Raw genomic sequence first — 57,671 nt, 5'->3', positions numbered from 1 at the left:
AGTACATAGTACTTTCCATCTTCCTGTCGAAGACCTTCAAGTTCATCTTCCAAACCCCATTTTTCCACTTTATCTTTGAAGTTTGGCATCAAATCAATATAATCGCTAATCGGCAAGATCGCACCAGAGGACACAAATGCAGCCTCTTCACCAGGGTACGTTTTAGGGATAACTAGTGGTGCATCTCCGGAGCTAATCAACAGAGATCTCTTCTGAGAGTAATCGCTCATGGGTACAATCGTTGGCTCAAGTGTAACACCCGTCAGTTCGGTAATTTTATTGAAAAGTAACCAGTCTTTTTTATATGGATAAGTAGGTTGATCACTATATAGTATGGATAGATTAAATGGCTCCGTTGCTTTGAATGTATCCCCTACGTTGTACGTTTCCATCGCTGCCTTGGTTTGAACTTCTGTGACGTCACCTCCAGCTCCAGTACCGCTGCTACATGCTGCCAGAACAACGCTCATCATTGTTGCCAACACCATTTTACCAACAAACTTACGTGGCTTTTGATTCATTTAGGTTATCCCCCTGAGTTTGGTTTAGGTTGACCTTGCCTGAAACGTTAAACAACCTCGAAAAGTTAATCATGTGAATCACTTCAGCTGCTGCGTCTTACTGTTTAACAGACCCTAGCATGATACCAGTTACAAAGTATCTTTGGACAAATGGATAGATGGTGAGTATCGGCAAGATGGTGAGTACCATCGTTACTGACTTAATATTGGCAGCAATCTGTGTCAGGTTATCAGCTGAGGTTGCACCAGCAGTCGCCCCGCTAGTCGCTCCTGCAATCATATTGCGCAAATAAATGGTGACCGGGAACAGTTCTTTTTTGTCCAAATACAGAAAGGCTGGGAACCAGGAATTCCAATGACCTACTGCGTAGAACAGCACCATGGTTGCCATAACAGCTTTACTAAGCGGCAATATAATGCGTAACAAGATCCCGTAGGTGTTCAAACCGTCAATGGAGGCAGCTTCCTCCAGTTCTTCAGGCATATTTTCAAAAAATGACTTCATGATCAGCATGTTGTATATGCTAATTGCGCCAGGAACAACAAGTGCCCACATGGTGTTGTTGAATCCAAGGGAATTAATCAACACATAGTTTGGAATCAATCCACCACTGAAGAACATCGTGAATACGGCGAACATTGTCAGAAACTTGCGACCCATTAACCTCTTTTTGGACAAGGCATATGCGAAAATAGTCGTCATAAACATGGAGATTAATGTACCTACTACGGTATAGATAATCGTGTTTTTATAGTTGGTCCAGAACATACTGTCACGTGAGATGGTCTTGTATGTCTCTACATTGAATCCTCTTGGGAACAGACTAACCTTGCCCGAATTAATATAGGACTCACTACTGAAAGATTGTGCCACGACATTTAAGAATGGATAGAGGGTTATAAATACCACGAACAGCAGAAAGATAACATTGAATACTTTAAATACCTTATAAGATCTGGATTCCTGCATGATGCTCCTCCTTTACCATAAGCTTCTTTGTGTCAGTCTGCGTGAGATGGCATTTACGGAGAACACCAGAATCAGACCGATCAGCGATTCGAACAAGCCAATTGCGGTAGCATAACTGAAGTTACTGGATTCCAGTCCGACCCGATACAGGTAAGTGGAGATCACATCAGATGTCTCGTAGATCAGCGGGTTGTACAAGAGTAAGATTTTTTCAAATCCAACAGCCAGGAAATTACCCATGTTCAAAATCAATAACGTCACAATCGTTGGCAAGATCCCTGGAATCGTTACATGAATCGTTTGCTTCCAGCGATTGGCACCATCGATACGCGCAGCTTCATACAAAGAATCATCAATGGTTGTCAGTGCAGCAAGATACAGAATCGCTCCCCAACCCATACCCTGCCATACCTCAGAAGTGATATAGATTGTTCTGAACCACTCAGCCCGCTGCATAAAAGGAATATTGTCTCCGGTGAAGAAAGCCACCAGTCCATTAATGGAACCATTCACTGCTGTCAGCTGCAGGATCATACCTGCAACGATAACGATAGACAGAAAATGAGGCAGATAAGACGCGGTCTGTACAAACTTCTTGAATCGTTTACTTTTCACTTCGTTAAGCATCAAGGCAAAAATGATTGGAACCGGGAATGTAAAGAGTAACGCAAGTCCGCCTAACATCAGCGTATTACCGAATACTCTCCAGAAGGTAGGGTCCTCAATAAACATTTTGAAGTATCTTAATCCAACCCACGTTTCTCCAAATATACTTCCCCCGGGAACAAAACGTCTGAACGCAATCACATTACCAATCATCGGCCCATATTTGAAAATAAGGAGATAAATGATGGGAAGGATTAATAGTGAATACAGCTGCCAGTCTTTGCGGAACAAAGTTGCTGCCGTTCGTAATCTGCTCTCTTTACGTAAAGATGTCATGGTTAACGTTGTTTTAGCGGTTTCCGACTCCATGTGTTTTCACTCCGATCCAGGACTTGATAAGTAAGAGTAATTCATATACAATTCTCATCTTTTCTCCTCTTGTAGAAGACAACAACTCCTTTAACTTCACCCCCACTACGAAATAGATAATTTCTAAATGTAAGCGATATCAATTTGATGTATTATGTAGAATCACACAATCCAAGATGCTTCACATCATTAATTAGCACTTACTACGTGGTGTGATCTCCAAATCGAAAGAAGATTTTTCGAAATATTAAGCGCTTACAATCAATCGAAAACAATAAGCAATAACTCCCTGCTTCCATTTAATGAAGTAAGTCAAAAAGAAATTGCTTTAGGACAATCTAAATACTAGTCATACTAGTATGTTAGTTATATTCTAATCCAGCTTCCCTCTAATTTCAATAAGTTTTAGTAAAAAAAATGGATATCTCTTTTAACAAGGTAATTTAGTCAACAAGCTCAAATAAAAAACATTGGTAACTTCAAGAACGACATCATCGTTCATTGAAGCTTCCAATGTTTCAGGGTGCTGAGGAAAGATGTTATAGCTGATCTGCTTAGAAATTAGCAATAAGCTGATTTAATTCCGATAAATGCGTTATTTCATGGTCTGGCGCATACGTTTCATTGTTGGTCTTATGCTCCCGGTTAATCCATACGGATTGGATGCCAGATGATAAAGCACCACGAATATCAGTCGTTAACTTGTCTCCAACCATCATGCTCTCTTCGGGTTTAACACCCAGTTTACTCAAAGCATGTTCAAATATCGACGGATCTGGTTTTCCTTTTCCGAAGTTACCCGAGATAATAATCTCATCAAAAAAAGGAGTCAATTCAGGTACACCATCCAACTTCTCTTGTTGCAAAGCAGGACAACCGTTTGTTAACAACAACAGTTTGTACTTTCCTTGTAACTGACGCAAGGTATCCATCGTTTCTTCGTATACATGAGGTCTGGATCTCCGTTCCACTCCAAACTGTGCGGCCAGTTGTTCAGCAAGATCATCCCGATCTATACCCAACTTCAACAAGCCACGACGCCAGGATTCTTTACGGTAAACTGGAGCAAGCTGTTCCAACTGACGGAACTCAGGTTGATCCCCACCAGTAAAGTTAGCCCAAAGACCTTCAAACGGATTGATTCCAATCATTTTAGTAAAAGGAAAGGTTTCATATGATTCATACAGTCCACGTGCCTCATTACGAACAGCTTCTTCAAGTTCTTCTGGTTTAACCCCAGTCTCTTGCGCTGCGATTAGACAAGTCTCATGAAAAGCTTCTCGAACACTACGCTCATCCCATAATAAAGTATCATCTAGGTCGAACAAAATCGCTTTTAATGCCATTCCGATCATCTACCCCTTTATGCAATAATTACTTTTCGACGGTTTCCACGGTGATCTGGTGTGCTTTTGCAAACTTCAGCAAACGTTCTGCAATCGCATCTGTATCGTAACGGTTCAATAACTTGGTGAACACCCATCTTTTCCCACGACTGTTATGTTCGATAACAACTGTACCTGGTTCAATTCTGAATTTGACAATATCGTCAACCCCAATTGAACGTTCACGATTACCCTTCGTCGTGATAATCCGATTACTGCTAATCTTGATGTATGGACGACGAAGCATGAAGATGACTGCCAAAAATACATAAAGCAGCATGGTCACCCAGTCCCAAGTTGTCATTGGAGCTTGCACAAGAAACGTGCTCATAAACAGATACAAAAAGGCGAGACCAATCAAAAATATAGGGAACAAAAGACTGCGTCCCTTAAAGACTTCTTCACCTGGTGTACCTGTGATTGGTTGACCACTTTTTTTGCGTTGCTGATTTAACTGCTTGGAATTTTTCTTAACCGTTCTCTCGAACGAACGCGACATGAGAATCCCCCTTATGTGTCTTTGTATCGGCTTACATAATTGCAAACCAACATTTCCCCCTATAAATTGCACACTCAAAATAACAGGAAGAAACCTAAATATCATAATGATATCATTAGGTTTCGTTAGTGTTTGAGTTTGCCTTGGTGGCCTTTGTCATTCTCATCATCAACAATCTCAATGGTATCCAGTTGTTGTCTGAAATTGCTGCGAATATTGCTCAAATAAATCTCTCTTAGCTCGGCACGTTCAGCAAGTTCTTCCTCCGACAATCCAGTGGACTTTTGCTTACGAGCCAATTCGTTAATGCGTGCTACCAGACTATCTATATCCAAGCTTGTCCCCTCCAAAAATACAAAGTCATATTAACTTTGCCATTATAAAGGCAGCTTGTCAAGCTGACACGCCTTAACACTCATTGATGTGCATTTTATTCTGCAAATTGCGGTAGAGTTAGTACTTGCCCCACTTGGATGGAAGTCGCTTGAAGTTGATTCACTTTCTTAATTGCTTCTATATAAATACGTGTATCCATATTCGTCGGTTTATGTTCCAAAGAAATACTCCATAATGTTTCCCCTTGTGAAACGGCTATCTTTCCTCCAGGCAGAACATCATTCTCATTGCCAGCAAATACAGTTAAAACAGTGCTGCATCCAATAAATATAATCAAAGAGGTAATGGCTACCTTTAACATCCATGAAAAAATCTTGAAGCGCGCTAGAACCTTCTTGTAGTTCCCTATTTTAGACTTCACCAGTTCCGAATTCATTGGTTCATAAATGCTTTGATAAGTAGAATATCTCATTAAATACCCGCCTCCAAACGTTTGTTCCTATCTGTTGAAATCAATATAACACGAACACTTGTTTTGTTCAATAGATTTTTAGAACAATTGTTCGCTTCTTTTTTGAAGGAGAAATTTCTTATTTCACTTCCTTTTGCAAAGCATTTGCAGTATTATGCTCTGACTTTTGGACAATTTCTGTTGTATAAGTTAAAAAACACTGATTTAATGCTATTTTATTTAGAACTTATGTTTGTACGAACGGAGGTTCTATGTTATAATTTTCCCAAACGTTACTAAAATGGGGTTGATACGGTATGTCGAAGATATCCAGCAGGCAGCAGGCTATTCTGGAGTTTATACGAAATGAAGTCCGGTTGAAGGGGTATCCTCCTTCCGTACGGGAAATTGGTGAAGCTGTTGGACTTGCTTCCAGCTCAACAGTACATGGACATTTGGATCGTTTGGAGAAAAAAGGTTTGATCCGACGTGACCCTACCAAGCCAAGAGCCATTGAGCTTTTGAGCCAGGAAGAATCTGAGCATTCTCATCAATTTGCTCATAGCGTTGCACGTATTCCTGTTGTTGGTAAGGTTACAGCCGGGGTTCCAATCACTGCAACCGAGAACATTGAAGACTATTTCCCTCTTCCTACACATTATGTAGGTGAACAAAAAGTGTTTATGCTTTCAGTAGTGGGAGATAGTATGGTGGAAGCTGGAATCGTTAATGGAGATTACGTTATTGTCCGTCAACAGCAAACTGCTGATAACGGTGATATCGTGGTTGCAATGACTGAAGACGATGAAGCTACAGTGAAAACGTTCTATAAAGAGAAAGATCATATTCGCCTTCAACCGGAGAATGCGACCTTCGAACCTTTACGATTGAAACATGTTAGTATTCTGGGTAAAGTCATTGGCCTTTTCCGAGATATTCATTAATATTTAACTTGAGTAACAAAACTAGATGTAATGAAATACGAAAGAGGTTGTCCTGATCAACAGGACAACCTCTTTTTTTCATGTTTATGTTATTTTTGCGGCTAATTATTCACTGCGTTTCAGAACACTCTTGTGATGCGAGAACACATCAAAGCTCTGTTGACCGTGATATGAGCCCATACCGCTCTCTCCTACACCACCAAACGGGAGATAGTGTGAAGTCATATGAGAAAGTGTGTCATTAATACATCCCCCACCGAAGGATACTTGATTCAGAACCTGATCCTGCAGTTGCTCATCCTGTGTGAAGAGATATAGCGCCAATGGTTTTGGCCGGCGAACAATCTCATCCAGTATAGGATTCAGGTCACTGTACGTAAACACAGGAAGAATTGGACCGAAGATCTCTTCTTGCATCACAGCTGATTCCCAGTTCACATCGCCAAGTACAGTCGGCTCAATGAGCAACTGCTCACGTACAGAACGTCCACCAATCAGCGTTTTGCCATCTGTGAGGAATCCCGACAACCGATCAAAGTTACGCGCATTGACAATGTGCGGGAAATCAGCATTCTGTAACACATCATCCCCAAATTTATCTTTGATCTCTGCGCCAATCAGACTGATCAATTCATCATGAACTTGTTCATGCACAAGCAAGTAATCCGGAGCAACGCAAGTTTGCCCTGCATTCAGGAACTTACCACGAACAATACGCTGGGCCACCAGCTTCAGATCTGCATCACTATGGACAATAGCAGGACTCTTACCACCCAACTCAAGAGTTACAGGAGTCAAGTGCTCCGCAGCTGCCTTCATCACAATGCGACCAACACCTGTGCTGCCTGTGAAGAAAATATAATCAAACTTCTCTTTCAACAATGCTGTACTGGCCTCAACTTCTCCTTCCATAACCGCAATATACTCCTGAGGGAAGATCTCCTGAATCAGATCATAAGTCAGACGAGATACGGCTGGTGTTAATTCAGAAGGCTTGATAACTGCACAGTTACCGGCTGCAATTGCTCCAATCAGTGGGCCAAAGGCCAGTTGGAACGGATAATTCCAAGGTGCAATAATAAGCGCCACTCCGTATGGTTCCGGGTAAATGGTACTCACCCCATCCGGCATAGCCGAATTGGTTGGGACTTGTTTGGGTGCAGCCCATTCCTGCAGGTGTTCTAATGCAAAATCCAGTTCACCCAGAACAATGCGAATTTCGGAACCGTAAGCTTCCGCCTCAGATTTGTTCAGATCAGCCCGAAGTGCATCTTGAATCCGTTGCTGATACTTTTCAATTCCTTTTCTAAGCTGTTGCAGCGCATTAATTCGGTACTCGATATTTTTAGTTTGTCCTGTATAAAAAAATGTACGTTGTTCTGTCACTAGTTGTTTTGCCTGATCCATAATAACATCTCCAATTAATTATTTAAAATTAAATTGTTAAAAATTTAATTAAAGTATACCTCTTTTATATGAAACTTTCAACATACAGTTGAAACATCCATGCTCCGCCTGATAGGATCCAAATGAAGCTGCACGCTCTAATTCACGGCAAATGGTCGAAGGATGTCTGCCCATTTCCTTTGCGATTGCTCGTCAGCTTTTGCCTTGCTGGTGTAGGATTTCTAGCTTGCTCCGTTCAACTATGCTAAGATGTCTGTAGCTCATGGCTGGATTCTCCTTGTGTGAATGTGGTGTAGGAATTTTCATTCTACATGAATCCAGCTATGGGCCCTTTTTTATTTATTTCCAGTAGGTGTCGCACTTCATATTACAATCCGTCTACACAAAAAAGAAATAACGTTCTATACACAACCCGTTCTCTCGACATGTGCCATCATCTCTTATCAGAAGTTTTCCCATCATTCCTACAGCTACCCATTCTGGACGCCCCAACCGAGAAACGTAAGTCTGTAAAGGATCATACTGAGGATTGATTAATGCTGTTTTCAACGTGTGTGATGGGACTGTAACCTGCCCGTTTCCATATTTTCATGGACGCTCTCCTCATTTCATTTAGTGTATCTGAGGTGGCTTCGAGTGACCAATTGGATTAGGAGGCTTTAAAGATATAAAAGGGGTTCTTAATAATTACATTAAGCTAATTCTGCAGAATATGAAGTTTAAAGCTTCACATAATCAATGGTTTGATGCAGCTCTGCCTTCTCCCTCTTCCAAAAACATTAAAATCTCTGAGGAACTCATCGAACTTATCCCTCAAATCGATGACCAAGGAGCACTTCGAAGCTCCCCCTCCAGCTTCGTTGTTAACTTTACCGCATACTTACTCTCCGTATAGGACTGATGCTTTCCATATAAAAGCTCGATCTTCCATAATGCCTCAACCGTATTTGGCATCTCGCTGTCCTGAACATCCGGCGCAAACCATCAAGACCCTAGAAAAGAAAAAAGACGACCCACCAATTCGAGTCGCCTTCATTCCAATTCAATGCCAGTTTAAAAAATCACGAAACGACCCAAACAGCTCCGTCAAAATATACCCCAAAATGGAGGGGAACTAGAGAAGCTGAAGAACAACTCTAAGTCATAGCTCACGTTTTTAAAACTTGATGATATGAACAAACACTCTACACAGCGACCTATTGTAAATCATCACCATAGGATATCATTATTTTAGCCCGGTATCGGTTAGTATTAATCCACATTTACAGGCTCGATCACTTCGAATAAAAATGGATTACCATTTAAATATTCTCTTATGTATGCTTGGGCATACTTTTGTTCCTCGATTAAACTGGTTGTTTCTCTTGGATCAGAGGCGTGATGACAGCAGTTCTCGATCATGAACATGACAAAAAAACATTCCAGATCCCGAATATAGTCCGTTTGCAACTTCCTAATACTCTCATAACCTTGGATAAGCATCCATCGATGCTTTGGCCAAAGCTCCAATATGGTGCCTGCCATATCGTAGAGATAATATCCGTACCCACATCTTCCAAAATCAATCGGATAGGGTTGATTATCCTCAAAAACCATATTACCGGTATGTAAATCAGCATGAATGAGCCCATAGTTATGTTCACTTGGATGCATCGTGGTAAGTTGGGATACAACCTTCTCAGCTGCATCTTGATACAGCTTCCATCCCTCTTCGGATAAAAAACGCTCATAGTAACGTTCCAACTTAGCCATTTCACGTTTAAAACTTTCTACTCCCCAAGCAGGTCTTACAAAATCAGAAGGTGGATTGAAATCCTTTGCTGCTGCATGGAGCCTGCTCATCAATACACCCATATTATATGCTTGACTATCTGTAAATTCACCTGCTGCTTTTTCACCCTCTATCCATCGCATCATTGTTATATAAGGGCGCCTATATCCTGTCTCTGTTTCGATGTCCAATACATAAATACCATCACAATTTGCCACCCCTTCTGGTACATTTAGATCTTTCGATTTGTTCAGTGCTTGTAACAGTAGGAGTTCCGAACGAATTTCCTCTCTGCTTAATCGGTCCGAATGAATGCGAAGTAAATAATTGTTATCTGTACTGGTTTCAATTTTATACGTGATCGTATCGGATAGTTGAATAAACTGGATGTTATCCCATTCTAAGTCATACTTTCGAATTGCAGATAAAGCGACTTTCCTTGCTCTGATTAATAATGCCCGCCGTTCTTCATCAGTATCAAATCTAAAAAAATCATTCATTTGTTATCCCCCTACAGTTTTTATGAAGTACATAACTACTTCTCTTATATGTTATTATAACGATAGTAAAAGCTTGAAAATATGTAGTAAACAATTTAAACTATACTATACACAAAAAAGTCACATTAGAATTTCTTCCAATGCGACTTTTGTTAAACTATTATTTTATATAAACGATCTTTTTAATAGTATCGTTTGAAAGGCAAAATCGATCTGAAAGTTTCTCGATAGTGTCACCATCCAGAAACGTAAACCAATCCAACGTTCATATACTTTTGTATTTCATTTAGAAATTCTTCTGGAAAGATGATGTCGGCATTTACATATCTCATGATAGCCGCTCCTTAAAATAGTTGAATTTTAAGGTAGCAAAGTCTACACTATAACAATTATCACTATCCGGATTTAAGCGGTTACTTATATTATTAGCTCTATACAAACAACCGCCGTTGTTCATAAAATAGACTTTGCATAGAACATATCTCGAACCTTTTCATAGTGTCTCTCCTTCCTAAATAACATTCAACTAAAATATGTCTTCATCGGAAATAGAATGCTACCTCAATAGTAACATATTACTCCAAGTGGGCGAAGTGTCAACACTATACAATTAAGTCGTTTGAGCGAAACTGTCACATCTCATCTATTCCTTACGGACCATCAATATAAGACACTCCACATGTATCGAGCACGTGAATACTTTAAGCTCCTTCCTGCAAACTCAGCGTTGCCGATGCGATATCCAGTTCAATTCTCTGCTTTATCACTAGCGATGATATGGTTCACCGCAGTTAATCTTAAACTAAACTGCCCGCCAGCTTAATGAATTAGAGCAGTGACAAGTAGTTAAATACTTATCTAATCGGTAATCAGATCATTTCCTTGTCCTTTTCGGCTACAAGTTCTGGTCTCGAACTTTTCCGCAAGAAACCTCTGCACAAACGAGCCTTAGTTACCGAAGGCTCGTTTTTTGATGATTTTTTTTAAATATCTTTTCCGACTCTAATTCCAAGCCCTTTCTCCTTGTTCATCTTTAACCCAGAACATTTCACTACTCTGCTCAAAATTGATTAACTTATCGCTTACACCGCTGTGAGGCGGTTTTACATACAAAAAAAACTAACGTTCTAGTAGGAGGAATGAAATTGGCAAGTTTCAAAAAATTGAAAAGTGGCTGGAGGTATCGGTTAAAGTACACCGATCCGTTCACTCAACAACAAAAAGAGAAATCCGAGGCTGGTTTTCGAACTAAACCAGAGGCTGAACTAGCTGCTGCTGAATTTTTAAGGCAGCTAAAGCAAGGGTTTGAACAGACAGACATTCCTTTGGTAGATTACATTCGTAATTGGATTGATAATTACAAAAAAGGTGTTGTAAGAAAGAACACAATCAAACTACATGATAACAATCTTAACACCCATATCAAACCTTATTTTAAGTGTCTGATGCTCCAGGATTTAAAACCAGATATGTATCAAGTCTTTTTGGACTCTCTATTTAAAAAGGGACTCAGTAAACGAACGGTCGAGATCATTAACTCAACAGTATACTCAGCCATAGAGCATGCATTGATTCAAGGGAAAATATTACGCAATCCATGTAAAGGTTCAATTATTAAAGGAGAGCACAAAAAGAAGACGATCCAATTCATTGATTCAGAGGACATTCCCAAATTTCTTCATACTGCTCGAGGAGATGGGTACATTTATTGGATTTTCTTTAAAGTGCTGATTGAAACGGGGTTACGTAAAGGTGAGGCTGCCGCTCTAAAGTGGTCGGATATCAATTTCAAAGAAAAGACAATCCGCGTGGATGAAACAATCGATTTCCAAGCTGAAGACGAGGACGAACTTTTCGGAGATACAAAAACCGAAAATTCTACCCGCACAATTAGTGTAAGTAACGGAATTATTAATGATTTAAGGTATCATGCTTCATGGCAGAATCAAAATAAGATCAATTTAGGGGAGTCAATGTACAGACACGATTTAAACCTCGTCTTGTGCAAAAACGACGGTAGTCCGATGCCTAAATCTAGTCTCTTTAATGCTTCGAAGAGGATTTTGAGAAAGGCTGGTTTGAGTGAGGAATTAACAATTCACTCCTTGAGACATACCTATGCCGTAATCATGCTTGAAGCTGGGGCTGACATAAAATTTGTACAAGAGCAACTTGGGCATGGCAGTGTGCAAATTACATCCGATGTGTATGCTCATATTTCTAAAAAGCTAGAAAAGAGAAACATTGATAAATATGAAGAGTACACTTCCCGTATTTTTGGATCAGAGAATCAAAAACCGGGGGACGTTTGGGGGACGCAACCTCAATAGAAGTGCAATCTCCTCAAAACGTCCCCCGGCTAGTTACTTCAAAACCCCGTAGTTACAGGGGATTCAGGTATTAGTACAACGTGATATATTGATCGCGTTCCCATTGGTGGACTTGTGTACGGTACATATCCCACTCAATTTCTTTCAGCTCATAGAAGTGAGCCAAGGCGTGGTCGCCGAGAGCGTCACAAATTACTTCGCTGCGGATCAATTCATTCAATGCTTCTTTCAGGTCAGCTGGCAAGCTTGGAATACCTTCTTCCACACGCTCTTCTTCTGACATGATGTAAATGTTACGGTCAATTGGAGCTGGTAAGGAAAGCTCACGTTTGATTCCGTCCAGACCTGCTTTCAACAAAACAGCCAAAGCCAGGTAAGGGTTAGCAGCCGGATCCGGGTTACGAACCTCAACACGTGTACTCAAACCACGGGAAGCCGGAATACGGATCATTGGACTACGGTTACTAGCAGACCATGCTACATAACAAGGTGCTTCATAACCGGGTACAAGACGTTTGTATGAGTTCACAGTTGGGTTAGTAATTGCTGCAAACGCACGTGCGTGCTTCAGAGTTCCAGCCATGAAGTGACGAGCAGTTTTGCTCAGACCCAACTCGTCCGACTCATCAACAAATGCGTTCTCATTGCCTTTGAACAAGGATTGGTTACAGTGCATACCGGATCCGTTCATACCAAACAACGGTTTCGGCATGAATGTAGCATGTAAACCATGCTGACGTGCAATCGTTTTAACAACGAGTTTGAACGTTTGGATCTGGTCAGCTGCTTTCAGAGCATCTGCATATTTGAAGTCGATCTCATGCTGACCTGGAGCTACCTCATGGTGGGAAGCTTCGATCTCAAAGCCCATTTCTTCAAGTGTGATAACGATGTCACGACGACAGTTTTCACCAAGATCCGTAGGCGCAAGGTCGAAATAACCACCTTGGTCATTCAGTTCGTTTGTTGGGTTTCCTTTTTCGTCTGTTTTGAACAAGAAGAACTCTGGTTCAGGACCAACGTTGAAGGAAGTGAATCCCATATCTTGGGCTTCCTTCAGGTTTCGTTTCAAGATGCCACGTGGATCTCCTGGGAACGGATTACCATCCGGAAGATATACGTCGCAAATCAGACGTGCAACACGGTTCTCTGCAACCCATGGGAAAATAAGCCAAGAATCTAGATCTGGATAGAGGTACATGTCGGACTCTTCAATACGTACATAACCTTCAATGGAAGATCCATCGAACATCATTTTGTTATCCAGTGCCTTAGTTAACTGACTCACAGGTATCTCAACGTTTTTGATAGCTCCAAGCAAATCAGTAAATTGCAATCGAATGAATCGTACGTTTTCTTCTTTCGAAATGCGGAGAATGTCTTCTTTTGTATAACTCACTATAACCTCTCCCTTTCTTATCTGCGTATTTGGCTTGCCTGTTATATTTGTACATTAGAAAGTTCCACGGGTCAAGGAGTCTCACACCAAAAGTGCATGTTTTCCCCTCACTCGCCAAGTTATGCGAATTTAATTTTTATTAAAGAATCGGGAAAGCTCTCCCTGAATGAGAGATACTTGTCCTGGTCTCTTACCTGATACCAGCTGCTGCTTCAGCAAGCGGTGCAACTGCGTATCGGACAGCTCTCTGCGTTTAACTTCAGTGTCTGGCGTGATAACTGTAGCTTCCTCGGATTCTTTCGAAACAGGATTCATCACTTGTTTGATTCCCGCGATGTTAACTCCTTTTTCAATCAAAGCCTTGATCTCTAGCAATCTCTCTACGTCATTAAAAGAGAACAAACGTTGATTACCTGACGTTCTCGCAGGAACAATCAAGCTGTGCTGCTCATAGTAACGAATCTGACGTGCAGACAGATCCGTAAGTTTCATTACAATACCAATCGGGAATAAGGCCATATTTCTGCGAATTTCATCACCCATGTTCATCAACCTTCCAGTCATCTATTCTTCACCCTATTGTACATTTAGTTGTTACCAAGTGTCAATGACGTGTTAGATAAACTCACAATAATTTGCGATCTTTCATAGTCTGTAACGCCATCAAAACGCCATATTTGACATGAGAGTACGTTAATCCGCCTTGCATATACCCGATATACGGCTCCCGAATAGGCGCATCGGCTGATAATTCCAGACTTCCACCCTGAATGAACGTACCTGCCGCCATAATGACAGGGTGCTCATAACCAGGCATATCCCACGGTTCAGGAACCACATGACTATCCACAGCTGCTGCACGCTGAATCCCCTGCACGAAGGCGATCAGATGCTCGGCAGAGCTAAACTGAACAGCCTGGATCAGATCTGTGCGAGCTTCATTCCAGGCCGGCTTGGTTACAAATCCCGATTCAGCAAACATCGCAGCAGCAAAGGTACTTCCTTTGATAGCTTGTCCTACAATTGTCGGTGCCATGTAAAGTCCTTGGTAGATGCCACGTGTTGTCCCCAGCATTGCTCCCACCTCTCCCCCGATTCCAGGGGTTGTCAGACGATAAGCTGCCAGCTGTACGTACTGTTCCTTCCCGCATATGTATCCACCGGTTTCCGCAATGCCTCCACCAGGATTCTTGATCAGTGATCCGGCCATCAGATCAACTCCGACTTCTGTCGGTTCACGTTCCTCTGTGAATTCACCGTAACAATTATCTACGAATACGATGAGATCTTCCTTAAGCCCTTTAACACGCGTAACCATCTCAGCAATCTCAGCAACACAGAAGGAGGATCGCCAGTCATAACCACGTGAACGTTGAATCCCAATGACTTTTGTAGCCGGTGTAATGCTTTTTTCAACTGCTGCCCAGTCCACTCCACCTTCATCAGTTAAGGCCGTCTCCCGGTAACCGATGCCAAAATCGCGTAATGAACCTGTGCCATCACCGGGTTTGCCAATAACTTTATGCAATGTGTCATAAGGCTTACCCGTGATGTACAATAGTTCGTCACCTGGGCGCAACACGCCAAAGAGAGCTGTACTAATCGTATGAGTACCTGAAGCAAAATGAGGACGCACCAACGCGGCCTCCGCGCCGAAAACATCAGCATATACTTCATCAAGCACTTCACGCCCACGATCGTTATAGGCATAACCTGTTGAACCTGCAAAGTGAAAATCGCTTACTTTTCGCTGTTGAAAAGCATTAATCACCTTCCATTGATTGTGATCTGTGATCCGATCAATCTGTTGCAGTTGTCCTTCAATCTGACGCTCCACTTGACGTTGAAGTTCAGATATTTCTGAATCAAAGCTTACCATCTTACTTCATTCCCCTTCATAGCACGAATCTGACGTTGAATATATATTATCGTGTCAACTTATCACACCAATATGTCATGAATATTACAATTCAATGAATTCTTCAAGCATATAACCAAATTTCTCATATTCACCTTTTTGCAATTCAACTTCATAAATTACATCATTCTCTTCAAAGCTGGTATCCACCACATCACCAATTTTGTAGAGTATGGACGTTAGATCACCACGTTCTGCCGGAATACGGAAGCGTTTCGTATCACCTGTCAGCTCTGTCTGAATTAATTCACGGATTTTAAGCAGATCCTCAGAGTCTAATGCGCTTACTTTAATATGGCCTTTATCCAATGGAAGCATTTCAAGTTGCTCTGGTGTACATGCATCTTTTTTGTTATACAGTACTAACTGCGGCTTGTCCCCTGAACCAAGTTCTTGCAAAATCGTGTTAACCGTCCGCATTTGATCTTCACGCATAGCTGATGAGGCGTCCACAACATGCAGGATGAGATCTGCTTCATTCACTTCCTCCAGCGTTGCTCGGAATGCTGCAATTAGATCATGCGGGAGATTTTGAATAAAACCAACCGTATCGGTAAGTACGATTTCTTTACCACTTGGAAGTTCCATCGTACGTGATGTTGGATCCAGAGTAGCGAATAGCTGATCTTGAATATACACATCTGCAGCCGTCAACTGCTTGAGCAAGGTCGATTTGCCAGCATTGGTATAACCAACAAGGGCCACCTGTACAATACCTGTTTTTTTGCGGCGTTCACGATGTAACTTGCGATGACGAGTCAATTCTTCCAGATGACGCTTCAGATCATCGATGCGACCACGGATGTGACGACGGTCTGTCTCCAGCTTGCTTTCACCCGGGCCTCTTGTTCCGATTCCGCCCCCGAGTCTGGACAGATTCTTGCCATGACCCGACAAACGTGGCAGCAAATAGCTATGTTGAGCCAATTCCACCTGAATAATACCTTCTCTAGTGTTGGCACGTTGTGCAAAGATGTCCAAAATCAATTGGGTACGGTCAATAATTTTGAGATCGAGGGTTTCTTCCAGATTACGAACCTGCGCACCTGACAATTCCTGATCAAAAATAGCTGTGGTAGCTCCGAGTTCCTCCGCGATTGCACGAAGCTCTTCCACCTTACCTTTACCAATGAACCATTTGGTATCCCGTTTTTCCCGGTTCTGAGAAAGTACACTTAGCACTTCCACTCCAGCTGTCTCGGCAAGTTTCACCAGTTCCTCTAAAGAGTACTCAGGATTGATACCTGTACGTTTTACATCGTCCGTAACAAGACTCACCAAGACGGCGCGATCTTTTTTGACCATATCTGTATCATGTGTGCCATTTGTCATGTATATGTTCACTCCCTCTAATTACTATTCCGTTGATATTCATTACCACGAATATGCCATGGCATGCCTTAAGCCGAACCGGTTGGCCCGGCCGGCTGGTGTAAAAACTATATTATCGCTTACTTTCGCTCAAAGTTCAAATCCTCTGTACGGATTGTCATCAGCTCCAGTTTTCCTGGACTGCCTTCCGAGTATTGTTCCAACAAACGAACCGCCTGATGCCTGATCGAACGCTCAATGGCATTACGAACGTATCTGGCGTTACTGAACGCATGCAGCGAATCATTTTTTTCCTGAAGCAAATGTTGCTTTAGCTTGAGTATGGTCTGAGGCATTAGAATATAATCACGCTCTTTGGCCATAATCTCAGAGATTTGAATCAACTGATCAATACTATAGTCTGGAAACTCCACTTGAATGGGGAAGCGGGAAGGTAATCCAGGGTTCGTCTGGAGAAAAAAATCAATTTCTTCCGAATACCCGGCAAGAATCAGTATAAACTGATTTTTGTTATCTTCCATTGATTTTACAAGCGTATCAATAGCTTCCTTGCCAAAATCCTTCTCTCCCCCGCGGGCCAAACTGTAAGCTTCATCAATGAACAATATCCCACCGAGTGCCTTCTTGACCAGATCTCTTGTTTTCTGCGCCGTGTGACCGATATATTCTCCAACCAGATCCGCACGCTCTACTTCAATAAGATGACCTTTACTCAACACACCCATCTTCTGAAAGAGTTTGGCAACGATCCTCGCCACGGTGGTCTTACCTGTCCCCGGATTGCCTTTGAAGATCATATGATACACGTGCGCACCACTAAGTAAGCCTGCTTCAGTACGCATCTGAGCAATCTGTAGGAAAGCATAAATCTCAAATACCAAGTCTTTGATATTTTCAAGTCCAACCAGTTGCTCCAATTCACCCTGTATCTCCTGGAAGTGCGCATGTTTGGTTATACTCTTGGCTGCCTGTACTGCCGCTGCTTCATCTTTGACCAACATCTGAGGTTCCTGGTTACGCAACACAATATTAATTTGTCTGGATGGTCTGCCTCCTGGTTGCTCTCCTGCAGCCATGACCCGTCCGTTCATTCGCCATCACCTCTATTTTATCGGGCTGAACTCTCCTGATTATTAATGTATTCTATCAGGTGCTCCAATATTAGAAGGATCATGAAGAATTCTACGGATAAGTAGATGTCTCAAATCTGAATGTTTTTTTGAAACTCTCCATTCTCAAACAAACTCTGCCTATGCTTCAGTGATAACTGAAAGTATGGGAATACATGTGCATCAATGGCATGCAGCAGTTCCTTAGCCGTCTTGTTCGCTAGATCATAATCACCCGTTGTAATATGTTTCCGTGACAGTGCATCTTCAAGCTCATCTTCATCCAGCAAAAATACTTCTCCATCTTTCAGTACAACGACATCCAGATACAGGTCATCAAACCAAGGAACGCCCTGATCGGTTATCCCCTGACTACGACATGTATCAATGTACCACTCTACAATCCGTTCCTGATCGTCAAACATCGCTGTAACTACAAAGTGCTCTCCCTTCGGATAGTATTGTAGCCAGGAATACCCTTTATCTGCGATACAGAAGGTACTGCCTCCATAAGTTTTCCACAAAGGTTCTTTCAAATCCTGTATGGTGTACAACGTAATATAACCTGTGAAAATTTTGGATTGAACGAACCGGCATGTGAATTGTCGGTTCGTAATCCGGCGCCAGTTCGCGCGGTCCCCGAATTTCCGTTTCATACGAACCCCTCTTTGCCGACTACAGGTCCGTGACCTGCTCTGATGTTATTGGTGAACAATGTAATAACGTCCGCATGATAGATTCCAGCGCTCTGGGCCCATCTTGAACAACGTATTACGAATAGTTACAGCTTACCATATTTAAGGTATACACTCAAAATCAAGCTTTGTCCCACATATTCATCAAATCAGCTTCCATTACTGTTGGTTCCGTATAACAAAAAAACTGCTTCACCGGTTTTCCGGGAAGCAGTTTTTTCAATGTAGCTATTTAGTGATTCGTTGGCTTAGCCGCCGGTTCCAGCTTGAGAATCTGCAGGTGCATCTGTCCCTCCAGTATCCCCACTTGTTCCGCTGTCCGGAGTTACAACCTCGCCTGGCGTTGTTACGGCCCCATCATCGGGACTTTCACCGGTACCCCCGGGCTCTGTTGTCCCCTGACCAGGTGGGGTCGTGTTTTCTCCCCCAGGTTGACCGTTTCCTTGGCCGGCTCCACCGTTATTACCGTTATTGCCATTGTTGCCGTTATTACCATTACCATTTCCGTTGTTGCCATTTTCATTTCCATTACCGTTATTACCGTTCGAGTTGCCATTATCCGGTGAACCATTGTCCGGATTCTCCGTACCTGGCTGCTCAGGATCTATCTCTGTTCCTGGGTCTATACCAGGATCAGGTTCTTCCGGCGGCATTTCCTCCGCTTCAATCATCAAGGAAATAGTGTTGGAAGGATCGGTCTCAAGTCCTGATGCCAAGTCGTAAGCTGTCACATAGTACTCATAGGTTAGACCAGGCAACGCACTTAAATCTTGTGCATTGGTCGCTCCTATTGCATCAATGAGATGAGTGAACTGGGCTTCCGATGTTTCTTTCCGATAAATCCGATATTGCGTACTCGCGTCACCCGTTCCAGTCCAACTCAGGGAGACGGTTTGTGCATTTGGATCGTATGATCCACTCAGCCCACTAACAGACAGAGCCGGCTTTTCTGGTTCTTCTACTGGCGGAGGTGCCTGCCCTCCAGCTGGTGCTTTGAATTGCTTCACAGGAACGCCTTTCAAAGCATCTCCCATGACTTTGGCAAAGAAAGCTGCTGACAGCTTACTGCTGTTCTTAAGCATATGATTGGCATCCGGATTGTCATAGCCCATCCAAACTGCGGCAGTCCATTCCGGTGTGTATCCAACAAACCATACATCACGGTTGGCACTGTTGCCAGAGATACCACTTTGAACTGTTCCTGTTTTACCCGCTACCGGACGATCCAGACGCGCTGAACGACCTGTACCGTCATTAACAACGTTCTGCAGCATCTGTGTAAGCTGATACGCATTTTGTTCGCTCATGACACGCGTTGTGTCCGAGTTATCGTGTTTGTACGTGGTTTTGCCCGCGCTATCCTTAATTTCCTTAATCGAATAGGCTTGTTGGTATTCTCCGAGGTTGGCAAATGCACTATAGGCTTGCGCCATTTCCAGTGTATTTGTACCTTTACTTAGACCACCGAGGGCAATCGCCAAGTTTTTGTCTTCATCTGTCAGCTGTATACCTACACTCTTGGCAAAATTAATGCCTGTGTTAACGCCTATTTTATCAAGCAGCCAAACCGCAGGAATATTTTCCGACTTCGTAATGGCATCTGTCATACTGATTGTTGAAGAATATCCATGCAAGTTACCAGGACAGTAGTTACCAAAACATTGCTTCGCATTACTTAGCGACGAATTGGCACTGTAATTTCCTGATTCAAGCGCCGGTGCATAAGACACAATCGGTTTAAAAGCTGAACCTGGTTGTCTTCTACTCTGCGTTACACGGCTATAACCTTTAGTCTGATAATCCCGTCCACCCAGGAGGGCAACGAGGCTACCATTCTCATGGTTCATGATAACCATGGAGCCCTGGACCTGTTGATCGTCTTTACTTGCCTCGAACAAACTATCATCTGTGAAGGCAGTTTCCATGGCTGTTTGAGCCTGAGCATCCATGGTTGTATAGATTTTGTATCCACCGATATTCAGATCATCTTCCGTTTTGCCTGTTACTCGTTCAGCTTCACGGAGCACATAATCTATAAAACCTTGATACTTCCTGTCTTTCTCTGGTCGTTTGTAGTTATAGTTAATCTCTTTTGCTTCGTCCATCTCCGCCTTGGTAATGTAGCCTTGTTCATACATCAGCTGCAATACCACACCTCGACGTGCTTTTGAGTCGTTTGGATTGCTCACCGGATTATAGGCAGAAGGCCCTTTCGGCATAGCTGCCAATGTAGCAATTTGCCACAACTTCAACCTCTTGAGATCAGTAACTCCAAAGTAAAATTCTGATGCTGCTTTAATCCCGTAACGCTGATGACCGAAGAAAATACGGTTTAGGTACATCGTCAGGATTTCGTCTTTTGTGTACTTGCGCTCTAATGCCATGGCAATCGATACTTCCGTTGCTTTACGGAAGAACGTTTTGTCACGGGACAAGAACATGTTTTTGGCAAGCTGTTGGGTTAGTGTACTACCACCCTCCACCATGGAACGAGCCATGACGTCCTTAACCGCCGCACGCCCTATGGACCAGATATCCACGCCCTGATGATCGTAGAATCGTTTATCCTCCGTTGCAACAAAGGCTTGCTTCACCAGTTCTGGAATATCATCTTCTTTAACGGGTTCCAGCTTCTGAATGGATAGCTCCCCCATTAATTGGCCATTGCGATCATATACTTTTGAAGTTTCATTAATTGTGGTTTTGTCCTTGTTGGCTTTGAGCAGATTCTCACCACTCACCATAATAAATAGATATCCGCCAAGTGCACAGAATATGGCGATTGCCATTGTGAAAAACAGTGTCCATCCAACGCGTTTACCCGTAATTTTTTTCTTTTTAGAGGTCTTTGGCTTCGCTTTTTTGGATGACTTGTTATTGTTGTTGCGATTGTTAGACCTCGACAACGGATCGTTTGGCATGTTAACCTCCTGACTCCCTTTCGGTTGCATAATTTCTATTCGTCTTTAGGCTCAGGCATATATTAAACATAATTTGCCCGGAATGAAAAGAACAACCCTTTATTCAGGTTGCTCTGTTTCAATACCTATACTTGTAGACGAAATGGTTGGTGAAAAGGTTTCGTAATTTTTTTAAGCTTCGCCGCTGTTATCTTGCTGCATCAGCGATACGCTGCGTTGCGGCGTGAACGTGGAGATGGCATGCTTGTAGACCATTTGCTGGCGTCCGTCGCTGTCAATGACGATCGTAAAATTGTCAAATGCCTTGATCGTCCCGCGGATTTGGAAGCCGTTGGTCAGATAGACCGTAGCAGGAATATTTTCTTTCCGCAGTTGGTTCAAGAACGTATCTTGGATGTTGATGGACTTGTTCATTAGCCGTACCCCCATTGGTTCATTTGAATTCGTGTTCAAGTAATATTCAATATCGCTGAGTAGCTTTCGTGCTATTATATCATGAACAGTTTCATATAATCCACAAAAACCCCTTGTCTGTTATTTTACCCCCATTCTTGACGAGGTGAACAAATAGAAGACTTATCCATTATACACCGCTTGTCTGTTTTGCAAAAGAGGGACAAAATCTTCATTTTAAAGCACACTTATTCGTTGTTTGGAGAACTATTAATCTCTATCATCTGTTTTAGTGATAATTAAAAACCTCTACCCTTTTGATGACTAAAAGGTAGAGGTTTACATATCTTGATCTAATCGATGCCCGTCAGAAGAATACTAGTAATCGCTCAAATCAATCAAATTTTTGTGTAATCAATTCACTTATCTGCTTGTATTTCCCTTCAAAATCCTGGGTATCCGTCATGTCCACCCATTCAATATCCTTCATATGGCGGAACCAGGAAAGCTGCCGTTTGGCAAACCGACGCGTATCCCTCTTCAACCACTCCACCGCAGCTTCCCAACTCACTTCCCCTTGCAGGAACGCTGCAATCTCCTTATACCCCAGTCCTTGCATGGAAATATGACCTCTGGCCACTCCTCGTTCCAACAAAGATTTCACTTCATCTACCAGACCTTGTTCGATCATCAGATCAATCCGTTCTTCTACCCGGGCATACAACTTCTGGCGATCCATTGTCAAACCAACAATAAGAAGGTCATAAGGTGACTCTTTCTTCTGTACTGCCAGCTGATCAGACCACTTCTCGCCTGTGAGATGATGGATCTCAAGCGCACGCACAATTCGCCTTTGGTCATTCGGATGCAGACGATCCGCACTGACCGGATCAACTTCCCTCAATCGATCATGAAGGGCCTGAGCTCCATTTAGCTCAGCGTAGCTGAATTGTTCCTCCCTGAACGCTTCATCCGAACCACTATCGGAAAATTGGAAGCCGTAACATACCGATTCCACATACAGACCGGTGCCACCTACGATAAAAGGCATTTTACCACGTTCATGGATTTCACTAATTAATCGTGTGCAACTCTCCTGAAACTCGGCAACAGAGTATGGGTACTCTGGTTCATGAATATCAATGAGATGATGAGGTACACCCTTCATTTCTTCAGAGGTAATCTTGGCTGTTCCGATATCCATTTCACGATATACCTGCATCGAATCCCCTGAGATAATCTCACAATTGAAAGCTTGGGCAAGCTCGATGCTCATTCTTGTTTTGCCTACTGCTGTTGGTCCAACCAGCACAAGCAGTTTGGGTTTTGGTTTAACTTCCACGTTCAACATTAATCACTCCGTACAGGGTTTTTGCATTCGCCCGATCAAGTATTTCAAATCCGAGCCTTTCAAACTCCGCGCTGCCGCGCTTTTCTTTCATCACTACCCTTTTACGGGCGACCCGCCTCGCTTCCATAATGCTCTGTTCATCCAGTGCGTGAGCATTTGCATAATCTCGCAAGGGCTGTATAGCACTTGAATCCATCATCGGTTCACGGAACATGGGGTCAAAATATACGGTATCACAGCTTCGATCAGGCATGGACTTTAGTAACTCAAGATGATCCACATGCCGCAGATCTATGCGCCGGAAAGCCTCATCCACCAAGGGCTGATTGCTCTTATAATGAGACATGCCCTCCAGCAGCAGGGTATAGAGCGGTTGAGAACTTTCACAGGCGATGACTTGTCCACTCTTCCCAGCCGCAACCGAAAATACCAGCGCATCTGAACCAAGTCCAGCGGTACAATCAATAATGGTATCCCCTTCAAGTACCGCACCTGCTTCCAGCATGGGATCAGCTTCCCCTCTCAGAACACGTTTAGCGCGAACAAATCCCATACTGGGGTGAAATTCAAGCTCCGTTGCATCTTTGCGAAACAAGCGGGCTCTACCATTGAGTACCACTAGTATTTCATTGATACCATAATGTTCAATCAGTCTGGGTAAAGACGTTCTATTGCGCGGTACGTAGGTACCTCCTGTCGTTTCGGCGAGCTTACGCGCACGCTCCACCTGAGAGGCAATCTCCTTGTCACCGGTTGTAATGTACATAATGTCCCCCTAAATAGCTACATCACTCGTTTAAATAATTTTTCCAGATCATACGTTGAAAATGAAACCACAATCGGCCGCCCATGTGGACAAGTGTAGGGCTGACGACATGAACCCAGACGCTGAATTAGCACTTCCGCTTCCTGATCCGTGAGCTTCTGGTTGGCTTTGATGGACGCCTTGCAGGAGCACATAATGGATGCAGCTTCTCGCATCTTGGCTACATCTATGCTGCGTTCACTAAGAACCCATTCGGACATCTCTTCGATAATGTCTTTCTCATCCCCTTTGGGGAACCAGAACGGATGGGAACGCACACGGAACGTCTGTCCACCAAAATGCTCCAAAAATACACCTGCCTGCTCGAACCAGGCCAGCCTTGTTTTCAGCTTTTCCGTCTCCGAAGGTGTGAACTCCAGCGTAATAGGCAGCAGTAACTCTTGTGAGGCCTGGGCAGGATTTCCAAATTTCTCGTAATAGTACTCATAATTCACGCGTTCATGAGCGGCATGCTGATCAATCAAGTATAAACCTTGGTCATTTTGCGCGATCAAATACGTACCATGATGCTGTCCGATCAGACTCAGCTCCGGAAATGCAGGCATGGAAGCATCTGATTTAATGGCAGCAGCAAGTTTAGTAGCATCAGGCAGACCTGAAGTTTTCCACGTCCGTTCACTTCTCGCAATTGAAGACGGGTTATACGATGAACGAGCTTCCCTAACCGGTGAATATACGGAATCGGAGCGATAGGTAGCTGGTTTGCCTTCAGTCAGCGGTTTCTCTGTTGCTCCACGAGCTCCACCATCTTGAGAAGAGAAGTCAGGCTTTGGAGAAGCTTCGGAAGAACTTGTACTTACATCTTTAGTACCTTCCTGCATGTTAGCGGTTGTCTGCCCCCCATCATGACTTGTCCCCTTCTGCAAAATATCCCCGTTCCAACTTTCTAACTGCTCAGGGTGGTGTGTAACTTCAGGTGGAGCTTCGGGTAACGGCACTGTCTGTCCCCGTTCAGATCCTGGTTGTACTGCGGAGACATCCGCCGGAGCATCCAAATCCAGATCATCATCTTCCGTAGTCAACTTTAACAATGCCTTAGAAGGTTTCCCGAGTGGACCTTGTTGCCCATATCCTTCTGCATCAGATGCATCTTTCAGCGGACCACGTGGAAAGAGAAATTGTCCTGAATAAAGGAACTATCGTCTCCACGTCGAATCTGCTGTTTTTTGACCTGAGGAATCAATACCTCCTGCCGGAGTATCCCCCGCAACGTCGTTTCTATGAATTCATACAGTTCTGGTTCCTTGCTGAAGCGAACCTCCAACTTGGCCGGATGCACGTTCACATCCACAAGGGATGGATGCATCTCCAGTTGCACCACGACAAGTGGGAAACGGTTAATGGGCAGCAAGGTATGGTAGGCTTTGAGAATCGCCTGATTGAGACCGTAATTGCGAACAAATCGCCCATTAACAATGGTTGACATACCACCACGGTTCGCTCGTGTCCATTCTGGCAGGCTGATCAGCCCACTCACCCGGTAATCCAGACTTTCTCCCTGGATGGGAAGCATCGCTTTGGCAGCACTTGTACCATAGATCGCTGCAACCACTTGCAGCAGATCGCCGTTGCCCAACGTCTGAAGCAACACATTCTCATTATGGCGCAGTCTGAACGAAATGTTTGGATGAGACATCGCCATCCGGTAAAGGACATCTGATATATGTCCCAGTTCCGTCTGGATCGTTTTCATATATTTGAGTCTGGCTGGTGTATTGTAAAATAGTTCTTTCACTGCAAAATCTGTACCTTGGGGTGAGGTTGCATCTTCATGAGAGACAAGGTTCCCGCCTTCAATTACAATGCGGCGCCCCCGCCCGTCATTGTCACTTGCCGACAATACCTCTACCTTGGATACTGCGGCAATACTCGCCAGGGCTTCTCCACGGAATCCAAGACTTGTGATCTGGAACAGATCTCGGCCATGGGCTATTTTGCTGGTCGCATGACGATAAAAGGCAGTTTCCATATCCTCTGGCTCGATACCTGACCCATTGTCTTTGACACGAATACTGAGGAGTCCGCCCTCTTCCACTGTTACTTCAATCTTGGTGGCGCCTGCATCCACCGAGTTTTCGAGCAACTCTTTGACAACTGAAGCAGGCCGTTCAACCACTTCACCCGCCGCGATCTGGTTGGCAATATGTTCATCTAGCACATGTATTTTCGCCACAGGTTTTCCCCTCCCTTATACTCAGGATAATTGCTGTGCCTTCAATTTGAGATCATTCAATATCTGCATCGCCTGAAGAGGCGTCATATTCATGACATCGATATCTTTCATCGTACGGATGAATTCTCGTGCTGGTTTATCCACCGCAACTACATCCGGTTTCGTTGCCACATTCGGCTCTTCATCCCCAAAGATGGACAGTTGAACCACATCCGAATGGCTTGCACTGGACTGTACTTTGCTGTTTGATTTCTTGGTATGTTGCTTCCCGGCCGACTCTTCAATAGAAGGTGTGTACTCTGCACTCTCCACAATCTCGTGTTCCCGGATCAATGGTGCTGAATCCGTGTGCTGGAATTCTCCACCTTTTAATTTCAAGCCTGCTTCCTGCTTCTCGTTTCCGATATATTCACTACCCACCGCTACTTGCGCAGCCGCATGTTCGAATCCATGCAACAGTCCATTCGCCCGTTCAATAATGCTATCAGGCAGACCTGCAAGGCGTGCACAATAGATACCATAACTGCTGCTGGCTGCCCCGGCAATCAATTTGCGCAGGAAATTAACTTTGTCACCACTCTCCTGTACCGCCATCGAGTAGTTGGCCAGCTTGTCCAGACTCTCCTCCAGATGAGCAAGCTCATGGAAATGAGTTGATACAAGGGCTTTACAGCCAATGATATCATGTACATATTCAATAACAGACTGAGCAATGGCCATACCTTCGCTGGTCGACGTTCCCCGTCCCAATTCATCGATAATAATCAGACTGCGTGGTGTGGCTTTGTCCGTCATGACCTGAATGTCGGCCATCTCCACCATGAATGTGCTTTGTCCACCAATGAGATCATCCGCGGCACCGATCCGTGTGAAAATGCGATCCATGATCGGCACTTCCGCCTGACCCGCAGGCACAAAACAACCTACTTGCGCCAAAATGGAGATTAAAGCGACCTGTCGCATATACGTACTCTTACCAGCCATGTTCGGACCCGTAATCAGCAGAATACGTGCCTCTTCCTTGGTCATTGCTGTGTGATTGGCAATAAATGCACCATCTCGCATGACCGCCTCAACGACCGGATGGCGTCCTTCTTCCACAACCAGATCATAACCGTCGGTCAACGTAGGCCGTACAAAGTTTCGCTCAGCACTAATCACCGCAAAAGATTGATACACATCAATTTCCGCTACCAGTTCAGCCAGTTTTTGCAGTCTTGCGATCTCTTGGTTCAGCCGCTCGCGCAGCTCTGCGAACAGCCCATACTCAATATCAACCATTTTGTCCTGAGCTTCCAGAATCAGCGTCTCTTTTTCCTTCAACTCCGGCGTGATGTAACGTTCTGCATTGGCAAGTGTCTGTTTACGTTCATAACGTCCCTCTGGCAACGCGGACAGATTGGACTTGGTGATCTCGATATAATAACCAAATACTTTGTTATATCCAATTTTCAGCGATCGAATGCCTGTCGCCTCACGCTCTCTCGCTTCCAGCTCGGCAATCCACTGTTTCCCGTTAACCGAAGCCTCACGCAATTCATCCAGACGTTCATGGTACCCTTCACGAATCAGACCTCCATCCCTTACCGATACCGGCGGTTCGTCCACAATGGCTTGCCCGATGGCTTCACGCAGATCATTGCAATCATCCATCGTTTCGGCAATATGTTGCAATGTTGCGGAAGATGATCCTGCGCAATGCTGACGAAGTCCTGGAATTTTCTCCAGCGATGACTTGAGCGCATTCAGGTCACGACCATTGGCATTACCAAACGCAATCCGGCCTACCAAGCGCTCCAGATCATAGATGTCTTTGAGTTCTGCCCGCAGGTCCTCACGCAATATAAACTGGTTGTACAGCGTATCCACTGCTTCAAGACGCTCATTAATCTTCCCTTTTTGCAATAATGGCTTATCGACCCAGCGACGTAGCATTCTTGCACCCATGGACGTCTCGGTCCGATCAAGCAACCAGAGTAATGAACCTTTTTTGGAGCGTTCACGCACGGTTTCCACCAATTCCAGATTCCGGCGGGTAAACGGGTCCAAGATCATGTAATGATCGGGCTCATACGTTGAGATTTGAGTTAATTGTCCCAGAGAACGTTTCTGAGTCTCACTCAGATAGGAGAAAAGACGTGCAATACACGCTTGACGTTCAGGCTCTAATCTTGCCCACACACCCTCGCCAAACTGCTGACGGACCAGATCTTCCTTATTCTTTGTCCACGCCGTGTAGACCACCGGGCGACCGATTGGAGATGCCTCGGCTTCTACCGTTTCAAGCAGTGTTGCATCCCCCACCAGCTCCGATGGTTCGTAGATGCCGATTTCATCTTTAAGCCATTCCTTGGAATAGGGCACCGATGTCACATACAACTCCCCCGTTGACAGATCACAGGCCGCGAGCGCGAGCGTATTTTGATTACCTGTAAGACAAACCATGTAGTTGTTGGACTTGTCCCCTAGTGTTTTGCCTTCCATTACCGTTCCGGGTGTAACCACACGAACAATTTCACGTCGTACCATGCCCTTGGTTACACTTGCATCCTCCATCTGTTCACATATCGCAACTTTATATCCTTTTTCAATCAGACGCTGTATGTAATTGTCAGCCGAATGATAAGGTACACCGCACATCGGAATTTTGTCATCCGTACCTCCGTTACGTGCGGTCAGTGTGATCTCAAGTTCACGAGCAGCATTAATCGCATCCTCGAAGAACATTTCATAGAAGTCACCCAGTCTAAAAAATAGAAAAGCATCTTGTGCTTCGGCCTTCACTTGCAAATATTGTTGAATCATTGGCGTATACTGAGCCATGATGAATATCCTCCATCCCGTTCCTATAATGTCAGGAAGAAACGCGCCCTGGAAGGACAATAAGACGGTCAGGCACCGTGTTTGCGCCTCCGCCTTATGTGTTGGCTAATCGCCACTTCCTTCAAGGGTTGCTGCTCCATATCTTCCGTAGCTCTCACTTATAAAAGACTTGTTTCTTATTATATCAAAAAAACGTCCGTACTTCATGAACCTGCCCGAATATTCCAGAGTTTACGGATATCTCGGCTCTCATCCCAGGTTCTTCCCAGTTTTAATTGAAGAATTAACGGAGACGCATACCGTTCATAACGTGCATATCCATCCAACCTCTTCAGATCATCTACGAGGGCTGGAATGTGTTCCTTGATCACTTCGCGCTTTCCTTCATAAAAAGCGGTATGAACCTCAGCTTTTGCCAACGGACGCTGCCGTAATTGAGTATATCCGCTGGCGATCAGACCTGCCAAGGCCACAACACCTTTCGCAACAAGGGGTGACACAAGAAAGCTGGGTAACGTACGATACTCAAACCCACCATAGGATTTAAGGCGAAAATCACCAAGTGCTCCATAACGGGGTCGTCTTCCCGATCCACGGGGGTCCTGAAGAAATGCCAGTGGCAATGCCAGATAATTGTCCAGTGCACGAAGCAGTTCCCCGGTAAGATTCACGCCGCTAAAATGAATATGTCCGCCAAGAGGTAAACCCCGCTGTGGCATCCCTCCTGCCTGCCAGATGAGCGAGTGGTCACTGATGCTGCGGGAAGCTGCTGCGAATGCCCTCATCAGATGAGCCAGCAGTTCTCGTGGTTCGGAGCTGGGAGCGGGTCTCAGTTCGGCAACCGGATATATCCGCCGTCCACCAATCGTCACGGAATCACAGCCTGCCATTCCGGTACGTTCAAGAAATCTGGAGGCGGGTACGATTTTGGATTCCGGCATCTGCACCAGAAGAAACTCCGGGTCCATGCCGAGTATTGGAGTGGGTCTGTGACTCACTTCCTCATCCAGCAGTTCCTGATGCTGCTTCCAGCTTTCCCTATAGGTAGCAGCAAGGTTGGTCACCCCTTTCCAGGGACCCGGATCGATCGAAATCACTGCACATCCGCCGTTCCCTGAGGATTCCATTCGAACAGCTCCATGATCCAGTCCTAGCGTATACAGCGTTTTGATCGCAAGTCGTTCTACGCGCTTGAACAAGGTTGAACTCGCTTCACGCTCCAACAGCGTTTCCTGTGCTCCTCCCATGCCACTCGTATCCTTGCGTTTGATCCGGATCGCCTGCAGACAACTTATCTCTACGTCATAGCGTACACGCAAGCCTGGTTCACGTTTGCGCCGATCGTGCAGTGACAATACTTCAATGCCTGCCTGTTTCAAACGTTCTGCACGTTCTCCTGAAGTCATCCTTTCATATCTGCGCAGCGCTTCCTCCGCTTGTTCCATCACATTCATTACGTCCCCCCTCCCGGATCATGCAACTAAAATAAAAATAACCCCGCAATGCGGAGCCTTCCCGTGAAAGGTATTCCAGGCACATTGCGAGGCTCGTTACCACCCATTTTTCAATATTTAAGAAGAAAGAGGGCTTACGCCCTCTTCACCGCGCCTTCTGGCGCATATGATACCTTAGGTTATCAAAAACAGGCGTCAAACTCACAGTTCATCGTCGAGCAGATCGGGATCAAGATCGTCATAATCTCCATCGCCACTGCCAAAGTCATAGTCCTTGTCTTCGTAATCACCGCAACCATCTGTGCAGACCTTCACACAAACTTTGGTTTCGGCGACGAGTTCCACAGCGAATTCCCGTTCAACCCGGATAATTACACTGCTTCCACCTGCTGATACTGTGGCTTCCACACAGCTGGGTTCCTGCGTTGCATCCGCAGATACCTCCACTGTGGAAGTCCGGTGTTTCGGGTCCAGATAGGACAATGGCACATGTTCTACATACGAGACCGTTTCTTTGGCTACATCCGTCTGCGAATTCTTGTCGTAGGAATACCAAATGTTGATATCGTAAGTACCAATAACTTCAATTCCGTCACCCGCTGATACGGCTTCATATTGGTGGTTGATAATCCAAGCCCCCAAAATACTTGTCGGACCATTTGGCGGAGTCACGGTATGTGTTACGGTAGAGAACTTACGACCCTTGCCGCAGATCGCCTTCGTGATAATCTCTCTACATTGATGTTTATGACTCAATGACATCTTTAAACCTCCTCCATACAATCATTCACTACAAGTGTATGCAGGGCATTCGTCTAGGGTGACAACTATTTTCTATTATTCGTTTGTAGATTGGGACCGGTCTGATATTGGGGACGGTGCTTTGTCCTTCTTCGCGACTTTCAGATACAGCGCGAGTTCACGGCACAACTGGAGAATTGCGGAACGAATCTCGAATTCTTCCCTTGTATCCGGCAGCTCCATACGTTTGAATTCTTCTTGCACATTCGCAAGAAGTTTTTCAGTTCGTCCGGTGTAGGATTCAGTAAGTACATCCTGACTGAGCTGATCGAACAGCTCCGACACCATTTCCGCATGTGGCATCTTCTGATAGATCTGGGACACCAGATGCATCATGTGCTGGATGGAGTCGAGCTGCGTTTTGCGCATATAAAAGTAGACGCTCCATTCCTCATTCGGATGAATCACCTGATTTTCCAGAGAACGCTTGGCTGCATCAATACCGCCCAGAATCGCTTTATCTGCTTCAATCAGTTCTCTACCCGCCCATGCTTCATTGGGATTACGCAGCGTCGCCGCGAATTCTTTGAAAATCTTCGAAAAGAGTTCATCAATTCGTTTGCGAATGCGCAGCATCTGTGGATCCGCTGCCGGCATATAGGCCAGGTTCACCGCCATTGCAGAACCAAGACCAATCAGTAACAAAGCAATTTGTACGAGGACAACATTCACGTCCATCTCTCCGCCGCTGAACACCCGAAACACAACGACTGAACCTGTTACAATACCTTCCTTGAAGCCCACCCGGACAATAACCGGGAATGCAATCAATATGTATACGGCCAACACCCAATAATGGAAGCCTAGAAAGTGAAAAAGTACACTTGCAAATAAAAGTCCAACTACTGAAGCAAAGAACCTCGCCGATATGGTGCGAATACTTCGTTTTCTCGTTACATCCACCCCAAGAATAGCAAGCAATCCCGCAGATGTTGGTCCTGGCAAGCCGCACCAGTCCGCAATCAGCACGGCCATTAGTGCGGCGATTGCGGTTTTAATTACCCTAAAACCCATTTAACATTCCATCTCCTCTAAGCTGCAAAAAAATTCTTAGCCAGCTCGTCGCCTCATTCATTTATCATGACTAGTATGTCTCATCCAAATGTAAACTAGACGACATCAACCGACATGCGCATGCATGCCGGTCACAGCAACACGCCCCGAATGAGGGACGCTGGCAAGTTAGATCGTTGCGACAGAACCTCAAGGCCCTCTTCTCCAATCATCGCATTCATTCCGGATCTGCGCGGAATATTCATACTAAATATGGTACTTGATTTTACGGTATCGGGCAACGTGACACCCCTTGTGAAATTGTATACATATCATACCCGGTCACATTACGAGTAAAACCCTTCCGAATCACCTGCGGCCAGCCAGCATTTTGCGTTCTGCATAGACAACAAGTTGGTACATGGCTGTTGCAACTGCAGCAATAATTAACAGACTTGATAATACAAGTGTGAAGTTGAATACTTGGAATCCGTAGATAATCAGATAACCGAGCCCTTGTTTGGCGACCAGAAACTCACCCACAATTACACCCACCCAGGCCATGCCCACGTTTACTTTCAAAGTGGACACAATCGCCGGAAAAGAAGCAGGCAATACAACTTTCGTAAAAATTTCGGAACGATCTCCACCAAACGTACGAATGACTTTAATATAATTGGGATCCACTTCATTGAAGCTGTTATACACGACCAGTGTCGTAATAATGACCGTGATGGACAATGTTGTCATAACAATGGCTGTAAAACCAGCGCCAAACATAACAATAAAGATCGGGCCAAGCGCTACCTTTGGCATACTGTTGAACACAACCATATAGGGGTCCAGCACCTTGGACAAAAAAGGAGACCACCAAATTAAAACCGCAAGCAAGGTTCCAACGAGTGTTCCCAGTAAAAAACCAACTGCTGTTTCCCCCACGGTTACCCCAACATGTGCCCACAACTCGCCACTAGCGATGTCCTTGCCGATCTGGGCAAAAATCTTACTCGGATAACTGAATAACAGTACATCAATCCAACGGAGTCTGCCTGCCACTTCCCATAACAAAAACATACATACCAGCATGGATAATTGTACGGCAAGCACTTGATGTCGCCATCTGGCCATCTGCTGAATATGGTTCCGATGCAGTTGCCCCATCCATTCGTCACGCTTTTCCTGCTTCGGATTCGTTTGATTCACGCGTCTTTCTCACCTCCCCCGGACTGATCCAGTTCACTCCATAACGCCTGAAACAACGCATTGAATCCTTCTTGCTCCCTGGCATGGAAGGGCTGAGCCTTCCGAATTCCATCGGGGATGATAAACTCACGACGGATGCGGCCGGGATTACGATCAAGCACAATGACGCGGTCACTGACCGCTATGGCTTCAGACAAATCATGGGTGACGAGTACAGAGGTTTTTCCAAATTGTTTTAACGTGTCCGAGACCAGATCCTCCAATTGCAGCTTGGTTTGATAATCGAGTGCTGAGAATGGTTCATCCAACAATAAAATTCCTGGGTCTGTCGCCAGCGTGCGCACCAGGGCTACTCGCTGTCTCATGCCTCCTGAAAGCTCTGAAGGGTACTGATTCTCCGTTCCGGCCAAGCCCATACTTACCAGTAGTTCCCGTACACGCTCACGACTCCGTTCATCCAGTCTGCCTGTCAGTTCAAGACCGATCAATGCATTATCCAGAATGGTCCGCCATGGAAACAGATAGTCCTGTTGAAGCATATAACCAATCTGTGCTGAGGGGCCGCCAACGAGTTTGCCTTTAACCTTAACTTCTCCTCGCGTGGGTGTGAGCAGCCCGGCGATGATCGACAACAATGTTGTTTTACCGCATCCACTCGGTCCAACCAGACTGACGAACTCTCCTTTTTGGATCTCCAGACTCAAGTCCTCAATCACCAAGGAAGCTTCCCGCTCGCTGACGTATACTTGAGAGATCCCCTCCAGTCGGATCACACTTTCGGATTCAGGCATTCTGCTCACTTCCTTTCCTGAATACCCATTACTTTGATTTCGTAACTTCTTCCGCATAGGCATTATCCACAATGGCGTTCAAATCCACGCGTTCTTTCAGCTCGCCGGCGGCACTCATGACATCAAGCAGATTGTTCCACTCTTCCTCATCAATGATCGGGTCCGTTGCATAGCTGCCCTGTTCCTTATAACGGTTTACACTACTGATCAAAATGGCTGAATCGATGTCTTTGAAAAAAGGAGAAATGACCTCCGCAATCTCTTCAGCACTGTGGGAATCTACCCATGCCTGCGCTTTGTGCAGACCATTCGTAAATTTCTGTACGATATCCTTATTGTCATTCAGATAACTCTGTTTCGTCATGAAGACGGTATAAGGCAGACGACCACTTTCTGTTCCAAACGATGCAACAACCTTGCCCCGATCTTCTTGTTCAAAGATGGATGCCTGGGGCTCAAACAGTTGAACATAATCTCCCGTACCTGAGGCGAAAGCAGACGCAATGTTGGCAAAGTCCACATTTTGAATCAGCTCCAGATCACTTTGCGGATCAATGCCGTGTTTGTTCAGTGCGAACTCCCCTGCCATTTGCGGCATGCCGCCTTTGCGCTGACCGAGAAATGTGGAATCCCTCAGTTGCTCCCAATCGAAGCTACCTTCTGTGTTACGAGCGAACAGAAATGTACCATCCGTCTGGGTGAGCTGGGCAAAGTTAATGACCGGATCTTCCGCTCCCTGCTGATAGACGTATATGGACGTCTCCGCTCCTACCAGTGCGATATCCACTGAACCTGCGAGTAATGCCGCCATCGTTTTGTCACCGCCAGCAGTCGTCTGAATATCCACCTCAAGTCCCTGCTCTTCAAAAAAACCTTGAGCCACAGCCACATATTCCGGTGCGTAAAATACCGAACGAGTCACTTCGCCAATCGTAATCTTGGCCTCATTCTCTTCCTTATTACAGCTGGTGAGCGCCACAATGATAATCAGCAGAATAACGATGCCCCGGACGAACCATGGCGTGTATTTCATGTTGTTTCCCTCCTTCACTGGTTTCAGCAGTTTCTCTCTATTATGGATATGCCGATGCCCAACAAAAGGTTAAGAACTTAAATGCAAAAAAGAGCCGGGCAAGGATGCCCGACTCTTCAGCTCTTCGAAATGTTATTCAATATGTTATTTATGGGTTACCTACAGCTTGTAAATCTCGGCGTATTTGGCTTCCAGATAATCGGCCAGATAATCCGGGTTCAACTCTTCACCCGTTACGGCAACAATCAATTCGGAAGGTGTGCGACTTTTGCCATACCGATAGATCTTGTCTGTAAGCCATTCCTTAATTGGAATCAGATTACCTTCGGCAATAAGAGTATTAAACTCCGGCATTTCCTTGCGCAATGTATGTAGAATTTGAGCTGCATACATATTACCCAGAGAATACGAAGCAAAGTAACCAAAGTCACCACCAGACCAGTGAACATCCTGAAGAACGCCGTCTCCATCATTCGTTGGCATAATACCGAGGTATTCCTTGTATTTTGCATTCCAGGTATCCGGGAGGTCTTTCACTTCCAGACCATCGTTGAATAACATTTTCTCGATCTCATACCGGATAATAATATGCAGGTTATAGGTCAGTTCATCCGCTTCAATCCGAATGAGTGAACTCTCCACCCGATTGATTGCACGATAGAAATCTTCCAGTTCAACCTCGCTCAGTTGCGGGAAATGCTGCTGCAAATCTTTATAATAACGTGTCCAGAATGGCAGGCTGCGACCAATCATGTTTTCCCAAAGACGGGACTGTGACTCATGAATCCCCATGGACGTTCCTTCGGCAAGAAGGGTACCCGCCAGACTGTCATCAATATTTTGCTCGTACAGGGCATGTCCGCCCTCATGCAGTGAACTGAAGACTGCGCTTGCTACATCATCTTGCAGATAATGTGTTGTGATCCGCACATCACCCGGGTTAAGACCCGTTGCAAAAGGATGAACACTCTCGTCCAATCGTCCAGCTTCAAAGTCATAGCCCATTTGTTCCAAGATGAACAGACTGAATTTTTCCTGCTGTTCGGTGTCAAACAACTGATTCAGAAACTCTGTATTTGGCTTGTTTTCTGAAGCATTGATCTTCTCTTGCAAAGGTACCAAACGTGCTTTGAGGCGAGCGAACACAGCGTCCACTTTCTCAACCGTCAGATCTGGTTCATACATATCAAGCAACGTATCATAACGTGTATCCTTCACACCCCAATAATCAATAAACTCCTGTTTGAGCTTAACGATATCTGTCAGATATGGGGAGAATCCGGCAAAATCACTGTTATGCTTGGCATCTTCCCATGCCGTTTCTGACTTGGCCGTGAGCACGGTATATGCTTGCACTTTCTCAGGTGGTACAGACTGACTGCGATCATATTCTTTCTTGCAATCTTCAACCTGACGACGATCTATATCTTCGAGCTGTTCCAATACCGCTGGAGTCGTTAATGCATCCAGGTAAGTCTTCATGTCAGCCGAGGTTTGCAGCTTGAATGCTTCGGTGGACAACATACCCAGCGTCTCCGAACGTGTCGGAACGCCTTTTTTCGGCGCACCTGTGCGCAGATCCCAGTGAAGCAAACCAATGGCTTCATGATAGCTCTTAATTTTACGAGCCAGATTACGGAAGGATTCCAAATGTTCCTGTGTTTGTTTATCCATTGTTATCGTTCACCTCTTCAAAAAAAATGTTATACCCTATTGATGATACTTTTTGCATTGCGTATAATCAACTTTTAACAGATGAAAATTGCATTGTTCTCCTAAAGATACGTGTTCAAAAAGTCTGGTTTTCATTACCAAGAAGATAGAAATGGCGTTCAACTTCGATGCTGATGATGCCCTCAGGCATGATTTGTAATCAAAAGTGGACTTTTTGAACAACCTCTAAAGGGTTGGAGTAATGCCATCTGCTGACCGTGAAATACTATTAAAGCAAAGGCGCGTAGGACAAGCTGCATCATATGCAAGTGGCCGTGCTCGTCGTATTGGATAACAGGAGGCAATGGACATGAACAACATTCAAGAGATTTTGGCTTACAACAAATCATTTGTCGAGACCAAAGAATACGAAAAGTATACGGCTGGCAAGTTTCCAACCAAAAAGATGGTTATCATCACTTGTATGGATACACGTCTGGTGGAATTGCTGCCCAAGGCTATGAACTTGAAAAACGGTGATGTGAAAATCATCAAAAACGCAGGCGCAATTATCTCTCAGCCTTTCGGGAGTGTAATGCGTAGTGTACTTGTCGCCATCTATGAACTGGGTGCAGATGAAGTCCTGGTAGTGGGACATACGGAATGTGGTATGGCTTCCCTTCACGCTGAGACCATGATTGGACATATGGTAGAGCGTGGTGTATCGGAAGAAGTCATGACTACTCTGGAGAATTCGGGCATCCGTTTGCAAAAATGGTTGCGTGGGTTTGACAGCGTCGAAGAAGGGGTAAAACATACTGTGGAAGTGATCAAGAAGCATCCTTTACTTCCTCCCAATGTACCCGTCCACGGCATGGTTATCGATTCTGCCACAGGTGAGCTTGATCTTGTCGCTGAGGGGTATGGACAACAGGCATCTCTCTAAATGGTTTGGAGTGCGGACCTTATGGTTCGCACTTTTTTTGTCTAAATTAAGGCAGTTGTTCTGTCAGGTTGTCAAACCATACAGTTTCAGTGTACACTTTTTATGAAAGCGGTCAAAGAAAGTAAAAACGATTGTTCTCTCTGACCTAGCCCTAATATTAAGGAGACATGTGCATGAACATACTTTCCTACGGATTGCTCGGGCTTCTTACCCGCGAGGAGTCATCGGGCTATGATCTGATGCTGAAAATCCAGCCACATTGGCAAGCGAAACACAGCCAGATCTACCCACTCCTGTCCAAGATGGAAAACGATGAGTTATTGGCCTCCCGCTGGGTACAACAGTCTGACAAACCGGACAAGAAAATGTACGCAGTTACGGAAAAAGGCATTGAAAAGCTCTTGGAATGGATGATTACTCCTGTTACCGCACCGGTTACACGCGATGAATTTAATTTGCGTATTTTGTGTGTTGGCATAGCGGAAGACGGAAGCATGAGACGCATTCTGAATGAGCGTAAAAGCTGGTTCATGGAACGCATACGTTATTTCGAGGATCTGAAGTCACGTATACCTCAGGATAATCTTCGTGTAGGCAACCGAGATTTTGGAAGCTACATCCTGGTACAAAAAGGGTTAATGCACGCACAAACAGGCCTGGAATGGTGTCATTGGGTTACCCAATTGCTTGATGGCCAAGCTGCAATTCAAGACCCAAGTCCAAGCGTTTCAGAAATTTAATAAAATTTGAAACGTTCCTGCAAGTTGACCGTATTACATGAGTAAGGCCCATTTTTGGGCGATTCAAACAAATTAATCGGGGGGTTACGATCTTTACAATGAAGAAAAAATTTGGAGTTAAACATCTAATGATGGTATTTATGGCCTTTACATTATTGTTCGCAACAGTGGGAGTAACGAATCCGGATTCAGCGGATGCTAGACGTGGTGGCGGATTCAAATCCGGTACAAAAAGTTATACCAACACTCCTAAGAAATCCGACTCCAACAGCAACGTGAATCAATCCAATTCCGGTAATAACTCCGGTACTGGTGCAGCTGCAACCCGTGGTGGTGGATTCTTCGGCGGTGGCGGCGGATTCATGAAAGGCATGATGCTTGGTGGTCTTGCTGGTATGATGTTTGGCGGATTGTTCGGTGGCATGGGCGCTCTGGGTAACATCCTTGGATTGCTCGTGAACGTTGCAGCAATCATGTTGATTGTTATGCTGGCTATGGCACTCTTCAGAGCCATCTCCAATCGTCGTAAACCTGCAGCGGATGGTCGTTATGACCGTCGCAATGATCGTGATGATGACCGTAACAGAAACGGACGGTACTAATCTCTATGGTTCTGAGCATGGATGAAATTGTGAATGCAATCTGTATTCATATGGCAGAACGTAAGGGTGTACGTCCAACCGATGTGAACGTAGAACTGAGTTGGGAAGAAGATACCGGTTATTCCGCTGAAGTTTGGATCCAAGGCCGTAGTCAATATCTGGTGGAGTCCAATATGATTGAAGCGATTCTTCGCTACCTGCACAGTGAATACAACATCCGGGCGTACCGTGAGAACGTACGACTTGATCTGGATGAAGAGATCACAGCGATCGTTAATCAATAAAATAGGTCAATCACTGGCCTGATATACGAAAGACCGTCTCCGCTCTGTCGCCTGACAGAGCTGGAAGACGGTCTTTTTGTTTCTGTATTTGTAGCTTTATTTGTGTGTCTATTGTAGTCTCTATACGTTTTTGTGTTACGTTCTAATACTCAGACACTACGATTGAAGTTTAACCAAGCTGTAGTTCTTCTTACCTTTACGGATAATGATGAATTTACCGCCAATGGCATGCTCTGCCGACACCGTAAATTCAAGCTCCGTGATCTTCTCACCATTCATGGAAATCGCACCTTTGGTGACATCCTCACGCGCCTGGCGTTTGGATGGCTCCAGACCCAGATCTACGAGCCAGTCGACGATATTTTTCGCTTCGCCGTCCGTTTCAAATGTTGGCATTTCCTTGAAACCCTGCTCAATTTCATCTGCTGTCAGAGAACGGATATCACCACTGAACAGCGCCGCTGTAATACGCTTGGCCTGTTCGAGCATTTCTTCGCCGTGAACGAATTTTGTCATTTCTTCCGCGAGTGCTTTCTGTGCTTCACGTCTGTGCGGCTCTGTCTCTACCTTTTCAGCCAAAGCTTCAATTTCTTCTTTGCTCAGGAATGTAAAGTATTTCAAGTATTTAATGACATCCCGGTCATCTGTATTCGCCCAGAACTGGTAGAACTCAAATGGTGTCGTTTTGTTCGGATCAAGCCAGATTGCCCCGCCAGCTGTTTTACCAAATTTGGTACCGTCGGATTTGAGCATGAGCGGAATGGTCAGACCGTACGCCTTCGCTTCAGATCCTTCTTTTTTACGAATCAGATCAAGACCACTCGTGATATTCCCCCATTGATCCGAACCGCCGATTTGAAGCTGTACATCTTCGTTCTGGAACAGGTGCAGGTAGTCGAGTGATTGAAGGATCTGGTATGAAAACTCGGTGAACGAGATTCCGCCTTCCAGTCTGCTCGCAACGACATCCTTAGCAAGCATTGTGTTGAGGTTAAAGTTTTTGCCGTAGTCACGCAAGAATTCAATGACATTGATTTTGTGTGTCCAATCGTAGTTGTTCACCATGCGAACCTGATTATCACCGTCTGTTACGAACAACTTCTTCATCTGCGCTGTCAGTGCATCCACATTCTCCTGCACTTGCTCCATCGTTTGCAAAGAACGTTCTGCCTGACGACCACTTGGATCACCAATCGTACCTGTAGCTCCACCAATCAGAATGACCGGACGATGTCCTGCCAGTTGAAAACGTTTCAGCATCATGAATGGAATGAGATGTCCGATATGCATGCTATCACCCGTAGGGTCAACGCCGCAGTACAGTGAGACTGATTTGGTTTCAGTCAATTCACGCAGTCCCTCTGCATCCGTCTGCTGGTTAATGGCGTCACGCCACTGTAGTTCATCAATAATATTCATTTGTATAACCCCTTTTCTATCCTCAAGATTCAGTCATGATCTACGTTAAATTACGAAATTACACGCTGGAACGGCTTTTTGGGACACAAAAAAATCGCCTCCTTGTCTTCATTAGACACAGGGACGATTATCATAACCGTGGTACCACCCAAATTGCATGGACAACACGTAACCTTAACACGTTATCCATACCACTTTTGGCAATATATCGTTTGCCCATCCGCTTGGCATTACCCAAGTACTCCAGAGTGTAATTCGCAGCCCTTGTATGTATCAGGTTCCATCAACCCCTGACTTTCTGTAACAGGGACAAAGCCGCTACTGCGCTCTATCAACGTGATTCATGTATTCAATTTATAGCAAGTATAGCCGAACGTTTCAGTCATTGCAAGACCAAGTATGCAATCTTTGAACAGAACAACGGATGCACATTGGAAACCAGATTATATGATCATCATGTTCAATTTTCCGTGATAATAACCATAGGCTTTCTCCGCGATCTGATCCTCATTATTCCAAAATTGCTGATCCAGCTCATCTAACTGGCGTTCTTGTTCCTTTGTCAGTAATTTAGGAATGTCCCACAGTTCAGTAAGCCTTTCATCCTCTTTCAAGTGCTCGATACAGCCGTATGCTGACGTTATAATCTCCACGACTTGAGTCGCACCAATGATATGTAACGCCCGCAACGCGTAACGATATACCTCTTCCCCCCAGTTACAAAAAAACTGTATAAAACCGCCATTAAAGACATCCGCCTCTAACAGCCATAAAGCAGCAATGTCCTGCTCGTTCGAAGTCAACGATGCCCAGCCCTGTTCTGATTCATTCTTTTTTTCGACAAATAACACAGCATAGTCATACCATACGTCATTAATATCTTGCTCGCTTATTTAACACACCTCACTTTTCTTTATGTCATGCCCTCTAACTCCTGACGTTTACCCGTCTGATGCCAATGTAAATACGGAATACCGATCTGCTGGAAGGCTTCCAGAACACCCCTGTTCAGGTCCTTCATCACATCATTTGTATAGTTCAAATGCGTCTCTTTATTATCCACGCCATGTCGTTCCAACAATCCTACATGCGTCGCGGTGAAAATAATATCTTCCAGCAACCAATAGATGACTTCATCCGGCTGTTTCACCCGTTTCTCCAATGAGACGAGACCACGTTCGTATATTCGAACGATATACGTATATTCTCCACTCTCTACATAAGGCACACCATCCCATTTAAAGCTCTCAAACAAGCGGTTAACATAGTTCTGCATCTGTTCCCTAGGGAAAGATGTACGCTCTAAAAGCTGTAAAAGGATGTCTGCCAATTGTTGTTTGCTTAACATGTTGGACATGAATGCACCTGCCTCTGTAAAAGTAAATCTCTACTTCTCTAATTATTGCATGATAATCTCCGAATTCAATGCCCACGATGGATTTTAACATCGATGACAGAATGAAAAAATGAAAAGACTGCCCAAGGCAGCCTCTTCATTCCATACTGTTCAATCAAGTTCCACAAAAAGTCTGATACGAAGTATTGCACTGTGCTGGCAGTTCGGCATATTCAGCCTGCTCAGGTGAGTGCGCGAACGGGTCTGAAAGAACTGCCAAAAGCTTCTGCATCACGCTAAGATCTCCGTGGTTCTCCGCTTGCTCAAGGGCTTCCTCGACCCGATGATTTCGGGGAATTACGGCTGGATTGCTTGTTTTCATCAACTGTCGAGAGACTTCCTTCTCCTCTTGCTGTCTGTCCAATCTTGCTTGCCACCGTTCATTCCATTCAGCAAATTCTGGCGTGCCAAACAAAGCTGTCCCTTCCAACCTATCAAAGGTCAATGCCAGGAACGTATTGGTGTAATCTGCACTATGCTTCTCCATGAGTTCAAGAAGCTCCTTGATCAACGCTTCATCTTCGGCCTCTTCATCCAACAAGCCCAGTTTGGCACGCATTCCCTTGAGCCAATGATGATGGTACAATTCAGAAAATTGTGCGATAGCATCCTGAGCGACTTGCACCGCCTGTTCTTCATCTTCATGCAACAACGGCAGAAGCGTCTCGGCAAAACGAGCCAAATTCCACCCGGCAATATACGGTTGATTACCATAAGCATAGCGACCTTGCCTGTCAATGGAGCTGAAAACGGTTGAAGGATTGTAAGCATCCATAAAGGCGCACGGACCATAATCGATGGTCTCACCACTGATCGCCATGTTATCCGTGTTCATCACGCCATGAATGAAACCAACACGCTGCCATTGGGCAATGAGTGCCGCCTGCCGTTTAATTACTTCCTGAAGGAGCAAAAGATAGCGATTCTCAGCTTGAGCAACCTCAGGAAAATGTCGATGCAACGTATAATCAGCCAATGCCCGAAGATCGTCGATAGACCCCCATCTGGCTGCATACTGGAAGGTTGCTACCCGGATATGACTGGAAGCCACCCGGGTTAAAATGGCACCCGGCCGCTCTGTTTCGCGGATAATGTTCTCTCCTGTTGATACCACAGCCAGACTGCGTGTCGTTGGGATCCCCAGTGCATACATCGCTTCACTAATAATATACTCTCGCAACATGGGCCCTACAACAGCACGTCCATCTCCTCCACGAGAGTACGGTGTTCTCCCTGAACCTTTCAGCTGGATATCCACTCGCTCGCCCTGTGGCGTTATCTGTTCACCCAGCAGCAAAGCACGACCATCTCCAAGCATGTTAAAATTGCCGAATTGATGTCCTGCATAGGCCTGAGCCAAAGGCTCGGCTCCTTCCGGAATCGAATTACCTGCAAAAATTTGCGCCCCTTCATCACTGTCAAGAGACTCCACATTCAGTCCCAAGCTGGATGCAAGCAATCTATTGAAAATGATCAACTTTGGTGATTCAACAGGCACCGCGCCCTGACTTGTGAAAAAGGGTTGCGGTAACTGCGCATAACTATTCTCCAAGTTCCACCCTTTGTTCAACGTTTCTTGTTGCATGGTGACCACACTCCTTTTCTGTACCCAAGGGATATCCCCTGGTTATATTGTAGCCTTGTGAACCAATGCTCATTTATGTAGTCGCATGGAAATTCAAATCAAGAGGATGTTGACTTAAACGAACATATTAAATGTTCTTGATGAAACTTTAGCATATTTGCATGCCTTTTGCATTCCTCATGAATCATAAGCACCAAAAAATCCAAGAGGTTTCTTTGCCAAGTGGAATCATTGTCTTGCATTCCACTTCCCAGAAAACCATCTTGGATCCATTCCACTTACTACCAGATGACACGTCTATTATTACAAGAATTACGTGTGTGCTTCTTGAGTCTGTACTGGCTGTACTGGCAAGCTCTCTTTTTTCAAAGCAAGGTTAAAGAAGACATTAAGCAGGATCGCTGACAGGCTTCCCGTAATAATACCATCGCTAACAATAATCCGAATACTTTGAGGAAGCTGGGCAAACAGGTCGGGTACAGCAGTAACACCGAGCCCAAGTGAAACGGAGCAAGCCACGATCAATAGATTGGATTGTTTGCCAAAGTCGACGTTTTGCAGCATTTTGATCCCGGATGAGACAACCATTCCAAACAGGACAACCGTCGCTCCTCCGAGGACAGCACTTGGAATAATGGTTGCAAAAGCAGCTACCTTCGGAATGAGTCCCAGAAAGACCAGAATACCTCCGGCTGCTACAACAACATTCGTCGTTTTCACTTTGGAGAGCTGAACCAAACCAACATTCTGTGCAAATGTATTGTATGGAAAAGCATTAAATATGCCGCCCAGGACAAACGCGAGACCTTCTGCGCGATATCCCCGTGCCAGATCTTTTTCGTTGATCGGTTGATCACAGATTTTGCTCAAAGCCATAAATACACCTGTTGATTCGATGATAACCACCGTACCTACAATAATCATTGTAATAATTGGGCCGATTTCGAAGGTAGGCCATCCAAAGTAAAAGGGTTGAGGTAAATGGAACCAGGAGGCTTCCTGTACAGAGGCAAAATTCACTTTTCCCATGATGGCTGCGATGAGGGTTCCCACGATAATACCAAGGAGAACAGCCAGGGATTTAACAAACCCGCGAGCATATCGATTCAGGATTAGAATAAAAAGTAATACACCAAATGAAAGCGCCAAATTATCCAAACTTCCGAAATTCTCACTGTTTGCTCCACCCGCCATGTTTTTAATGCCGGTTGGGATTAGCGCAAGACCGATAATGGTTACCACTGTACCGATCACGACTGGCGGAAACAATTTGACGATTTTGCTAAAAAATACGGCAAAGATGACGATAAATAACCCCGCTGCGATGATCGACCCATATATGGCAGGAATTCCGTATTGCGATCCAATCGCAATCATCGGTGTCACCGCTACAAAAGAACTTCCGAGCACCGCTGGCAAACCAATCCCCAAGTACTTCCCTTTTCGTGCCTGAAGCCATGTGGCAATCCCACACGTTAACAGGTCAATGGATACCAGATACGCCAACTGCTCTGCAGTCAGATTTAGTGCTCTGCCCACAAGCAAAGGCACCAGAATCGCTCCCGCATACATCGCGAGTACGTGCTGAATCCCCAGTGAAAAAACTCTCATCTTTTTGGTTTCTTTCATCCCACGTTGCCCCCCTGAAATTAGAATCAACAGAACCGCTGCAAAATCATGTTATGTTGATTCACATTATATAAACTATTCAGGGAAGTTCCATGATTCATAACATAGAATTGTGATCAGAGATAAAGAGCCCAACTAAAATTGGGCATGTTATACAAAAGGTACTCTCATACCGATTATGTCGCGTTATATTAGTTGACACATAAGGTTGGATAGCCCTCTTTGACACTCGAAAAAAAGAGACATGAATGTGGGATTTAACTTCAGTACTGCATATTAATGCATATTTCTCAACATCACTTGTTTCATATTCTCAGCTTGTCAGTTGAGAAGCTTGATGTTAAAACGTTGCTCCATTACTTCTCCGTTCCGGTGAACCATCTCCGTAAAAAAGACTTCTTCTCTATTCATCAGAACAACGGATGAAGCTCTGGTCCCATAGTCGAATTTTTCACTTTTAACGAAGATGGGAGAAAGTAAACGTTCCCATTCCAATGGAACACCTGTATGGGGGAGAAGCTCATCCACTGAAGGATCTGCCATTTGCAGCAAACCTAATATTTCTTCTGTCAGGGTAGCTTCGTTCTCCCCTTGGATGATTTTCTCCAGGCCTTCTTTTCCACGTTTTACCTTGGGCCAATCTGTATTGATCAGGTGATTACTAATCCCGTATATTCCCGGTTTCAACTTCATCACAACATTACCCACATTAGAATAATAATAGAGGTCGTCAGGATCACCCACTAACAAATTGTAACCAGGATAATCATTTTGGCTTTGCTCCGCATGTTGCATATATTGCTCAGGTGTGGACGTTCCCTTTAAAAAATCAGCAACCAGATCTCCTCTTGAGCCTTTGGCATGTACCTCTTCATTCGGATCACGATAATTCGTGACAGCAGCCAGACGCCCCTCTGTGGTTACGCCCATCCAGGTTCCCATTTTCGACAAATCCCGGCCAGCCAATATATGAGGATGGTCTTCCCAATAGTGTGCTTGAGCCGTAGGTCTGTGATAGAATTCATCCCTATTTGATCCCAGTATAAGCGGATACGTTGGATGCATGTTGTAAGCAAATAAAATTAAACACATGGGAATCTTCAACTCCTATATTGGTTAAACCTCTATAATTTCCACTTTATATCGCATAATCAACTACAATTACATCTTCCACCCAACCATCGAGGGAAGCTACAAATGCCTGATGAGCAGGATGTGGACCATAGGCGCGTAATGCCTTCTGATCTTCAAACGTCACTCTCAATCCAATCGTGTAACCTTGAATACGGTCCGTTTCTTCCGTTGCATTGATTCCTGCGGTCAGCCCGACAATCCCCGGGATTTGTTCCTGTAACGCGAGTAATTGATCCACCAACTCCTGCTGTTTGGCTAGTGTGGTTTTATCGTTAAATTTAAAAACAACCAAATGTTCAAACATCTTGTTATTCCTCCTATGTTCATTTGAATAATAATGCAATTTCGTTAAAAATGAAGTCAATTCAACAATTCCAATCCACCCATCATATAGGGGACCACTCTGTTGGCTAATTCAGCCGGAGATTCCTGCCCGCCTTCAATATTCCATCGATATGTCATTCCATAGATCGACCAACTTAGCATGGTTGCAGTAATTTTCAGCGTTTTGGGATCTACACCCCCCGCTACTTTGTTCATTAATTCAAGAAGGAATTGCTCCAGCTGTGTCTTGATGTTTTCTTCAATAATTGGTGCAACTGACTCATATTTTTTGATGCAACCATTACTTGAGACGTGATAATCACATAATGAAAATATAAGCTGCTGTATGGTTTCGGCTGATAACCGGGCATCCGGGTCCACCCTTTTCGTTACATATTCCATAAAAGCATCCGATAACAAGGCTTCAAGCAGTGCATATTTATCCTGAAAATGGGCGTAGAATGTGGCCCTGTTAATTGTGGCTTGTTCCGTAATGTTTTGAATCGTAATACTGTTGAAATTTTTAAGACTCAATTGGTTTAAAAACGCATCAAGAATTAATTGACGCGTGCGGATTACACGCGGATCGTTCGAGTTTGGAGACAATACACCAGACATGTCCCAATCCTCCTTTGTACACAAAATATTTGGTTAGACTCCTTTATTATAGATAAGTGTTATTTGTTCAACAAGTGAAAGTGGGTGCACAGACATCATACAATAATCAGTGTCTTTCGCTTAAGCAACACAATGCTCCGATTGTTGGTTGAGCATGCCTATAGACCTTGTTAAGATTGCACTCGTATCCGCTTGAAGGTGCATAATAATGGAGGTGCTTAGTTTGAGTAATCAACAACATAACGTTATTTCTACGGAGTTTCTGTTCCAACCATACACTGTTCAAAAATTAACCCTGTCCTCGCGCATCGTCATGTCCCCCATGGCTCGTGCCTTCTCCCCGGATGGTGTCCCGGGCCCCGATGTAGCCGCATATTATCGTCGGCGTGCCGAGCATGGTGTTGGACTCATTATTACAGAAGGTGCGACGATTGAGCATCCATCAGCATCAAGTGAGCCTAGAATCCCTCATATGTATGGAGAAGCAGCTCTTCAAGGCTGGGCTGAAGTGGTCGAACAAGTCCATGAAGCCGGCGGCAAGATTTTTCCGCAGATTTTACACATGGGAATCGTTCGTCCTTCAGGATCTAACCCACACCCGGAAGCTGCATCACTAAGTCCATCGGGAGTTGATATGGAAGGTACTCAAGTAGGTGCACCTATGACGGAGACAGAGATCGCAACTGTGATTCAAGCTTATGCTGATGCAGCAGTTAATGCGCAACGCATCGGTTTTGACGGAATTGAGCTTCACGGTGCACACGGTTTTCTGATCGATCAGTTTTTCTGGAAAACAACGAATATGAGAACGGACCGCTATGGCGGTGACCTTCAAAAACGAACTCAATTCGCGATTGAACTTGTAATGGCAGTTCGTGCTGCGGTAGGTCCTGATTTTCCTATTGCGATGCGGATTTCCCAATGGAAGATGAATGATTATCAAGCCAGACTGTTCGACACACCGGAACAACTGGAACAATTCCTTCGTTTGTTAGTTGACGCAGGTGTAGATATCTTCCACTGCTCGACACGACGCTTCTGGGAGCCCGAGTTCGAAGGATCTGAGCTTGGATTTGCAGGTTGGGTAAGAAAACTGAGTGGTCAAACCACAATTACCGTTGGTTCTGTGGGTATGCCAGATGAGTCTGAAGCTGGAGCAGATAAAACAACACATCCAGGTATGGGCGAACTCATGAAGCGATATGAGCAGCAGGAATTTGATCTGGTAGCTGTGGGACGTGCACTCCTTGGTGATCCGGCATGGGCTGCCAAAATACGTGAAGGACGCGTATCCGAGATACAGGCTTTTACACCTGAAGCACTCGCTGCGTTACACTAAGAACAATTACTTATTGTTTAAGAGATTTTTTCTCCCCTATATATAGGTTTGAACTCATGAATCAACTATACTAAGCAAAGGGCTCGCTTTCCTCCGGGATTGCGGGTATTTTGTTTTTAGAGATATCTGTCCGTTCAAACACTTCGAGCAATAGCAATATCATTCAAGAAAATTCCTTCTTTGCAACCTATAATGACCTTAACATACCAGAAAGAAGGTGCATCATGACTCGGGAAGTCCGGACTGTAGTATTTGATACCGATCTACAGCTAGAAGCTTATCAATTTGAAGGCATTATGCAGAAGTTTCCCAATCATTTTCATGACTATTACGTCATTGGATTCATTGAAGAAGGCAAGCGACACCTCGTCTGCAACAACGAAGAATACATTTTGAATAGTGGTGATATGATTGTCTTTAATCCATATGATCCTCATGCCTGCGAACAGGTCGATGGCAGAACCCTCGATTATCGCTGTATCAACGTCCAGCCTGAGGTTATGCGAGAGTATGCGAGAGAGATTACTGGACAAGCTTACTTGCCACGGTTTACATCCCCCGTTCTCTACCAAAGTGAACTTGTGGGTTCCCTGCACGAGCTGCATCAGATGATTCTGGAGGAGCAATCCGATTTTTGCAAAGAAGAATTGTTACTCTTACTACTGGATCAATTGCTGCGAGATTATTCGGATGCTGAACCACCTGTTTCCACACAGGATGTTACCTTGGAGATCAGACGCATATGTCATTACATAGAAGCTCATTACATGGAGAGCATCTCGCTGAACGAGTTAGCCGATTTGACGGAGATGAGCAAGTACCACCTGCTGCGTTTATTCACTCGCCAGAAAGGGATATCCCCTTACCGCTACCTGGAAACGATTCGCATAAATCAAGCCAAACGTCTGCTGGAACAAGGTCTGCTTCCAATTGAAGTGGCCGCACAGACAGGATTCAGTGACCAGAGCCATTTCACGAATTTCTTCAAAAAACTGATCGGCCTGACACCCAAGCAATATAGACGTATCTTCAATCATGATACCGAGCCGAAACGAAACACCGATCACATCATATGACGAGTCATCATAATACCAAGGTATCTACCGGACATTTGCTCGCTTTGTTTACCATCTTAGTCTGGGGGACTACGTTTGTCTCGACGAAGGTTCTGCTGATTGACTTTACTCCAGTGGAGATTCTATTTTTCCGTTTCCTGATCGGGTATTTGGTACTGTTATTGATCTATCCACGTTCACTGCGGATCGCCTCATTCAGAGAAGAATGGTTATTTATCGGAGCAGGACTATGTGGGGTGACGTTATATTTTCTTATTGAAAACATTGCTCTGGTGTACACAACAGCTTCCAACGTGGGTGTTATTGTCTCCATTGCCCCGTTCTTCACTGCCGTACTCGCACACTTCTTCTTAGATGGTGAGAAGTTAACTCGCCGCTTCATTATCGGATTCGGGATTGCCTTGAGCGGCATCCTACTTATCGCACTGAACGGCAGTTTCATTCTGCAACTGAATCCGATAGGTGATCTGCTTGCTTTCATCGCACCTGCGGTATGGGCGATCTACTCTGTGCTAATGCGGAAAATTGGCGAGCTTTGTTATCACACCATTGGTGCGACTCGCAAAGTGTTCTTCTACGGCCTGATCTTCATGCTGCCAGCTCTATTCCTGTTTGAATTCCATTGGGAACTCGGCCGCTTCACGAGTGTGACCAATCTTTCCAATTTTCTATACCTCGGTCTAGGTGCCTCCGCGTTGTGTTTCGTGACCTGGAACCGGGCCGTGAATCTTCTCGGAGCTATCAAAACGAGCGTATATATCTATCTGGTACCTGTCATTACTGTTGTGTCATCTGCATTGATTCTTCAAGAGCAGATAACCTGGGTGATTGTGCTCGGCGCGCTCTTAACCCTATTTGGCTCTTACATTTCAGAACAAAAAGGACACAAGCTTAACAATAAAAACACTAATCCGCATAGGGGTTAGTGTTTGCTTCATTCTTCACTGATATAACTGGACATCGTGGTTGACCACTGTTGACATGCGCAGAATTCATTCATTTTATCTCATTTAATTGAGACATCAGAATCTTCAGTTCCTCTTGCTCCAGATGACGCCATTGCCCCCGCTCCAGTTGATCCAGCGTAATATTCATAATTCGCACGCGCTCCAGCTTGAGGACTCGGTACCCCAAGGCCTTGCACATTCTGCGGATCTGCAGATTGAGACCCTGTGTCAGAATAATACGAAATACATTGTCACTTTGCCTATACACTTCGCAGGGCTTGGTCACCACGTCCAGAATTTCAACGCCATCAGACATGGACTTTACAAATTCGTCGGTTATGGGTTTGTCTACAGTCACTACATATTCTTTATCATGATTATGCTCCGAACGCATCATCTTGTTCACAATGCCTCCGTCATTCGTAAGCAAAATCAACCCCTCAGATGCCTTATCCAGCCTGCCTATCGCAAATATGCGAGAAGGATAATCCATATATTGAATAATGTTCCCCTTCACATGTTCTGCTGCTGTGCAGACAATACCGATGGGTTTATTCAGAGCAATGTAGACAGGTTCGCTGTCATTACGAGGAATCTGCTTGCCATCAATGAGTACCACATCGTCAGGTTCAACATCCGCCCCTTTTTCACATACCCTGCCATTGATCGTTATGCGTCCGGCTGCAATTAAACGGTTCGTTTCCCTGCGGGAGCAGAATCCCGTTTCACTTATGTATTTGTTAATTAACATGTGTCACCACTTCTCATCTATAGTATTGCCACTGGTTCTTAGAGTGTTGGTACGTTCATTCGCTTCGTGCAATGAGTTAGTACCTTGTACTGATTTTCATTACACATCATCTCATTTATACTGAAACGAAGCAATGAATGGTTATATAAAAACACATACAACGTTACATAGGAAAGCCAAAATACACTCTGGAAGGAGTTTCTCATGTACAAAGTTACTCGAATTACAGTTGACCCCGATGATCCAAACCAAGACTCTGGCATGTGGATTGGCGGAGAAATGGCATACGTTTCCGACTGGCCGCTAAACCCTGAGGGGCAGCCTTTATTACATCTGTTCTCCATTAATTGCAATACACTTTCACAGCAGGTCCATATCCCTTCCTTACCACAAGATAAATATATCTCGGTCTTCTCAACCTACTCCGCCTCCGAATACTTTCTGGATCAGGTAACCTATACGGGGGATGAGCTGGAATGGAACGAGAATATTCTCGCCGGGTGCACTTATGTCTCGGTATCTTCGCATCCACTCACTTCCGTATGTCCCGTTCCACCCATTCCGTTAAGCGGCGTACGTTTGATTGAAATGGAGTTAGACGATCAGGCATTCCCTGCATTCTCATTTTTCTCTCCCACTTTACCAAATGGTGTGAAAGGAATTGACCATTTGCTAGAGGAACATCAACTGGTGTGTCAAATATATTCCGGAGATTTTCCTGAACCTTATCGGGATATATTGGGTCTTCCCGATGCAAACGGTTATTTATTTTTGCGAAGTGGTCCGGCGTCTGTTCACGCACCATTCGATGGAATTTTCTTTGTACAGACTGCTTAATAGCGATACGTGGAAGTCAGGTATCATCATATAAAACGGCTAATCAGAACGTTTCCCGTCTACTCAGACAGGGAACGTTTTTTTATATATGTACGTTTTACTATTATCGATCAATACAGATGCCAAACCCTGTTAAAAGGTCATATGGATTGGATCGTATTTATCCTTTCGACACGAAATCGTTTTAGGAAAAAATATAACACAATAAATATTTCCAACCTTCAAAACTTAACATTATTTTACAATAAAAAGCATGTACATTTGTGCATTTATGGTATAAGTTATATATGAAATAAACATTAATTACATAATATAAAATTTTTATCCAACTAGGAGGTGGGCTTTTGAAAAGAATATTCGCTCTAAGCTGCGGTTTTTATCTGTTAATCGGCATAACCAGCGTTGTGCTCGGTGCACTTCTCCCTGTTTTATTGTCACATTATGAACGCGGTTACAGTGATGGCGGATTTTTGTTGTTTCTGCAGTTTCTTGGATTTCTTGTCGGTGTAATTGTAGCTCCTGCCCTGACAGCCCGTATCGGAAGAAAAGCTATGCTGACCCTTGCCCTGATCTGTATTGTAGCCGCTTATACATTACTCGGTTTTTTACCATCCTGGTCTGTAGTTCTTCTTCTCACGATTATCGTAGGTTTCGGTTCAGGTATCATCGAACCCTCTGTAGGTGCATTCACAATCGAATTCACTGAGAATCAAAAGGCGGTCGCCATGTCCAAGCTGGATGTCTTCTTTGCTCTTGGAGCACTTCTCATCCCGGCTGTTGCTGCTTTATTCATCTGGATGGATCTGTGGCATCTTACTTTTTATACGGTGGCCGTGTTGTCACTGGTTCTCATGCTGCTGTGGATCACTATGCCCCGGCCAGCCGCACTTTATCTGAAACAGGCTGGCGAGAATACAGTGGCACATGCAGCAGGTAAAGCCCAATATTCGAGAAAACATCTGGGTCTGCTGACGATCTTTGTCATCTTCTTTTTCATCTACATGGGATTGGAATTGGGATTGATGAACTTCCTGCCCTCCATACTCGTAGAACGACTGCAACTTCAGGAATCTGTCGCATCGCTGAGTGTCTCCATCCTGTGGATTGCGATGATCATCGGTCGTCTTTTCTCCGGAAAAATAGCCGAATCCGTCCACTATATGCCTTTCCTGATCTGGAGTACGGTTGGCACGCTTTTGTTTACGGTCGCTATGGTATTTGTAACTGGACAGTGGGCAACGTATGTGCTCATCTTTGGAACCGGTCTGTTCATGTCAGGGCTTTTCTGTATCGCACTGGTCTACGCAAATGTTCTGATTCCCGGTATGACCGAGCGGACAACCAGTATCCTAATCGCATCGGGTGGTATCGGAGGTGCCATCTTGCAGTATGTGACTGGATGGAGTATGAGTACATGGCCTGTCGTGAATACGATCTGGATTTTGGCCGGATTCTGTCTGATCTTGCTTGTTACTTTGATGGTCTCTCATCTATGGACTGTAAAAAATAATGCAGTACGTGCTGCTCTCGCACAACATAGCAAGGAAATGTAAACATCGTTTCTTAAGGGAGGTGATGCCCGCATCATCCGGGATTGTTGAGCTTCGTTCGAGCTAGTACACCATTATATTGGAGGAAATCGTATGCAAACTTTAACCAACAACCGCTTCATAGCCGGAAAAGGGATTAAGTTGATTGACGATTCAGGTGTTGAATACCTGGATGGCGTGTCGGGCACGTTCAATCTGTCACTGGGCTATAATCACCCACATGTTGTCAGCAAAATTCAGGAACAAGTCGGCAATCTGACGCATATGTCTTCCTCCTTCACCGAACCGTACGTAAATGAAGTACTTGATCACTTAATCGAATATGCTCCAAACGACATTAATGCCGGATGGATGCGGGATATCACTGGTTCAACTGCCAACGAATGTGCAACCAAAATTGCACAGAAGTATACCGAATCGACAGACATCATCAGCCTGTATCTGTCCCATCATGGGCAGACCCAATTTGCCACCGGGATTTCGGGGAATGCCTTCAGGCGGAAACGCTTCCCCAATTCGGCTGTGGCTAACGCTGTCCATGTACCTGCCCCATACTGTTATCGTTGCCCATTCAAATCCTCAAATGGAGACTGCGGCTATCAATGTGTTGAAGCTATATCTGATGCGATAGAATATGCAAGTTCCGGCTCAGTCGCCTGTATGATTATTGAACCCATTCTCGGGAATGGCGGCAATATCATCCCTCCCGCCGGATATTTCAAACGACTGCGTAAACTGTGTGATGAGTACAATATTATTCTCATTGCTGACGAAGTACAGACAGGAATCGGTCGTACCGGAACCATGTTTGCCAGCGAACTATTTGATATCCAGCCTGATATGATTACCCTTGCCAAAGGTCTTGGCGGAATTGGCATACCTGTTGCTGCGGTATTAATGCAATCCCGATTGAATGTGCTCGAAAAGCATGAACACTCCTTCACCTCAGGAAGCAATCTGATCTCCGTAACCGCTGCCAAATCCACCCTGGAGGTGGTATCTGAACCTGGATTTCTGGATGCCGTGAAACGCAAAGGTGAAATTCTGGGTGAATTGCTGCATGAATTGGCTATGAAATACCCAAGTATCGGGGAAGCTCGTGGTGTCGGGTTGATGTGGGGGTTGGAGATTGTAGGTGAAGGTAATGAGCCGGATATGCTAAAAACCAATGCCATTGTTGACCGCGCTTTTACAGATGAACATCTGATCTTGAGAAGTTCAAGATATGGATTTGGCAACGTGGTTAAGGTCCGGCCTTCCCTTACCACAACCGAAGACGAACTGGTGGAGATTGTGGAGCGGCTGGATTCGGTGCTTGCCAGCGTTCATTAAAACATTTCAATGCAACTTGTTCGAAGTGGGCGTTCCGGTTACGAATCGTTCCTATGATCGCTGTTATCTCCGGTTTTTTTTAATTCCCCTTTTCCTAAGGGAAAAACCCGTTGATAGCGTATGCTTCCGAAGCAGCTTTCTTTCAGAAAGCTTTAAGGCGAACGCTTCGCTTCTACAGAATCGATTTCGTCCCATTCACTACTTTCGTATCTTGTCAGAAACTGTTTTAAGATGAATCGCTATATTTATATTTTTATATAATTATAAGGAGGTTATATCATGCTTGCATTGGTATACAAATCGGCTTGGGATGTGGCGCTTGAGGAACGGCCTGTTCCAGAAATCATGAGAGATAATCAGGTGTTGGTTCGTATTCGAGCAACCGGAGTATGTGGTACCGATCTCGGTATTGTCAGCGGCAAATATCATGCGGTTCCTTCTGTCATTCTTGGTCATGAGTCTGCCGGGGAAGTCATTGATGTTGGCTCTGCGGTAACGACATTACAACCGGGCGATCGTGTTGTGATCGACCCTACCTACTATTGCGGACAATGTGACATGTGCAGAACAGGCAGACAAAATCATTGCACACACAAGTCTGTTACCGAGACAGGTGTGAGTGCTGACGGAACATTTACAGATTATTATGTGACCGAGGATCGTTTTTTGTACAAATTGAAGGATCATGTGAGCTATGAGGAAGCAACTTTGACGGAACCGCTCAGCTGTATGCTGACGGGGATCAATCAGATTCATTTACTGCCGAATTTCAGAACGATCATCCTCGGCGCAGGCCCGATTGGCATTCTGTACAGCTACGCCCTCGCTTCCAAAGGGGTCACCGGCTGTCTGGTCGACATCTCCGAAGAACGCTTAGCCATTGCCGGTTCTATTGCACCTGATCGTTGGGAAGTTCATTCTTCCTTCGAAAATGCAATAGAATCACTGTCACCCGCAACCCATCAGGTCGATATGATCGTGGATACAACAGGTGTTGTGGGCACACAAGTGCTTTCCCAGCTCGCCAGTGGCGGTTATCTAATGCTGGTTGGTCTGAGAGATGGAAACACATCATTCAATCCCAAGGAAGTTGTGGACCGCAGTCTGAAAATTATTGGTTCCATCGATTCTCTGGGGACATTCGCTACCGCACATTATATGATTGAACAAGGGATTATTCCGGCAAAAGAAATCATCACACACTCCTTCCCGTTGGAGGATTACGAAGAGGCATTCCGCACACTTGGCTGCGATATTCAGGGACGCACACTTCAAGCCTCTTCACATGCCATTAAAGTTGTGCTGCAATCCAGCGGTTCCAGTTTCTAAAGTGGAAGGTTAACCATGAATGGATTACATTAGAGACATATGTTTACACAATCCTGGAGGAGGAATACAACATGGCAGCAAACAAAGAATCTAACGGACTGGGAGCGCCCAATGATGACATCATTCAAGCGGTCATTTTTGACATGGATGGTGTACTGATTGACAGCGAACCGATTTATTTCGAGATTGAGCGTAGCTCTTTTGCCCATTTTGGAGCAAGGGTGACTGATGAAGAACATCATGCCTATGTTGGAGTTACGCTGGAATCCATGTGGCAGCAAGTATTGGACAAACATCAGCTGACAGCTACGCTGGAAGAAATATATGCTTATCATCAGCATAATGTGATGCAAACCATGCTTGCCCACCCGAATCTGACGGCCATGCCTTCCGTGGAACGCTGGTTAAGCTGGCTGCATGAGCAACATGTACCCATAGCCGTTGCTTCTTCCTCTCCACGTGCACTGATTGATCTGATCATGGACAAAACCGGACTTGGACAATACTTTGAGGTGCGAATGACAGGTGAGGAAGTTACAAACGGCAAGCCGGCACCAGATATTTTCCTGACCACAGCTGAAATGATTGGTGCATCCCCTTCGAATTGTTTGGTGATCGAGGACTCACGCAATGGTGTTCAGGCCGCCAAAAGTGCAGGCATGCGCTGTATCGGATATCGCAATCCGGGATCAGGCAACCAGGACTTGTCCAAAGCCGATCTTCAGATTTCCAGTTACGATGAGTTATGGACCTTGAAGGGTACATTGCCTTTTGAAGGCAGATTTGGCGAAGCTACGCTGATCTGAAGTGAGTCTGGAATTAACGGCCTGAACTTACCTATCGAAAAAAACAACCCAACCCGCTTCAATTCTTTCG

At 44.8% G+C, this 57,671-nt stretch carries 50 protein-coding genes, 3 pseudogenes and 1 other annotated feature (1 of these 54 running past the window's edge); of the genes and pseudogenes, 14 read left to right on the top strand and 39 right to left on the bottom strand.

Annotation, left to right across the window (positions count from 1 at the left end; genetic code table 11):
• From FE296_RS24900 to FE296_RS24870, 7 genes are all read right to left on the bottom strand, one after another.
• Positions 1-521, bottom strand: the beginning of a protein-coding gene (locus FE296_RS24900; protein ID WP_150366698.1) for an ABC transporter substrate-binding protein. 1,114 nt of this gene lie to the left of the window's left edge; the window shows 521 of its 1,635 coding nt (coding positions 1-521); it begins with the start codon at positions 519-521; its stop codon lies beyond the left edge, outside the window.
• 97 nt (positions 522-618) lie between these two features.
• Positions 619-1,491: a carbohydrate ABC transporter permease gene (locus tag FE296_RS24895; RefSeq protein ID WP_091020710.1), complete on the bottom strand. Its 873-nt coding sequence runs from the start codon at positions 1,489-1,491 to the stop codon at positions 619-621.
• A gap of 12 nt (positions 1,492-1,503) precedes the next feature.
• Positions 1,504-2,433: an ABC transporter permease gene (locus FE296_RS24890; protein WP_371129062.1), complete on the bottom strand. Its 930-nt coding sequence runs from the start codon at positions 2,431-2,433 to the stop codon at positions 1,504-1,506.
• Between the two features lie 587 nt (positions 2,434-3,020).
• The gene (locus tag FE296_RS24885; protein WP_150366697.1) at positions 3,021-3,812 is read right to left on the bottom strand and encodes an HAD family hydrolase; all 792 of its coding nucleotides are present in this window, start codon (positions 3,810-3,812) and stop codon (positions 3,021-3,023) included.
• Between the two features lie 28 nt (positions 3,813-3,840).
• Positions 3,841-4,350: a hypothetical protein gene (locus tag FE296_RS24880; protein WP_017688037.1), complete on the bottom strand. Its 510-nt coding sequence runs from the start codon at positions 4,348-4,350 to the stop codon at positions 3,841-3,843.
• A gap of 125 nt (positions 4,351-4,475) precedes the next feature.
• On the bottom strand, positions 4,476-4,685 hold the full coding sequence (locus FE296_RS24875; protein ID WP_017688036.1) for a DUF896 domain-containing protein: 210 nt from the start codon (positions 4,683-4,685) through the stop codon (positions 4,476-4,478).
• 95 nt (positions 4,686-4,780) lie between these two features.
• Positions 4,781-5,158, bottom strand: coding sequence for a LysM peptidoglycan-binding domain-containing protein (locus FE296_RS24870; RefSeq protein ID WP_150366696.1), 378 nt, complete (start codon positions 5,156-5,158; stop codon positions 4,781-4,783).
• Between the two features lie 296 nt (positions 5,159-5,454).
• Between FE296_RS24870 and lexA the strand changes: the two genes are divergently transcribed.
• On the top strand, positions 5,455-6,081 hold the full coding sequence (lexA, locus tag FE296_RS24865; protein WP_017688034.1) for a transcriptional repressor LexA: 627 nt from the start codon (positions 5,455-5,457) through the stop codon (positions 6,079-6,081).
• Positions 6,082-6,186: 105 nt separating this feature from the next.
• On the opposite strand, the gene FE296_RS24860 is transcribed toward lexA, so the two are convergent.
• The 4 genes and pseudogenes from FE296_RS24860 to FE296_RS24845 form a co-directional block, all read right to left on the bottom strand.
• Entirely contained in the window at positions 6,187-7,488 is a 1,302-nt protein-coding gene (locus tag FE296_RS24860) for an aldehyde dehydrogenase (RefSeq protein ID WP_150366695.1), read from the bottom strand.
• 102 nt (positions 7,489-7,590) lie between these two features.
• Positions 7,591-7,752 (bottom strand): annotated as a pseudogene (locus tag FE296_RS34215) (helix-turn-helix domain-containing protein); the annotation flags it as partial.
• Positions 7,753-7,866: 114 nt separating this feature from the next.
• A pseudogene (locus FE296_RS24850) lies at positions 7,867-8,043 on the bottom strand (peptidase G2 autoproteolytic cleavage domain-containing protein); the annotation flags it as partial.
• A gap of 696 nt (positions 8,044-8,739) precedes the next feature.
• Complete coding sequence (locus FE296_RS24845; RefSeq protein ID WP_150366694.1) at positions 8,740-9,759, bottom strand: phosphotransferase enzyme family protein; 1,020 nt, start codon at positions 9,757-9,759, stop codon at positions 8,740-8,742.
• Positions 9,760-10,904: 1,145 nt separating this feature from the next.
• On the opposite strand from FE296_RS24845, the gene FE296_RS24840 reads away from it, so the two are divergent.
• A complete protein-coding gene (locus FE296_RS24840; protein WP_150366693.1) occupies positions 10,905-12,089 on the top strand; it encodes a tyrosine-type recombinase/integrase in 1,185 nt (394 codons plus the stop codon).
• A 70-nt stretch (positions 12,090-12,159) separates the two neighbouring features.
• Here the strand turns inward: FE296_RS24840 and glnA are convergent, their stop codons facing one another.
• The 19 genes and pseudogenes from glnA to FE296_RS24745 all read right to left on the bottom strand — a co-directional run bounded on the left by glnA (position 12,160) and on the right by FE296_RS24745 (position 36,978).
• Entirely contained in the window at positions 12,160-13,488 is a 1,329-nt protein-coding gene (glnA, locus tag FE296_RS24835; protein WP_091029299.1) for a type I glutamate--ammonia ligase, read from the bottom strand.
• Positions 13,489-13,617: 129 nt separating this feature from the next.
• Entirely contained in the window at positions 13,618-14,031 is a 414-nt protein-coding gene (locus tag FE296_RS24830) for a MerR family transcriptional regulator (RefSeq protein WP_017687924.1), read from the bottom strand.
• A gap of 82 nt (positions 14,032-14,113) precedes the next feature.
• Positions 14,114-15,367 carry a methionine gamma-lyase family protein gene (locus FE296_RS24825; RefSeq protein WP_150366692.1) on the bottom strand — a complete coding sequence of 418 codons (1,254 nt, stop codon included), beginning with the start codon at positions 15,365-15,367 and terminating at the stop codon, positions 14,114-14,116.
• An 84-nt stretch (positions 15,368-15,451) separates the two neighbouring features.
• Positions 15,452-16,738 carry a GTPase HflX gene (gene hflX, locus FE296_RS24820; protein WP_091011958.1) on the bottom strand — a complete coding sequence of 429 codons (1,287 nt, stop codon included), beginning with the start codon at positions 16,736-16,738 and terminating at the stop codon, positions 15,452-15,454.
• A gap of 119 nt (positions 16,739-16,857) precedes the next feature.
• A complete protein-coding gene (locus FE296_RS24815; RefSeq protein ID WP_062834999.1) occupies positions 16,858-17,829 on the bottom strand; it encodes an AAA family ATPase in 972 nt (323 codons plus the stop codon).
• 110 nt (positions 17,830-17,939) lie between these two features.
• Entirely contained in the window at positions 17,940-18,503 is a 564-nt protein-coding gene (locus FE296_RS24810) for a ribonuclease FAU-1 family protein (RefSeq protein ID WP_150366691.1), read from the bottom strand.
• A 287-nt stretch (positions 18,504-18,790) separates the two neighbouring features.
• The gene (locus FE296_RS24805; RefSeq protein WP_124116377.1) at positions 18,791-21,463 is read right to left on the bottom strand and encodes a PBP1A family penicillin-binding protein; all 2,673 of its coding nucleotides are present in this window, start codon (positions 21,461-21,463) and stop codon (positions 18,791-18,793) included.
• A 171-nt stretch (positions 21,464-21,634) separates the two neighbouring features.
• A complete protein-coding gene (gene hfq, locus FE296_RS24800) occupies positions 21,635-21,877 on the bottom strand; it encodes an RNA chaperone Hfq (protein WP_017687918.1) in 243 nt (80 codons plus the stop codon).
• Positions 21,878-22,250: 373 nt separating this feature from the next.
• A complete protein-coding gene (gene miaA / locus FE296_RS24795) occupies positions 22,251-23,207 on the bottom strand; it encodes a tRNA (adenosine(37)-N6)-dimethylallyltransferase MiaA (RefSeq protein ID WP_223869025.1) in 957 nt (318 codons plus the stop codon).
• Positions 23,188-23,973 carry a class I SAM-dependent methyltransferase gene (locus FE296_RS24790; RefSeq protein ID WP_150366690.1) on the bottom strand — a complete coding sequence of 262 codons (786 nt, stop codon included), beginning with the start codon at positions 23,971-23,973 and terminating at the stop codon, positions 23,188-23,190. Before FE296_RS24790 ends, miaA begins: the two co-directional genes overlap by 20 nt.
• Positions 23,974-23,990: 17 nt before the next feature.
• Positions 23,991-26,206, bottom strand: a pseudogene (mutL, locus tag FE296_RS24785) (DNA mismatch repair endonuclease MutL).
• Positions 26,207-26,227: 21 nt separating this feature from the next.
• Positions 26,228-29,029: a DNA mismatch repair protein MutS gene (gene mutS, locus FE296_RS24780; RefSeq protein WP_150366689.1), complete on the bottom strand. Its 2,802-nt coding sequence runs from the start codon at positions 29,027-29,029 to the stop codon at positions 26,228-26,230.
• A gap of 203 nt (positions 29,030-29,232) precedes the next feature.
• Positions 29,233-30,483 (bottom strand): putative amidoligase domain-containing protein, encoded by a 1,251-nt coding sequence (locus tag FE296_RS24775; protein WP_223869024.1) that lies wholly within the window; start codon positions 30,481-30,483, stop codon positions 29,233-29,235.
• Between the two features lie 201 nt (positions 30,484-30,684).
• Positions 30,685-31,245, bottom strand: coding sequence for an outer spore coat protein CotE (locus FE296_RS24770; protein ID WP_062835006.1), 561 nt, complete (start codon positions 31,243-31,245; stop codon positions 30,685-30,687).
• A 75-nt stretch (positions 31,246-31,320) separates the two neighbouring features.
• On the bottom strand, positions 31,321-32,298 hold the full coding sequence (locus FE296_RS24765; RefSeq protein ID WP_124116373.1) for an aromatic acid exporter family protein: 978 nt from the start codon (positions 32,296-32,298) through the stop codon (positions 31,321-31,323).
• A 348-nt stretch (positions 32,299-32,646) separates the two neighbouring features.
• A complete protein-coding gene (locus FE296_RS24760) occupies positions 32,647-33,405 on the bottom strand; it encodes an ABC transporter permease (protein WP_223869124.1) in 759 nt (252 codons plus the stop codon).
• 71 nt (positions 33,406-33,476) lie between these two features.
• Positions 33,477-34,271: an ABC transporter ATP-binding protein gene (locus FE296_RS24755; protein WP_150366688.1), complete on the bottom strand. Its 795-nt coding sequence runs from the start codon at positions 34,269-34,271 to the stop codon at positions 33,477-33,479.
• Between the two features lie 28 nt (positions 34,272-34,299).
• A complete protein-coding gene (locus FE296_RS24750) occupies positions 34,300-35,304 on the bottom strand; it encodes an ABC transporter substrate-binding protein (protein WP_124116371.1) in 1,005 nt (334 codons plus the stop codon).
• 159 nt (positions 35,305-35,463) lie between these two features.
• Positions 35,464-36,978: a carboxypeptidase M32 gene (locus FE296_RS24745; protein WP_150366687.1), complete on the bottom strand. Its 1,515-nt coding sequence runs from the start codon at positions 36,976-36,978 to the stop codon at positions 35,464-35,466.
• 349 nt (positions 36,979-37,327) lie between these two features.
• Between FE296_RS24745 and FE296_RS24740 the strand changes: the two genes are divergently transcribed.
• The 4 genes from FE296_RS24740 (at position 37,328) to FE296_RS24725 (ending at position 39,529) form a co-directional block, all read left to right on the top strand.
• The gene (locus tag FE296_RS24740; protein ID WP_091011943.1) at positions 37,328-37,903 is read left to right on the top strand and encodes a beta-class carbonic anhydrase; all 576 of its coding nucleotides are present in this window, start codon (positions 37,328-37,330) and stop codon (positions 37,901-37,903) included.
• A gap of 173 nt (positions 37,904-38,076) precedes the next feature.
• Positions 38,077-38,643 (top strand): PadR family transcriptional regulator, encoded by a 567-nt coding sequence (locus FE296_RS24735; protein WP_036613540.1) that lies wholly within the window; start codon positions 38,077-38,079, stop codon positions 38,641-38,643.
• 98 nt (positions 38,644-38,741) lie between these two features.
• Positions 38,742-39,245, top strand: coding sequence for a hypothetical protein (locus FE296_RS24730; RefSeq protein ID WP_124116370.1), 504 nt, complete (start codon positions 38,742-38,744; stop codon positions 39,243-39,245).
• A gap of 5 nt (positions 39,246-39,250) precedes the next feature.
• Positions 39,251-39,529 carry a YxcD family protein gene (locus FE296_RS24725; RefSeq protein ID WP_017687903.1) on the top strand — a complete coding sequence of 93 codons (279 nt, stop codon included), beginning with the start codon at positions 39,251-39,253 and terminating at the stop codon, positions 39,527-39,529.
• 156 nt (positions 39,530-39,685) lie between these two features.
• On the opposite strand, the gene tyrS is transcribed toward FE296_RS24725, so the two are convergent.
• From tyrS to FE296_RS24685, 8 genes are all read right to left on the bottom strand, one after another.
• Positions 39,686-40,948 carry a tyrosine--tRNA ligase gene (tyrS, locus tag FE296_RS24720; RefSeq protein WP_091011938.1) on the bottom strand — a complete coding sequence of 421 codons (1,263 nt, stop codon included), beginning with the start codon at positions 40,946-40,948 and terminating at the stop codon, positions 39,686-39,688.
• Positions 40,949-41,064: 116 nt separating this feature from the next.
• Positions 41,065-41,292: a binding site (T-box leader), on the bottom strand.
• 99 nt (positions 41,293-41,391) lie between these two features.
• Positions 41,392-41,799 (bottom strand): DMP19 family protein, encoded by a 408-nt coding sequence (locus tag FE296_RS24715; protein ID WP_317889428.1) that lies wholly within the window; start codon positions 41,797-41,799, stop codon positions 41,392-41,394.
• 62 nt (positions 41,800-41,861) lie between these two features.
• On the bottom strand, positions 41,862-42,305 hold the full coding sequence (locus tag FE296_RS24710) for an Imm63 family immunity protein (RefSeq protein WP_150366685.1): 444 nt from the start codon (positions 42,303-42,305) through the stop codon (positions 41,862-41,864).
• Positions 42,306-42,459: 154 nt separating this feature from the next.
• Positions 42,460-43,929 (bottom strand): protein adenylyltransferase SelO, encoded by a 1,470-nt coding sequence (locus FE296_RS24705; protein WP_150366684.1) that lies wholly within the window; start codon positions 43,927-43,929, stop codon positions 42,460-42,462.
• A 312-nt stretch (positions 43,930-44,241) separates the two neighbouring features.
• Positions 44,242-45,558, bottom strand: coding sequence for a nucleobase:cation symporter-2 family protein (locus tag FE296_RS24700; RefSeq protein WP_150366683.1), 1,317 nt, complete (start codon positions 45,556-45,558; stop codon positions 44,242-44,244).
• Between the two features lie 321 nt (positions 45,559-45,879).
• Positions 45,880-46,650: an NRDE family protein gene (locus tag FE296_RS24695; RefSeq protein ID WP_150366682.1), complete on the bottom strand. Its 771-nt coding sequence runs from the start codon at positions 46,648-46,650 to the stop codon at positions 45,880-45,882.
• A gap of 46 nt (positions 46,651-46,696) precedes the next feature.
• A complete protein-coding gene (locus tag FE296_RS24690) occupies positions 46,697-46,996 on the bottom strand; it encodes a Dabb family protein (protein ID WP_124116363.1) in 300 nt (99 codons plus the stop codon).
• 56 nt (positions 46,997-47,052) lie between these two features.
• The gene (locus FE296_RS24685; protein WP_150366681.1) at positions 47,053-47,634 is read right to left on the bottom strand and encodes a TetR/AcrR family transcriptional regulator; all 582 of its coding nucleotides are present in this window, start codon (positions 47,632-47,634) and stop codon (positions 47,053-47,055) included.
• Positions 47,635-47,857: 223 nt separating this feature from the next.
• Between FE296_RS24685 and FE296_RS24680 the strand changes: the two genes are divergently transcribed.
• From FE296_RS24680 to FE296_RS24670, 3 genes are all read left to right on the top strand, one after another.
• Positions 47,858-48,973: an NADH:flavin oxidoreductase gene (locus FE296_RS24680; RefSeq protein ID WP_150366680.1), complete on the top strand. Its 1,116-nt coding sequence runs from the start codon at positions 47,858-47,860 to the stop codon at positions 48,971-48,973.
• Between the two features lie 224 nt (positions 48,974-49,197).
• A complete protein-coding gene (locus FE296_RS24675; RefSeq protein ID WP_150366679.1) occupies positions 49,198-50,049 on the top strand; it encodes an AraC family ligand binding domain-containing protein in 852 nt (283 codons plus the stop codon).
• Positions 50,046-50,975, top strand: a complete 930-nt coding sequence (locus tag FE296_RS24670; protein ID WP_150366678.1) for a DMT family transporter — start codon at positions 50,046-50,048, stop codon at positions 50,973-50,975. The genes FE296_RS24675 and FE296_RS24670 overlap by 4 nt, the downstream gene beginning before the upstream one ends.
• A 70-nt stretch (positions 50,976-51,045) precedes the next feature.
• On the opposite strand, the gene FE296_RS24665 is transcribed toward FE296_RS24670, so the two are convergent.
• On the bottom strand, positions 51,046-51,747 hold the full coding sequence (locus FE296_RS24665) for a pseudouridine synthase (RefSeq protein ID WP_124116358.1): 702 nt from the start codon (positions 51,745-51,747) through the stop codon (positions 51,046-51,048).
• Positions 51,748-51,951: 204 nt separating this feature from the next.
• Here FE296_RS24665 and FE296_RS24660 point away from each other — a divergent pair, with 204 nt between their 5' ends.
• From FE296_RS24660 to FE296_RS24640, 5 genes are all read left to right on the top strand, one after another.
• The gene (locus tag FE296_RS24660; protein WP_124116357.1) at positions 51,952-52,584 is read left to right on the top strand and encodes a DUF1963 domain-containing protein; all 633 of its coding nucleotides are present in this window, start codon (positions 51,952-51,954) and stop codon (positions 52,582-52,584) included.
• Between the two features lie 344 nt (positions 52,585-52,928).
• Positions 52,929-54,137: an MFS transporter gene (locus FE296_RS24655; RefSeq protein WP_150366677.1), complete on the top strand. Its 1,209-nt coding sequence runs from the start codon at positions 52,929-52,931 to the stop codon at positions 54,135-54,137.
• 90 nt (positions 54,138-54,227) lie between these two features.
• Positions 54,228-55,466, top strand: a complete 1,239-nt coding sequence (locus FE296_RS24650; protein ID WP_124116355.1) for an aspartate aminotransferase family protein — start codon at positions 54,228-54,230, stop codon at positions 55,464-55,466.
• A gap of 279 nt (positions 55,467-55,745) precedes the next feature.
• Positions 55,746-56,795, top strand: a complete 1,050-nt coding sequence (locus tag FE296_RS24645; RefSeq protein WP_150366676.1) for a zinc-dependent alcohol dehydrogenase — start codon at positions 55,746-55,748, stop codon at positions 56,793-56,795.
• A gap of 71 nt (positions 56,796-56,866) precedes the next feature.
• The gene (locus tag FE296_RS24640; RefSeq protein WP_124116353.1) at positions 56,867-57,601 is read left to right on the top strand and encodes an HAD family hydrolase; all 735 of its coding nucleotides are present in this window, start codon (positions 56,867-56,869) and stop codon (positions 57,599-57,601) included.
• Positions 57,602-57,671: the final 70 nt, after the last annotated feature.

The sequence above is a fragment of the Paenibacillus sp. UASWS1643 genome, from assembly GCF_008693195.1.
GTDB classification, from domain to species: domain Bacteria; phylum Bacillota; class Bacilli; order Paenibacillales; family Paenibacillaceae; genus Paenibacillus; species Paenibacillus amylolyticus_B.
The sequence above is the reverse complement of the archived record's forward strand: the minus strand, read 5'-3'. Positions and strand labels throughout refer to the sequence as shown.

Coding starts and splice junctions, on each gene's coding strand:
- FE296_RS24870 (WP_150366696.1), bottom strand. CDS start 5,158: ATGAGATATTCTACTTATCAAAGCATTTATGAACCAATGAATTCGGAA.
- FE296_RS24895 (WP_091020710.1), bottom strand. CDS start 1,491: ATGCAGGAATCCAGATCTTATAAGGTATTTAAAGTATTCAATGTTATC.
- FE296_RS24860 (WP_150366695.1), bottom strand. CDS start 7,488: ATGGATCAGGCAAAACAACTAGTGACAGAACAACGTACATTTTTTTAT.
- FE296_RS24710 (WP_150366685.1), bottom strand. CDS start 42,305: ATGTCCAACATGTTAAGCAAACAACAATTGGCAGACATCCTTTTACAG.
- FE296_RS24700 (WP_150366683.1), bottom strand. CDS start 45,558: ATGAAAGAAACCAAAAAGATGAGAGTTTTTTCACTGGGGATTCAGCAC.
- FE296_RS24805 (WP_124116377.1), bottom strand. CDS start 21,463: ATGCCAAACGATCCGTTGTCGAGGTCTAACAATCGCAACAACAATAAC.
- FE296_RS24650 (WP_124116355.1), top strand. CDS start 54,228: ATGCAAACTTTAACCAACAACCGCTTCATAGCCGGAAAAGGGATTAAG.
- FE296_RS24825 (WP_150366692.1), bottom strand. CDS start 15,367: ATGGTAAGCTTTGATTCAGAAATATCTGAACTTCAACGTCAAGTGGAG.
- hflX (WP_091011958.1), bottom strand. CDS start 16,738: ATGACAAATGGCACACATGATACAGATATGGTCAAAAAAGATCGCGCC.
- FE296_RS24695 (WP_150366682.1), bottom strand. CDS start 46,650: ATGTGTTTAATTTTATTTGCTTACAACATGCATCCAACGTATCCGCTT.
- FE296_RS24690 (WP_124116363.1), bottom strand. CDS start 46,996: ATGTTTGAACATTTGGTTGTTTTTAAATTTAACGATAAAACCACACTA.
- FE296_RS24890 (WP_371129062.1), bottom strand. CDS start 2,433: ATGACATCTTTACGTAAAGAGAGCAGATTACGAACGGCAGCAACTTTG.
- FE296_RS24765 (WP_124116373.1), bottom strand. CDS start 32,298: ATGGGTTTTAGGGTAATTAAAACCGCAATCGCCGCACTAATGGCCGTG.
- FE296_RS24755 (WP_150366688.1), bottom strand. CDS start 34,271: ATGCCTGAATCCGAAAGTGTGATCCGACTGGAGGGGATCTCTCAAGTA.
- FE296_RS24730 (WP_124116370.1), top strand. CDS start 38,742: ATGAAGAAAAAATTTGGAGTTAAACATCTAATGATGGTATTTATGGCC.
- FE296_RS24775 (WP_223869024.1), bottom strand. CDS start 30,483: ATGAATGTGATGGAACAAGCGGAGGAAGCGCTGCGCAGATATGAAAGG.
- FE296_RS24640 (WP_124116353.1), top strand. CDS start 56,867: ATGGCAGCAAACAAAGAATCTAACGGACTGGGAGCGCCCAATGATGAC.
- FE296_RS24705 (WP_150366684.1), bottom strand. CDS start 43,929: ATGCAACAAGAAACGTTGAACAAAGGGTGGAACTTGGAGAATAGTTAT.
- FE296_RS24830 (WP_017687924.1), bottom strand. CDS start 14,031: ATGGGTGATGAAATTCGCAGAAATATGGCCTTATTCCCGATTGGTATT.
- FE296_RS24665 (WP_124116358.1), bottom strand. CDS start 51,747: ATGTTAATTAACAAATACATAAGTGAAACGGGATTCTGCTCCCGCAGG.
- FE296_RS24660 (WP_124116357.1), top strand. CDS start 51,952: ATGTACAAAGTTACTCGAATTACAGTTGACCCCGATGATCCAAACCAA.
- FE296_RS24770 (WP_062835006.1), bottom strand. CDS start 31,245: ATGTCATTGAGTCATAAACATCAATGTAGAGAGATTATCACGAAGGCG.
- FE296_RS24675 (WP_150366679.1), top strand. CDS start 49,198: ATGACTCGGGAAGTCCGGACTGTAGTATTTGATACCGATCTACAGCTA.
- tyrS (WP_091011938.1), bottom strand. CDS start 40,948: ATGAATATTATTGATGAACTACAGTGGCGTGACGCCATTAACCAGCAG.
- FE296_RS24880 (WP_017688037.1), bottom strand. CDS start 4,350: ATGTCGCGTTCGTTCGAGAGAACGGTTAAGAAAAATTCCAAGCAGTTA.
- lexA (WP_017688034.1), top strand. CDS start 5,455: ATGTCGAAGATATCCAGCAGGCAGCAGGCTATTCTGGAGTTTATACGA.
- FE296_RS24790 (WP_150366690.1), bottom strand. CDS start 23,973: ATGTACATTACAACCGGTGACAAGGAGATTGCCTCTCAGGTGGAGCGT.
- FE296_RS24810 (WP_150366691.1), bottom strand. CDS start 18,503: ATGAAACGGAAATTCGGGGACCGCGCGAACTGGCGCCGGATTACGAAC.
- FE296_RS24670 (WP_150366678.1), top strand. CDS start 50,046: ATGACGAGTCATCATAATACCAAGGTATCTACCGGACATTTGCTCGCT.
- FE296_RS24685 (WP_150366681.1), bottom strand. CDS start 47,634: ATGTCTGGTGTATTGTCTCCAAACTCGAACGATCCGCGTGTAATCCGC.
- mutS (WP_150366689.1), bottom strand. CDS start 29,029: ATGGCTCAGTATACGCCAATGATTCAACAATATTTGCAAGTGAAGGCC.
- FE296_RS24645 (WP_150366676.1), top strand. CDS start 55,746: ATGCTTGCATTGGTATACAAATCGGCTTGGGATGTGGCGCTTGAGGAA.
- FE296_RS24735 (WP_036613540.1), top strand. CDS start 38,077: ATGAACATACTTTCCTACGGATTGCTCGGGCTTCTTACCCGCGAGGAG.
- FE296_RS24845 (WP_150366694.1), bottom strand. CDS start 9,759: ATGAATGATTTTTTTAGATTTGATACTGATGAAGAACGGCGGGCATTA.
- FE296_RS24885 (WP_150366697.1), bottom strand. CDS start 3,812: ATGGCATTAAAAGCGATTTTGTTCGACCTAGATGATACTTTATTATGG.
- FE296_RS24760 (WP_223869124.1), bottom strand. CDS start 33,405: ATGGCCAGATGGCGACATCAAGTGCTTGCCGTACAATTATCCATGCTG.
- miaA (WP_223869025.1), bottom strand. CDS start 23,207: ATGTTGAACGTGGAAGTTAAACCAAAACCCAAACTGCTTGTGCTGGTT.
- FE296_RS24740 (WP_091011943.1), top strand. CDS start 37,328: ATGAACAACATTCAAGAGATTTTGGCTTACAACAAATCATTTGTCGAG.
- FE296_RS24745 (WP_150366687.1), bottom strand. CDS start 36,978: ATGGATAAACAAACACAGGAACATTTGGAATCCTTCCGTAATCTGGCT.
- FE296_RS24815 (WP_062834999.1), bottom strand. CDS start 17,829: ATGAACGGACGGGTCATGGCTGCAGGAGAGCAACCAGGAGGCAGACCA.
- hfq (WP_017687918.1), bottom strand. CDS start 21,877: ATGAACAAGTCCATCAACATCCAAGATACGTTCTTGAACCAACTGCGG.
- FE296_RS24750 (WP_124116371.1), bottom strand. CDS start 35,304: ATGAAATACACGCCATGGTTCGTCCGGGGCATCGTTATTCTGCTGATT.
- FE296_RS24725 (WP_017687903.1), top strand. CDS start 39,251: ATGGTTCTGAGCATGGATGAAATTGTGAATGCAATCTGTATTCATATG.